Source organism: Streptomyces sp. NPDC052225 (assembly GCF_040679615.1).
Taxonomy (GTDB): Bacteria; Actinomycetota; Actinomycetes; order Streptomycetales; family Streptomycetaceae; genus Streptomyces.
The window spans coordinates 550,736-607,034 of sequence record NZ_JBFAVD010000001.1; the positions used below are offsets into that span (position 1 = coordinate 550,736).

Below are 56,299 nucleotides of genomic sequence, written 5' to 3' on the forward strand. Positions count from 1 at the left end.
GACGAACGCGCCACGTAAGAGGCGACCGGTCCCCGTCAGGGGCGCGGGCAACGGCGCGCCCAGCCACGACGGCGCGGCACGTTCGAGACGACCGGTCCCCGTCAGGGGCGCGGGGAACGGCGCGCCCAGCCACGACGAACGCGGCACGTTCGAGGCGACCGGTCCCCGTCAGGGGCGCGGGGAACTGCGCGAGCAACCACGACGAACGCGGCACGTACGAGACGACCGAACCCCCGCCCAGCCACAACCACCCCGCCCCACCCAACACCCCCCACCCTGGAGAAACCCACAAACCCCGCCCAGCCCCCCATTGGGAAGCCCGTACAAGAGCACCCCACCCCGCCGGATAGGCTGACCGCGTGAAGGTCCTCGTCATCGGCAGCGGCGCCCGCGAACACGCCCTGTGCCGCTCAATGTCCCTCGACCCCGACGTCACCGCCCTGCACTGCGCCCCAGGCAACGCAGGCATCGCCGAGGTCGCCGAGCTGCACCAGGTCGACGCCCTCGACGGCGCTGCGGTCACCGCACTCGCCCAGGAGCTGGCCGCCGACCTCGTCGTGGTCGGCCCCGAGGCGCCCCTGGTCGCCGGCGTCGCCGACGCGGTCCGCGCCGCGGGCATCCCCGTCTTCGGCCCGTCCGGCGAGGCCGCGCAGCTGGAGGGCTCCAAGGCGTTCGCCAAGGACGTCATGGCCGGCGCCGGCGTCCCCACCGCCCGGTCCTACGTGTGCACGACGCCCGCGGAGGTCGACGAGGCGCTGGACGCGTTCGGAGCCCCGTACGTCGTGAAGGACGACGGTCTCGCCGCCGGCAAGGGCGTCGTCGTGACCGACGACCTCGATGCGGCCCGCGCCCACGCCAACGCCTGCGACCGCGTCGTCATCGAGGAGTTCCTCGACGGCCCGGAGGTCTCGCTCTTCGCGATCACCGACGGCGAGACGGTCGTCCCGCTCCAGCCCGCCCAGGACTTCAAGCGCGCGCTCGACAACGACGAGGGCCCCAACACCGGCGGCATGGGCGCCTATTCGCCCCTTCCGTGGGCGGACCCGAAGCTGGTCCAGGAGGTCCTCGACACCGTCCTGCAGCCGACGGTCGACGAGATGCGCAAGCGCGGCACGACGTTCTCCGGGCTGCTGTACGCCGGTCTGGCCATCACCGGCCGCGGCGTACGCGTCATCGAGTTCAACGCCCGCTTCGGCGACCCCGAGACCCAGGTCGTCCTCGCCCGCCTGCGGACCCCGCTCGCCGGGATCCTGCTCGCGGCGGCGAACGGCACGCTCGCCGACCTCGAACCCCTGCGCTGGAGCGACGACGCGGCCGTCACCGTCGTCATCGCCTCGCACAACTACCCGGACACCCCGCGCACCGGCGACCCGATCACCGGGCTCGACGAGGTGGCCGCGCAGGATGCCCCGCACGCGTACGTCCTGCACGCGGGGACGAAGCGGGACGGCGCGGACGGCCCGGTGCTCAGCGCGGGCGGCCGCGTCCTGTCGGTCACGGCGACCGGCACCGATCTCACGCAGGCCCGCGAGCGCGCGTACACGGCGGTCGCCCGCATCGGTCTCGACGGCTCGCAGCACCGCACGGACATCGCCGCGAAGGCGGCCTCCGGCCGGTAACCCCGAGTAACCGTGATCAAGTGCCGGGCGGAAGTCACCCTCTCCCGCCCGGCACCGTCATGTCAGCCACCTTTGCCCAAAGCCATTCCATCGAGTGACCGCTGACCCATCCGGCTGACGACGCCCCGGAGCCCAACTATGGTGCGGCGCACGGGGTTAGGCACCGGACGGACCACCGGCATTGCGATGTCAGTGGCGGGTGCCACAGTGGGGGAGTGAGCAACGCCACCAGTGCCCCGCCGTGGACCCCGGTCCCCGGCCGGGCAGCAGGCACAGGCAGCAGGGGGTGACATCGGTCGTGTCCGGTATGGGTGCGGAGGTGGGTGCGCAGGCAGCGCGCTCCCGAGCCCTCGCCGTGCTGCGGATCCGCGGCAGGGCGACGGCTCTCGCTCTGCTGCCCGCGGCCGCGTCCGTGATCCTGCTGGCGGGCGGAGCCACCGGGCATCTGACGGGCGGCGGCTGGGACGTCGCGCGCGGTGTCGTGACCGTGCTCGCGGTGCTCGTGCTGCTCGCCGGGGCGGCCGTCGCCCTGGTCGTGGCGCGGGCCAGGCCCGCCGTCAGCCCCACCGTCCCGATCGCCGAGAGCACGGCACCGGACCTGTACCGCCTGGTCCGCGACCTGGCCGACCGGCTCGACGTGCCGGCGCCCTCGGCGATAGCGCTCACCCCGGACTGCGACAGCTGGCTGGAGGACCGGACCCACCCGGCCCACGGCCCGCCGCGCGAGACGAAGGGCTCCGGGGACCCCGCGGCTCCTGTCGCGCCGGTCCTGGTCATCGGCTCCCCGTTCCTGTGGTGGATGCGCGTGGGCGAGCTGCGCGCCGTCCTCGCCCCGGTCGTCGCCGGTACGGGACCGTCGGCGCACCCCGACATAGCCGCGGCCCGCCGCTTCGTGCGCGGGCTCGACGCCGCGGTGGCGGTCGCCGCCGCACCCGGCCGCGGGCCCCTGACCCGCACGGTGCTCGGTGGCATCGGCTGGGTCGCCCGACTGATGCTGAGCGGCTGCCGGGTGCACGCCGCCGAGATGGAGCGCGGGGTCGCCGCTGCCGCCGCGGAGCGCGCACAGGCTGTGGACTACGGCCTGAGGATCGTCGCGCAGGAGCAGGTCGGGCTCGCGTACGCGGGCTGGGACCGGCTGCTCACCCGGGTCGCGCTGCCGGCCTGGCGGATGGGCCGCTGGCCGTCCCGCCTGGACGCGGGCGTGGTCGCGGCGCTGACCGAGCTGTCCCGCCGCGACCGGCTCGCCGCGCAGAACGACGTGTTCGCGTCCCGCCTCGGTGAGCGCCCCGCCTGCGATCTCCTCGAGGAGCCCGGCACCATCGACGAGGCGACCTCCCTGCTCGCCGCCCGCCTGTTCCACGGCGGCCCCGCCGAGACCGGCCCCGACTGGGCGCCCGTCGACTGGCAGGAGTACCCGGACGAGGTCGTGGACCGCACCTGGCGCGCGGACGCGGCGCGGCTGCACCGGGTCCTGGACACCCTGGGCGTCCACAGCTCCCGCAAGACGGCAGCGGCCCCCGAGGGCCCGACCCTGGCCCGCGTCCTCGACCACCTCACGACGTCCTGGCCGGAAGAGCCCACCGCCGGGTCCACCCCCGCCCCCGCCGCCGTCCGCCCGGCGCCGGAAGCCGCAGCCGCCCCCGACGCCTCAGTCGACGACAACACCGACCTCGGCAGCGGTGACCTCGACAGCGACGACCTCGACAACAGCGACCTCGACAGCGACGACCTCGGCAGCGACGACGAGAGCGCCCTCGACCTGGACCTGGAAGCCCCCGCCCCCCGCCCCGAGGTCGACACCCTCTCCGCCGGGCTCAGCGCCGAGCTGGCCCGCGAGGAGAGCGCACGGCCCGCCCCGGCCCCGGTGGCGGTCGGCCAGGGCCCGGACGGCGCACTGTGGGACGAGGGCGCCCTGCCGCTGTTCCCGCTGCAACCGCCGCGCAGCGGGCGGGAGTTGCTGGCCGACCACGTCACGGCGATGGTGTGCTGCGCCGCGGTGGACACGGCAGGCGCCGCCCCGGGCCTCGACTGGCTGGACGGGCCCGCGCTGCTCATCGGCGGCGAGCGCGCCGCCGACCTGGGCCCGCGGGTGCTGAGCCTCGTCGAGGACGGCGACCCCGAGCCCCTCAAGGGCTGGCTCGCCCGCCTCGGCATCCGGCCCGAGAAGCCCGTACGGCTGGTGTGATCCGGGGACCCGGCAGCGCGCCGAAGATCCCCAACACCCGGAGGGCCGCGTTCCGTTCACGTCAATTCGCGACGAACGGTGACGGAGTGCGTGCGTAATGTGATGTGCTGGGACCGGTCGCGGACACATCATCCGTGAGCGAGGGCTCGGGGGAGCGAGGGAGGGGAGCAGTCATGGGGCCGGACAGGGCGGGGCACCCGGAGGACGCGGCACGGCGGGACGCCGGACCGCCCCGTGCCCGCACCCGCCGCTGGGAGTCCGGAGCGATGGCGCACGCGGTCGACGACCCGTTCGGACAGGGCCCGCTGCCCTGGCTGCGCGGCAGCGAGCACTATTTCGACGACACGGGCCAGGTCGTCCCCTGGTACGTGGACCACGTTGCGCAGCCCGGCGCCACCGGATCGATCCCGGCGCCCCGCACCAGCGGCCCGCGCACCGCGGACGACGTGCACCGCCAGATCAAGGGCTTCACGTCCACCGGCGCGGCCGCGCCCGGCGAGTCCATCGACTTCCACATCACGGTCGACCCGCCCCAGCAGTTCACCGTGGACGTCTACCGCATCGGTCACTACGGGGGCGACGGCGCCAGCAAGATCACGACGAGCCCGCGCCTGTCCGGCATCGTGCAGCCGCCCCCGCTCACCGCCGACCGCACGGTCTCCTGCCACCACTGGTGGCTGTCCTGGCGGCTCCAGATCCCGTCGTTCTGGAGCGTGGGGGCGTATGTCGCGGTTCTCACCACGGTCGACGGCTACCGCTCGCACGTCCCCTTCACGGTCCGCGACTCCCAGCCCGCCGACCTGCTCCTGCTGCTCCCGGACATCACCTGGCAGGCGTACAACCTCTACCCGGAGGACGGCCGCACCGGCGCCAGCCTCTACCACGCGTGGGACGAGGAGGGCCGCCTCCTGGGCGAGAGCGAGGCCGCGACGACGGTCTCCTTCGACCGCCCGTACGCGGGCGCGGGCCTGCCCCTGCACGTCGGCCACGCCTACGACTTCATCCGCTGGGCGGAGCGCTACGGCTACGACCTGGCGTACGCCGACACCCGCGATCTGCACGCGGGCCGCGTCGACCCGACCCGTTATCGCGGCCTGGTCTTCCCCGGCCACGACGAGTACTGGTCGGCGAACATGCGCCGGACGACGGAGCTGGCCCGCGAGTCCGGCACCTCGCTCGTCTTCCTCTCCGCCAACACCATGTACTGGCAGGTGGAGTTGGGCCCGTCCCCGTCCGGCGTCCCGGACCGCCTGCTGACCTGCCGCAAGCGCAGAGGCCCCGGGAAGCCGGCCCTGTGGCGGGAGATCGACAAGCCGGAGCAGCAGCTCCTGGGCATCCAGTACGCGGGCCGCGTCCCCGAGCCCCACCCCCTCATCGTGCGCAACGCGGACCACTGGCTGTGGGAGGCGACCGGCGCGCACGACGGGGACGAGATCGACGGACTGGTCGCCGGCGAGGCCGACCGCTACTTCCCGCGCACGGCCCTGCCCGACCACCGGGACCGCATCCTGCTCGCCCACTCCCCGTACCGGGACGGCGATCAGGCCCGCCGCCACCAGGAGACATCGTTGTACCGGGCGCCGTCCGGCGCGCTGGTCTTCGCGTCCGGGACGTTCGCGTGGTCCCCGGCCCTCGATCGCCCCGGGCACGTGGACCCCCGTATCCAGCGGGCGACGGCCAATCTCCTCGACCGCATCTGCAAACGAGACTGACCCCACAGCGGCCGAGCGGACCCCTGGCCAAAACCCGTCCCTCCGTACGGGAGAATCAGAGGTACTCGTACAGAACCACGGGGAGGCACCGTGTCCGGATTTGTCGAAAAGCCCGAGCCAGTTCAGGTTCCGGGCCTGGTCCATCTCCACACCGGCAAGGTGCGGGACCTGTACCAGAACGAGGCGGGCGACCTGATCATGGTCGCCAGTGACCGCATGTCGGCGTACGACTGGGTGCTGCCCACGCCCATCCCCGACAAGGGCAGGGTCCTCACCCAGCTCTCCCTGTGGTGGTTCGACCAGCTCCAGGACCTGATCCCGAACCATGTGATCTCCACGGACCTGCCGGCCGGCGCCCCCGCCGACTGGGCGGGCCGCACCACGGTCTGCAAGTCGCTCGACATGGTCCCGGTCGAGGCGGTGGCCCGCGGCTACCTGACCGGCTCGGGCCTCGTCGAGTACAACGCGTCGCGCACGGTCTGCGGCCTCGCCCTCCCCGAGGGCCTGGAGGACGGCTCCGAGCTGCCCGCCCCGATCTTCACGCCCGCGACGAAGGCGGAGGTCGGCGAGCACGACGAGAACGTGAGCTACGAGGAGGTGGCCCGCCAGGTCGGCGCGGACACCGCCGCCCAGCTGCGCCAGTCGACGCTCGCCGTCTACAGCCGCGCCCGGGACATCGCGCGCGAGCGCGGCATCATCCTGGCGGACACCAAGTTCGAGTTCGGTTTCGACAAGTCCGCGGAGGGCGAGCCCGTCCTGGTCCTCGCCGACGAGGTGCTCACCCCGGACTCCTCCCGCTTCTGGCCGGCCGACCAGTGGCAGCCGGGCCGCGCCCAGCCCAGCTACGACAAGCAGTTCGTCCGGGACTGGCTGACGGGTTCCTCCGGCTGGGACCGCACGAGCGAGCAGCCGCCGCCGGCCCTGCCGGACGACGTGGTCGAGGCGACGCGCGGCAAGTACATCGAGGCGTACGAGCTCCTGACCGGCCAGAGCTGGGAATGAGAGAAGGCCCCCGGTCCGTGGACCGGGGGCCTTCTTCGTGGAGCGAACGACGAGGTTCGAACTCGCGACCTCAACCTTGGCAAGGTTGCGCTCTACCAACTGAGCTACGTTCGCAGGCTTGCTCTCCCGGCCTTTCGGCCCGAAGCGCGACGCCAACTATACCCAACCTCGCTCCCGCGCGAGACGCACCGCCGTGTGCCGGTTCTCGGCCCCGAGCTTCGAGACGGCCGACGAGAGATAGTTCCGTACGGTCCCCTGCGACAGCGCCGCACGCTCGGCGATCTCGGCGACGGGCGCCCCGTCGGCGGCGAACTCCAGGACCTCGGCCTCGCGCGCGGTCAGCGGCGAGTCCCCGGCGGAGATCGCGTCGGCCGCCAACTCCGGGTCCACATAACGGTTTCCGGCGTGCACGGTCCGGATGATCTCGGCGAGCCGCTGCGCGCTCACCGTCTTCGGCACGAAGCCGCGCACCCCGGCGGCGAGCGCCCGCTTCAGATGGCCGGGACGCCCGTGGCTGGTCACGATCATGGTCCGGCAGCCGGGGAGCTCGTCGCGCAGTGCTGTGGCCACACTCACACCGTCGGCGCCCGGCATCTGCAGATCGAGCACGGCGACGTCCGGCCGGTGCGCCCGCGCCATGGCCAGCGCCTCGGGCCCGCTCGCGGCCTCGGCGACCACGACCAGGTCGTCCTCCAGGCCGAGCAGCGCGGCCAGCGCGCCCCGGATCAGATGCTCGTCGTCGGCGAGCAGAATCCGCAGCCCCATCAGTCGCTCCCCTGTCCCGCGCCCGCCAAGGGCGCCATGCCCGTCGCGGCCGTCATGGCCGTCACCGGCACGGCGGCCGCCACCCGGAACACGTCCTCACCCGTCACTCCCGCCTCCAAGGTCCCGCCCACCGCGGTCAGTCGTTCCCGCAGCCCCGCGAGCCCTGTGCCCTGGGCGCCGCTCCCGGCCGCCGCCCCGGCGCCGTCGTTCTCCACGGTCAGGGTGACGCCGTCCGCGCCGCAGGCCAGCTCCACCCGGCAGGACGTGGCGTCCCCGTGCCGCAGCACGTTCGTCGTGGCCTCGCGCACCACCCAGCCGAGCGCCGACTGCACCTCGCCCGGCAGCCCGGCCGCCGAACCCGTCACCGCGCACTCGATCCCGGCCGCGCTCAACACGCCCTGCGCACCGGCGAGTTCGGCCCCGAGATCGGCCTCGCGGTAGCCCCGTACGACGGCACGCACCTCCTTCTGCGACTCCTGCGCGATGCGCTGCACCTCGACCATCTGCGCCACGGCGTCCTCGGTCCGCCCGCGCCGCGCGAGCTGCACGGCCAACTCGCTCTTGAGGGCGACGACGGCCAGGTTGCGGCCCATCACGTCGTGCAGGTCGCGGCCGAACCGCAGCCGCTCCTCGGCGACGGCGAGCCGGGCCTCGACCTCGCGGGCGCGCTCGGACTCCCACATGACGGAGAGGTTCCAGGCGCTGCACCGCGCGGTCAGCAGCTCCAGCGGGACCGTGAGCGCCAACACCACGGCGGTGGCCACGAGTTGGCCCGATTCCGCGCCGACGGCGGCGAACAGGGCGAGCGCCGCCGCCACGGCCGCGGCGCTGCGCTTGAGGAAGGCGCGGGTCGGCACGGTCAGGACGTAGGCGCAGCCGAACGGCATCGGCGCGAACAGCAGCGGCAGCACGATCAGGCCGTCCTCGACGCTGTCGGTCGCCATGAGCGCGGCGATCAGGCCGATGGCCACGGCGGTGAGCCCGGCCGCCGTGCGGGTCAGGGCGCGCGGCACCGTGCCGCGTCCCAGGTACTGGTCGAGCGCATCCGAGGTGTGGACGTGCGCGACGGCGCACTGCACCACGTTCACCACCGCGAGGGCGATACCGAGCCCCAGCGAGGCCCCGTCGTGGCGCAGCGTCCCGGCGAGCGTCGGACCCGACCAGGCCGCGAAGTACAGCCAGGTGACCGACCGCAGCATGAACCGGCTCTGCCACTCGACCCGCTCGACCTTGCTCCGGTCGCGCCAGCGAATCCGCACGTCAGCCCCTTCCGAGACAGGCTCTCAACGCCGCGGCTCCCAGCGGAACCACCGACGTACAGCAAACACCGCCACGACGAGCCAGGCCACCGCCGTGACCACGGCGCCGAGCGCCTCACCGCCGCTCATCTCCCCGCTCCAGCCGCCCCGGATCAGCGTGAGCGCCGCCGTCAGCGGCAGCAGCTCGCACACCGACGCGAGCCTGTCGGGCATGACCTCCAGCGGCACGAAGGCCCCGGAGCCGAACATCGTGACGAGCAGCATCGGCATCGACGCGACCTGCGCGCTCTCCACACTGCGACTGAACACGGTCGTCAGCGCCGCGAGCGCCACACACAGCGGCACACCCAGCACCAGCCCCAGCACGGCGAGGTGAGGGGCCTCGGGCGCCCCGGCGTCGAGCACCGCCGCGCACGCCGCCGCCAGCGCGACGCACTGCAACAGCCCGATGGCGACGGACGGCAGCGCCGCCCCCGCGAGGATCTCCGCGTCCCGCAGCTCCCCGGTCCGCAGCCGCTTCAGTACGAGCTCCTCGCGCCGCGCCGCGTACACGCTGACCAGCGCCCCGTACACGGCGAAGAGCAGCGAGAACCCCATCGCCGAGGAGAGCACGACGGTGCCCACGTCGAGCCCGGTCCCCTTCAGCCGCTCCTCGTCGAGCGACGCGCTCAGGCTGAACGGCATCACCAGCGGCACGAACAGGGCGCTGAACAGCACGCCCTTGCTCCGCCCGAGCAGCGTCAACTCGGCCCGCGCGAGCGCCCGCAGCCGCCCGGAGGGCCGGGTGACGGTCACCGTCGCCGCACTTGCGCTCATGCCGCCATCTCCTTCGTCCCCGTACGTGCGCCGGGCTCGGCGCCCGTCCCCTTCGCGTCCTGCGCGATCCGCAGGAACGCCTCCTCCAGCGACGCGCCCCGCACGTCGAGCCGCCGCAGTTCGACGCCCGTGTCCCGCGCCCAGACGAGCACCCCGGTCGCGGCCCGCTGGAGCGCGTCGGTCCGCAGCCGCACCAGGCGCCCCTCGACCTCGTGCGCGGTGACGCCGAGCGCGTCGAGCGGCGGCAGATCGCCGACGAAGTACCCCTCGGGCAGTTCGAAGGAGATGTGCGAGGGCTGGGCGGCGACGACCTCGTCGACGCGTCCCTCGGCGGCGATGCGCCCCTCGTGCAGGATCGCGAGCCGGTCGGCGAGCTCCTCGGCCTCTTCGAGGTAGTGCGTGGTCAGCAGCACGGTGGTGCCCTCGGCGCGCAGCCGGCGCACCAACTCCCAGGTGTCGCGCCGCCCTTCGGCGTCGAGCCCGGTGGTCGGCTCGTCGAGGAAGAGCACCTCGGGCCGCCCGAGCAGCGCGAGCGCGAGATCGAGCCGCCGCTTCTCGCCGCCGGACAGCTGCTTGACCCGCACCTTCCCGCGCCGGCTGAGCCCCACGGCCTCCAACGCCTCACCGACAGGCCGCGCACCGCTGGTGCACCCGGCCCACATCCGTACGGTCTCGGCGACGGTCAGTTCGCCGGGGAATCCGCCGTCCTGGAGCATCACGCCGATCCGCGGCCGCACCTGGTCCCGTTCGGTGAGCGGGTCGTGCCCGAGCACCCGCACCTGTCCGCCGGCCGGTGCCGCGAGCCCTTCGATGAGTTCGACGGTGGAGGTCTTTCCCGCGCCGTTCGTGCCGAGGAGGGCGAAGAGTTCGCCGCGGCCCACGGAGAAGGTCACTCCGCGCACCGCATCGAACGATCCCCGTGTGCCGTCCCCGTACACCCGGCGCAGATCGGTGACATCGATCACGCGCTCGTTGCTGGTCATGTCTTCAGCGTTCCGTGCGCCGGGGAGGCCCGGCAGTGCGCGCTGTCACCGGCCCGCATGACAAATGTCAGAAGCCCGCCGTACGCGTCGAGGCATGCGAAAAGCCCCGGATCCTGGTGGATCCGGGGCTTCCCGAACTGGAGCGAACGACGAGGTTCGAACTCGCGACCTCAACCTTGGCAAGGTTGCGCTCTACCAACTGAGCTACGTTCGCACTGCCTCCGGCCAGCTCTCACTGGACGGCGCGAGCACCAGCCTACCGCACCCATCAGGGTGACCGGTACGCGATGCAGAGCGGGTGACAGGAATTGCACACTGCGCCTTCCCCCTGGAAGGGGGATGTTCTGCTACTGAACTACACCCGCATGTACTCCGTGAGGTCCGGCCCTGCGGCCTTGCCCCTCGGCGTGCTCCAGACTTTAGCCGACCGGCGGGGGTGCAACGCAAGTCGGTTGTGCCGAGGGGCTCCTGACGGCCGGCGCCGTCGGGCGGCCGGCGGTCAGTTGGCCTCGGCGAACGCCTCGTAGACCCGCTTCGGGATCCGGCCGCGCGGCGGTACGTCGAAGTGGTGCGAGCGGGCCCAGGCGCGCACGGCGGCCGGGTCGGGGCTCACGTCCGTGTGCTTGAAGACCTTGCCGGTCCTGCTGGACCGCTTCCGTCCTGCCTCCAGGTACGGGGCCAGGGTCTTGCGGAGCTTTTTGGCATTGGCTTGATTGAGGTCGATCTCGTACGACCTGCCGTCGAGACCGAAGACGACCGTTTCCGCCGCTTCTCCGCCGTCGATGTCGTCAAAGAGAGTGACCACGACACGCTGCGCCACGAATATCGGTCCCTTCGTCCGGCATCCCCGCTTTGACGTGCGGAGATGTCGACAGTCCAGCAGTTGTCCTGCGGTTGGTAATTCCTTTTTACCCTGTCCGGCATTGCGCTGGGAAGACCAGTTAAAAACCTCCGCGTGTCTGCCGTCCTGGTTATCCCGGGTCTTTCCCTTAATTTTCCGTGCGGATCCGATGTCGTTGCCGTAACGTGATCCGGCTCTCGTAGCTTCCTACTGTCTACGCGAGTAGAAGATTTGGGCAGGTACGCTGAACGGACCTGCTCAGCACCACACACCGGGAGTGCCAGTGGCACGCGTCGTAGTCGACGTCATGCTCAAGCCGGAGATCCTCGACCCCCAGGGCCAGGCGGTGCAGCGTGCGCTGCCGCGCCTCGGTTTCGACGGCATCTCCGACGTACGTCAGGGAAAGCGTTTCGAGCTCGAAGTGGACGGCCCCGTGGATGACGCCGCCCTCGCGCGTATCCACGAGCTCGCGGAAAGCTTCCTCGCCAACACCGTGATCGAGAACTTCACCGTGAAGATCGAAGAAGCCGCGGAGTCCGCGGTCGGAGCCGAAAAGTGACCGCTCGTATTGGCGTCGTCACCTTTCCCGGTTCCCTCGACGACCGTGACACCCAGCGCGCGATCCGCCTCGCCGGTGCGGAGCCCGTCGCTCTCTGGCACAAGGACAAGGATCTGAAGCAGGTCGACGCGGTCGTCCTGCCGGGCGGTTTCTCCTACGGCGATTACCTTCGCGCGGGCGCCATTTCGCGCTTCTCGCCGGTCATGGAGACGCTCATCGACCAGGCGAGGGCGGGCCTGCCCGTCCTCGGCATCTGCAACGGGTTCCAGGTCCTCACCGAGGCCCATCTGCTCCCCGGCGGCATGCTCGGCAACGACCACCTGCACTTCATCTGCCGCGACCAGAAGCTGCGGGTGGAGAACGCGGACACCGCCTGGACGTCCGACTACGAGGCGGGCCAGGAGATCCACATCCCGCTGAAGAACATGGACGGGCGCTACGTCGCCGACTCGTACACGCTCGACAAGCTGGAGGCCGAGGGCCGGGTCGCGTTCCGCTACGTCGACTTCAACCCGAACGGCTCGCTCCGTGACATCGCCGGCATCACGAACGAGGCGGGCAACGTCGTCGGTCTGATGCCGCACCCGGAGCACGCCGTCGAGCCCCTCATCGGGACGGGCCGCACCGACGGCCTCCCCTTCTTCACCTCGATCCTCAAGAAGCTGGTCGCCGCCTCATGAGCCTCGACACCGTAGAGAACGCGAGCAAGACCCCCGACGTCGAGCTCCCCTGGGCCGAACTCGGCCTGAAGAAGGACGAGTACGAGAGGGTCGTCGAGATCCTCGGGCGCCGGCCCACCGGCGCCGAGCTCGCCATGTACTCGGTCATGTGGTCCGAGCACTGCTCGTACAAGTCGTCCAAGGTGCACCTGCGCCAGTTCGGCGAGAAGGCCCCTCAGTCCGACGCCATGCTCGTCGGCATCGGCGAGAACGCGGGCGTCGTGGACGTCGGCCAGGGCTACGCCGTCACCTTCAAGGTGGAGTCGCACAACCACCCCTCCTACGTGGAGCCCTACCAGGGCGCTGCCACGGGCGTGGGCGGCATCGTGCGCGACATCATCGCGATGGGCGCGCGCCCGGTCGCCGTCGTGGACCCGCTGCGCTTCGGCGCCGCCGACCACCCCGACACCAAGCGCGTGCTGCCCGGCGTCGTCGCCGGCATCGGCGGCTACGGCAACTGCCTGGGCCTGCCGAACATCGGCGGCGAGGTCGTCTTCGACGCCTGCTACCAGGGCAACCCGCTGGTCAACGCCGGTGCCATCGGCGTCATGCGGCACGAGGACATCCACCTCGCGAAGGCGTCGGGCGCGGGCAACAAGGTCATCATGTACGGCGCCCGCACGGGCGGCGACGGCATCGGTGGCGCCTCGATCCTGGCCTCGGAGACCTTCGACGACGCGAAGCCGTCGAAGCGTCCCGCCGTCCAGGTCGGCGACCCGTTCCAGGAGAAGCTCCTCATCGAGTGCACCCTGGAGGCGTTCGCCGAGAAGCTCGTCGTCGGCATCCAGGACCTGGGCGCCGCCGGCATCTCCTGCGCCACCTCCGAGCTGGCGTCCAACGGCTCGGGCGGTATGCGCGTCGAGCTGGACGACGTACCGCTGCGCGACTCCACGCTCTCGCCCGAGGAGATCCTCATGAGCGAGTCGCAGGAGCGCATGTGCGCCGTCGTCGAGCCCTCGAAGGTCGACCGTTTCCTGGAGATCTGCGAGAAGTGGGACGTCATCGCCACCGTCATCGGTGAGGTGACCGACGGCGACCGCCTGGAGATCTTCTGGCACGGCGAGAAGATCGTCGACGTCGACCCGCGCACGGTCGCGCACGACGGTCCGGTCTACGAGCGTCCGCTGGCCCGCCCCGAGTGGCAGGACGCGCTCCAGGCCGACGACGCGGGCAAGCTGCCGCGGCCCTCGTCGGGCGACGAGCTGAAGCAGCAGGTCCTCGCCCTCGTCTCGTCGCCGAACCAGGCGTCGAAGAAGTGGATCACCTCGCAGTACGACCACTTCGTGCAGGGCAACACGGTCCTCGCGCAGCCCGAGGACTCGGGCATGATCCGCATCGACGAGGAGTCCGGTCTCGGCGTCGCCATCGCGACGGACGGCAACGGCCGCTTCGCGAAGCTCGACCCGTACACGGGCGCGCAGCTCGCGCTCGCGGAGGCGTACCGCAATGTCGCCACGACGGGTGCCAAGCCCCTCGCGGTCTCCGACTGCCTGAACTTCGGTTCGCCCGAGGACCCGGCCGTCATGTGGCAGTTCTCGGAGGCCGTGCGCGGTCTCGCCGACGGCTGCCTCCAGCTCGGCACCCCGGTCACCGGCGGCAACGTCTCGCTGTACAACCAGACCGGCGAGGCGGCGATCCACCCGACGCCCGTCGTCGCGGTCCTCGGCGTCATCGACGACGTGGCCCGGCGCACCCCGGCAGCCTTCAAGGAAGAGGGCCAGCTCCTCTACCTGCTCGGTGACACCCGCGAGGAGTTCGGCGGTTCGGCCTGGTCGCAGGTGATCCACGACCACCTCGGCGGGCTGCCCCCGAAGGTCGACCTGGAGCGCGAGCGCCTGCTCGGCGAGATCCTCATCGCGGCCTCCCGCGACGGCATGATCGACGCCGCGCACGACCTGTCCGACGGCGGTCTGATCCAGGCCGTGGTCGAGTCCTCGCTGCTCGGCGGCAAGGGCGCCCGCCTGGTCGTCCCGGACGGCCTGGACGCGTTCACGTTCCTCTTCTCCGAGTCGGCGGGCCGCGCGGTCGTCGCCGTCCCCCGCAGCGAGGAACTCCGCTTCACCGACATGTGCGGCGCCCGGGGCCTCCCGGTCACCCGCATCGGTGTCGTGGACGGCGACGCCGTGGACGTCCAGGGCGAGTTCGCCCTCTCCCTGGACGAGCTGCGCGAGGCGCACGAGAACACGATCCCGGCGCTGCTGGCCTGACCCGCGCTCAGGCCCGTACGGGCTGCGCATACGAAGCCTCCGTCCGCTCCACCGCGGACGGGGGCTTCGGCAGTCGTGTGGCCAGCGCGGCGCCGACCAGCATCAGCGCGGCCCCGCACCAGAACACGATGTCCGTGGCGTGCACGAAGTCCCTTACGGCGAGGGCGTGTCGGGCGCCGTGGAGGGCCGGGATCGCACTGACGTCGCCGTCGATGAGGCGGAAGAGGACGGTGCCGAACAGGGCCGCGCCCAGGGCGTTGCCGAGGGTCTGGAAGAAGCGGATGCTCGTCGTGGCGACGCCGAGGAGCGGGCGCGGGGCCGCGTTCTGCACCAACTGGATGAGCTGGCCGATGAGCTGGCCGAAGCCGACGCCGGCGAGCAGGAGTTCCGCGCGGATCAGCCAGAGGTTCGTGTCCGGGGTGATCGTCGTCGCGAAGAGGACGAACGTGGCCGTCATCGTGAGCGTGCCGCTGATCGTGAAGGTGCGGGCCGAGGCGCGCAGCCGGCCCACGACGATCCCGACGGCCGTCATGCCGACCGCCATGGGGATCAGGTACAGGCCCGCCGCCGAGCTCGACAGGCCACGGGCGACCTGGAGATAGACCAGCACGTAGTAGATCGCGCACATCATCGCGGCGCCCGTGATGCCCTGCACCACGAAGCCCCAGCGCAGTTCGGGGACGCGGAAGAGGGAGAGCGGCAGGACCGGTTCGGCGGCGCGCTTCTGGCGCCACAGGAACAGGGCGACGCCGAGCGCCGCCGCGCACAGCAGGCCGATGATCTGCGGTGACGACCAGGCGTACTTCTTGCCGCCCCAGTCCGTCGCAAGGAGCAGCGCGGTGGAGAAGGCGGCGGCCAGGCCCGCGCCCGCCCAGTCCAGGGGGCGGCGCACCGGGTGGTCGGGGAGCTTGAGGACCAGCGCGCCGGCGACGAGGACCGCGAGGCCGAGCGGCAGGTTCACGTAGAAGATCCAGCGCCAGCTCGCGTGGTCCGTGAGGAAGCCGCCGAGCCAGGGGCCGAGCGCCATGCCGCCGCCGGCGACGATGCCGCCGATCCCGCCCGAGCCGCCGCCCTTCTCCTCGTCCGGGTCCTTGAGGTGGGCCATCACCACCATCGTGATGCTCATCAGTCCGCCGCCGCCCAGGCCCTGCACGGCGCGGGCCGCGATCAGCTGGCCCATCGACTGGGCGAGGCCGCACAGCGCCGAGCCCAGCAGGAACGTGGCGACCGCGCCGAGGAAGACGCGCTTCGCGCCGAGGGTGTCGCACAGCTTGCCGTACAGCGGCAGCATCGCGGCCGAGGCGAGCGCGAACGCGCTGATCAGCCACGGGAACTGGTCGATGCCGTGCACCGGGTCGAGGTCGCTGACGATCGGCACGGTCGCCGCCGAGACGATCTGCAGGTCGAGGACGGCCAGGACGATCGTGAAGAGGCAGACGAACATGCCGATCTTGCGTTGCGTCGGAGTCATCATGCGCAGCACTGTGCCCGAGAAAATGTACCGGGTCAATCTTTCGGTCTGGATTAAAGTTTTTCCGAGCCGAAAAATCGTCCGGACCTAAACTTCGCCTTGGTACGGTGACGTCATGGCTGGAGAAGGGGCCGCCCCCGGGCTGCGCGAGCGCAAGAAGAAGCAGACGGCGATCAAGGTCTGGCGCACGGCCGTCGACCTGTTCCTCGAGCACGGCTACGACGAGGTCTCCGTCGCGCAGATCGCGGAGGCCGCCGAGGTCTCGAAGATGACCGTCTTCAACTACTTCAAGACCAAGGAAGACCTCCTCATGGGCCCCATGGAGGAGCACGTCGAGGACCTCGCCCGGGCCATCGAGCAGCGCGCGCCCGGCGCCTCCGCTCTCGACGCGACCCGCGCGATGTTCCTGCGCAAGGTCGCCGAGCGGGACCCGTCGGTCGGCCTGAGCGTCGACGGCAACGAACTGGCGCTGATCCAGCTCATCAACCGCACACCGGCGTTGGCCCGCCGCGCCCTGCTCTGGTCGGTGCGCAGTGAGCGGCTCGCCGCCGAGGTGCTCGCCGCCGAGACCGGCGACCCGCTGCTCGCGGCCGTCGCCGCGGCCCAGCTGACCGGCGTGGTCAGCGCCCTGATGAACGAGCACCACCGGCGGATCCTCGCCGGTGAGACCCCCGACGCCGTCGCCGCGGACGCCGAGGAGCGCGTCGAGCGGGCGTTCGCCCTGGTGGAAAAGGGTCTGAACGACTTCGCGGTACGGGCGTAGGGTCGCGGCCATGGCCCCGTCCACGTCACCCACGTCACCGTCGTCCAGAGCGTCCAGGAAGCGCCCGCGTTCCTACGACGCGGAGCAGCTGCGGACCGCAGTCCTGGCCCAGTTCGCCGCCGTCCGCGAGGCCGTCGAGGGCCTCACGGACGGGCAGCTCGCCGCCCCGACCCGGCTCGGCGACTGGACCGTACGCGACCTCGCCGCGCACTTCACCATGGCCGTCGGCATGCTGCCCCGCGGCCTCGCCCAGCCGGCCCCGCCCAAGACCGACCTGGCGCTCCTCGACTATCCGGCCCTGGTCGCGCCCGCCGCCCCGGCGGTCGCCGTCGCCGTACAGGAGCTGTCGGACAGCGCACCGCTGAGCGAGCTGTACGCGAACGTCCAGGCGGGACTCGACAGATATCTGACCGCCGGAATCGACGGCGAGCGGCCCGTCGCGCACCGGGTCGGGACGATGAGCCTCACCCACGTCCTGGTCACCCGGGCCGTCGAACTCGCGGTCCACACCGACGACTTGAACGACGCGGTGCCCGGCCTCGACCTGCCCGTCGAGCGCCGGCTGCTCGCCGCGGCGACCCGCTTCCTCGCCGACGCCCTCGCCGCGAAGGCGCCCGGCGCGTCCACCGAGGTCCGCATCCCGCCCTTCGCCGTCGTCCAGTGCATCGAAGGCCCCCGGCACACCCGCGGCACCCCGCCGAGCGTGGTGGAGACGGACCCGCTGACCTGGGTCCGTCTCGCGACAGGGCGTACGGGATGGAAGGCGGCGCTCGACGACGCGCTCGTCAGCGCCAGCGGTGAACGGGCCGACCTGGAAGGCCTGTTGCCGATCATGGCGTGAAGCGGGCGGCGGGGCGCGGCCCGCAGGGAACCGATCGTGGGGGGCGCCCCGTCCCATCGGCATGTTCACGCAACGCAGCACCCGCGCCCTGTTCGCCGCCGCCCTGCCCCTGGCCGCCCTCGTCACCGTCACGGCCTGCGGGAACGAGAAGGCCCCGGGCTCGGTGAAGGTCGGGGGAGCGCCGGTCACCGGGGTCCACTGGACGGTGGAGAGCGTGACGGTGAACGGGACGACGACGAAGGCGCCGGGCGGCGCGTACCTGGAGTTCGTCTCGGACGAGCGCGTGCGCGGCAACTACGGCTGCAACCACTTCGACGCCGAGGCCCAGGTCACCGCCGACACCGTCGACCTGGGCAAGTCCGACACCACGCTGATGCTCTGCGAGGACAAGGACCAGCGCGCCTTCGAGAAGACCCTCGCCCGCGCCCTCGCCGACAAGAACACCATCAAGGCCGAGGGAGCCAAGCACGACCGCCTCCTGCTCACCCGCCCGAACGGCGACACCGTCACCCTCGCCGAGCGGCGCGACGCCGAGCTCGTCGGCACGACCTGGACCGTCACCGGCCTCACCTCCGACGGCGTCGCCCAGTCCCTGCCGAAGGCCGCCCAGGACAGGGCCCGGCTCGTCTTCGGCAAGGACGGCCGGGTCAGCGCCCGCCTCGGCTGCAACAGCGGCGGCGCCAAGGCCACCGTCAAGGACGGCCACATCACCTTCGGCCGGCTCGTCACCACCAAGATGGGCTGCTTCGGAGCGGCCGCCGACATCGAGAGGACGATGCGCAACGTCCTCGACGGCAAGGCGAGTTACGCCATCCAGGGCGACTCCCTCACCCTGAAGACGCCGGACGGCACGGGCATCGGCCTCACCGCCCGGAAGTGACGCCGCGTCAGGACCCGTACGGGAGCAGCGTCTTGTCGATCGCCTCCCACGCGGCCTTCAGCTCGGCCACCAACTCCGGTCTGTCGGCGGCCCGGTCGGCCTGCTCCCGCCGGTCCGCCGCGAGGTCGAACAGCTGGTCGGCACCGCCCTTGCCCCGGTAGTACTTCCAGTCGCCGCGCCGCACGGCCCGCTCCCCGCGCACCCGCCAGAACAGGTCCCGCTCGGCGAGACGTTCGCCGCGCAGCAGGTACCCGGCGAGGCTCGTGCCGTCGAGCGGATACGCGGCGGCGGGCCTGGCCCCGCCGATCTCCAGCAGTGTCGCCGTCCAGTCCGGAGTGAACACCGGCTCCTCGCTGACCTGCCCGCCGTCGATCCGGGCCGGCCAGCGCACGATGGTGGGGACCCGTATGCCGCCCTCCTGCAACGACGACTTGTTGCCGGACAGCGGCCAGTTGTACGAGAACCGCTCACCGCCGTTGTCCGAGGCGAAGAAGACGAGCGTGTCCCTCTCCTGCCCCGACTCCTTCAGCGCGGCGAGCACCTGCCCGACCGACCGGTCCAGGTCCTCGACCATCTCCGCGTACTTCTCCACGGACCCGCCGTCGGTGTGGAAGAGCGCCCGCTGGTCCCCGGCCTTGATCCGCTGCACGACCTCGGCGCTCGCCTCCTCGTCGCCGTCGGCGATCCACGGCCAGTGCGGGGTCGTGAAGTTGAGATTGAGCAGCCAGGGAGTGTCCCCGTGGTCCCGCCGCACGTACTCGCTCGCCCGCTCGGTGAGGATCCGCGTGTAGTACCGCAGGTCCTTGTACGTGGCGTCGCCCTCCTTCACGTCGCCCTCGTACAGGTCGTACTCGCCGCCGAGCCCCAGCTTCGAGTAGTACTCCAGGGCCCCGCCGAAGTTCCCGAAGAACTCGTCCCAGCCGGATCTGGTCGGCGAGTAGTCCGGCAGGTAGCCGCAGTGCCACTTGCCGATCAGCGCGGTCGAGTAGCCCGCCCCGCGCAGCAGCGAGGCGAGTGTGGGGTGGTTCGGGTCGAGCCCGGCCGACCGGTCGGCGATCGGCTCCGCGAGCCCGCCCTTCGTGCGGCCCGGGTAGCGGCCCGTGTAGAGGCTGAAGCGGGTCGGCGAGCAGGTCGCGGACCCGCTGTACGCGTCGGTGAACCGCACCCCCTGCCGGGCGAGCCGGTCGAGGTTCGGGGTCCTGATGTGCGGCGCCCCGTACGAGGACAGGTCGGCCCAGCCCAGGTCGTCACCGAGGATGAACAGGATGTTGGGGCGCCGGGACCGCCGGCCGGCGGCGGCACGGAACGGCGTCTCGCGGGGCGCGGCCTGAGCGGCGACGGCGGGCGTCGCCACGGCGGCTCCGGCGGCGACAGCAGCCGTACCGAAGGCACGACGGGACAGCTTCGAGGCATGCGGGGGCATGAGAACTCCGAGGCAGGAGAAGAAGCGCCCCGTCAGGGGCGCGGGGAACGGCGTGAGCGACCAGGGACGGCCCGCGGCCCGCGAAGAGACGGAACCGGCCGGGCGGGAATCGGCCCGCGAGCACCCTCGGCCGGGCAGTGCGGCGAGGGCGACTTCAACGGGCGAGCGGACAGCTCAGGCGCAGCGACAGATCGCGCTCGCGACACGGACCAGGTCGACGTGGCGGCGCTCCACAAGAGTGACCGTCCGGTCACGGCGGGGCTGCATGACCCAGGACCCTGCCGACGCAGGCACCCCGTTGTCAACGCCCGTCCCGCACTCCGGACGCACCGGGGCGAGCGGGCCCGGCACCTTCGAACGGTCCGCGCTCGGCAGGCGGACCGTCGGCGCGGCAGCGAGTTCGGTCACACTCGCCGCGGCCGTCGCTCAAGGTGCCGCGTTCGCCGCGAAACCCCACACGGACCTCGATGCCGGGCAGCCCGTCGCCGACCCTCCGCGGCGCGCCGCCGACAGCACGTTGCCCCAGGTCAGCGAGGGTGAAGCCGGGGCCTTGCACGCGTCGTGAGCGCCACCCCGGACGCCGGCGCGGGCCTCGACCGCGCCATCGCCACGGGCGGCCCGCCCTGCCCGAAATCACCCAGCACGCTACGCGCGTCCGGGTCGTGTCAACGTACGAAGCCGGCATCCCCAATTCGGACCAGTGGTCGATCACGTCTACACTCGGAGCCGTGCCACGTGGTGACGGTCGACTCAATCACGATCTGCTCCCCGGCGAGAAAGGCCCCCAGGACGCTTGTGGCGTCTTCGGTGTCTGGGCTCCGGGCGAAGAGGTCGCAAAGCTCACGTACTTCGGGCTCTACGCCCTCCAGCATCGGGGTCAGGAATCCGCGGGAATCGCGGTAAGCAATGGCTCCCAGATCCTCGTCTTCAAGGACATGGGCCTCGTGTCCCAGGTCTTCGACGAGACTTCCCTAGGTTCGCTCCAAGGTCATATCGCGGTCGGTCACGCCCGCTACTCGACCACCGGGGCCTCCGTGTGGGAGAACGCCCAGCCGACGTTCCGTGCCACCGCGCACGGCTCGATCGCGCTCGGCCACAACGGCAACCTGGTCAACACGGCGCAGCTCGCCGAGCTGGTCGCCGAACTCCCCAAGGAGAACGGCCGCGCCACACAGGTGGCGGCCACCAACGACACCGACCTCGTCACGGCGCTCCTCGCCGGCCAGGTCGACGACGACGGCAAGCCCCTGACCATCGAAGAGGCGGCCGCCAAGGTGCTGCCTCAGGTCCAGGGCGCCTTCTCCCTCGTCTTCATGGACGAGGGCACGCTGTACGCCGCCCGCGACCCGCAGGGCATCCGCCCGCTGGTCCTCGGCCGCCTGGAGCGCGGCTGGGTCGTCGCCTCGGAGTCCGCCGCCCTCGACATCTGCGGCGCCTCCTACGTCCGCGAGATCGAGCCGGGCGAGTTCGTCGCCATCGACGAGAACGGCCTGCGAACGTCCCGATTCGCCGAAGCAAAGCCCAAGGGCTGCGTCTTCGAGTACGTCTATCTGGCCCGCCCGGACACCGACATCGCCGGCCGGAACGTGTACCTCTCCCGTGTGGAGATGGGCCGCCGCCTCGCGAAGGAAGCGCCCGCGGACGCCGATCTCGTCATAGCGACGCCGGAATCCGGTACTCCGGCCGCGATCGGCTACGCGGAGGCCTCCGGCATCCCGTTCGGCGCCGGCCTGGTGAAGAACGCGTACGTGGGTCGTACGTTCATCCAGCCTTCCCAGACGATCCGCCAGCTCGGCATCCGTCTGAAGCTGAACCCGCTCAAGGAAGTCATCAAGGGCAAGAAGCTCGTGGTCGTCGACGACTCGATCGTCCGCGGCAACACGCAGCGCGCCCTGGTCCGCATGCTCCGCGAGGCCGGCGCCGCCGAGGTCCACATCCGGATCTCGTCGCCGCCCGTGAAGTGGCCCTGCTTCTTCGGCATCGACTTCGCGACCCGCGCCGAGCTCATCGCCAACGGCATGACGGTCGAGGAGATCGGCACCTCGCTCGGCGCCGACTCCCTCTCGTACATCTCCATCGACGGCATGATCGAGGCGACCACCATCGCCAAGCCGAACCTCTGCCGCGCCTGCTTCGACGGCGAGTACCCGATGGACCTCCCCGACCCGGAGCTCCTCGGCAAGCAGCTCCTGGAGACGGAACTGGCCGCAGGCCCTGCCTCCACGGCTGCGTCCGACGCGATCCGTCGCCCGTAGAGCCAGGGGGTCTGGGGGTGTCCCCCAGACAATTCAGCCACCAACCCGAAAGATCCCAGGCAATGTCTGAGACCACAGGTGCCAGCTACGCATCCGCAGGCGTCGACATCGAAGCCGGCGACCGCGCCGTAGAGCTGATGAAGGAGTGGGTGAAGAAGACGCAGCGCCCCGAGGTCCTCGGCGGCCTCGGCGGTTTCGCCGGCCTCTTCGACGCCTCCGCCCTCAAGAAGTACGAGCGTCCGCTCCTGGCCTCCGCCACCGACGGCGTCGGCACGAAGGTCGACATCGCCCGCCAGATGGGCGTCTACGACACGATCGGCCACGACCTGGTCGCGATGGTCATGGACGACATCGTGGTGTGCGGCGCCGAGCCGCTCTTCATGACCGACTACATCTGCGTGGGCAAGGTCCACCCGGAGCGCGTCGCCGCCATCGTGAAGGGCATCGCCGAGGGCTGTGTCCTCGCGGGCTGCGCCCTCGTCGGCGGCGAGACAGCCGAGCACCCGGGCCTCCTCGGCCCGGACGACTTCGACGTCGCGGGCGCCGGTACGGGCGTCGTGGAGTACGAGAACCTGCTCGGCCCGGACCGTATCCGTACGGGTGACGCGGTCATCGCCATGGCGTCCTCGGGTCTTCACTCGAACGGGTACTCGCTGGTCCGCCACGTCCTCTTCGACCGCGCGGGCATGGCCCTCGACCAGCAGGTCGACGAGCTGGGCCGCACCCTCGGCGAGGAGCTGCTGGAGCCGACGAAGATCTACTCGCTCGACTGCCTGTCGCTCACCAGCACCACCCGCGTCCACGCCTACAGCCACATCACCGGCGGCGGCCTCGCGGCGAACCTGGCCCGCGTCATCCCGGACGGCCTGCACGCGACCGTGGACCGCTCCACCTGGGCCCCCGGCGCGATCTTCGACCTGGTCGGCAAGGCCGGTCAGGTGGAGCGCCTGGAGCTGGAGAAGACGCTGAACATGGGCGTCGGCATGATGGCGATCGTCCCGCAGGAATCCGTGGACGTCGCCCTCGCGACCCTCGCCGACCGCGGCGTGGAGTCCTGGGTGGCCGGCGAGATCACCGACCGCGGCGACCGTACGACGGGCGCCGAGCTCACCGGGGACTACGCCAAGTAGTCCCGTAAGGGCAGCACAAAACCCGGTCCGGCGTGGTGACCACCCCGGACCGGGTGAAGTGTTCAGCAGTTATGCACTGCCGCAACAGATGCAGTGCTGAAGGAAGCAGTACGAAGTCAAGCGCCGCGGCGCTGGGACGACGGACCGGACTCGTCGGAGTCCTCGTCTCCCTCGTCGTCGTACAGATCCGCATAGCGGGCGTACGGGTCGTCTTCCTCGTCGTCGTCCTCGAAAGGCTCGCCGTTCGGCGGCTGATTCGAGAGAGGACTTGGAGTAGATGCGCCCAGCTCGTTGGCCAGACGCGACAGGTCAGTCCCGCCGCTGCTGTACTTCAGCTGGCGGGCGACCTTCGTCTGCTTGGCCTTTGCCCGGCCGCGCCCCATGGCTCGACCCCCTCGGTGATGGGGCTTCACGGCCCCAGAGTCTTGACACGCGTTCATGATCTGGAACGGGCTCCCCGCAAGGAGACCGGTCCGTAGGGCTTCCACGGTACCTGAGCCCACGCCCATACGGTACGTCGCCCGCAGCACGCGCCTGGACGCAGGACCAGCCAGGAGCCCTGTCCTCGCTGGTCAGCTGCGATTTTAACCTCTTCTTGGAGGGCGACCCGCCGGGAGGGGTGACTCTCGTTACGTCGCCCGGCCCCTCAGGCCCTTCCGCGCGCCTCCGCCATCCGCTGCTCGGCGATCCTGTCGGCCGCGGCGGCCGGCGGAATGCCATCCGACTTTGCGCGAGCGAAGATCGAAAGAGTGGTGTCGAAGATCTTCGCGGCCTTCGCCTTGCACCGGTCGAAGTCGAAGCCGTGCAGCTCGTCGGCGACCTGGATGACGCCGCCCGCGTTGACCACGTAGTCGGGGGCGTAGAGGATCCCGCGGTCCGCGAGGTCCTTCTCGACGCCCGGGTGAGCGAGCTGGTTGTTGGCCGCGCCGCACACCACCTTCGCGGTCAGGACGGGTACGGACTCGTCGTTCAGGGCGCCGCCCAGGGCACAGGGCGCGTAGATGTCCAGGCCCTCGACCCGGATCAGCGCCTCGGTGTCGGGCACGACGGCGACCTCGGGGTGCCGGTCGGTGATCCGTCGTACGGACTCGTCGCGGACGTCCGTCACCACGACCTCGGCGCCGTCCTCCAGGAGATGCTCCACGAGGTGGTGGCCGACCTTGCCGACGCCCGCGATGCCCACCTTGCGGCCGCGCAGCGTCGGGTCGCCCCACAGGTGCTGGGCCGAGGCGCGCATGCCCTGGAAGACGCCGTAGGCGGTGAGCACGGAGGAGTCGCCCGCGCCGCCGTTCTCCGGCGAGCGCCCGGTCGTCCAGCGGCACTCCCGCGCCACCACGTCCATGTCGGCGACGTACGTGCCGACGTCGCACGCGGTCACGTAGCGCCCGCCGAGCGAGGCCACGAACCGGCCGTACGCGAGCAGCAGTTGCTCGCTCTTGATCGTGTCCGGGTCGCCGATGATCACGGCCTTGCCGCCGCCGTGGTCGAGCCCGGCCATGGCGTTCTTGTACGACATGCCGCGCGCGAGGTTCAGTGCGTCGGCGACGGCCTCCTCCTCGGAGGCGTACGGGTAGAAGCGCGTGCCGCCGAGGGCCGGGCCCAGGGCGGTGCTGTGGAGGGCGATGACGGCCTTGAGGCCGCTCGCGCGGTCCTGGCAGAGCACGACCTGCTCGTGGCCGCCCTGATCCGAGTGGAAGAGGGTGTGCAACACGTCGGTGGTGCGGACAGAATCGCCGGTCACATCGGTCACTGTGGTGACTCCCAAGTACATAGCGGCGGTGGGGCGGTTCCCGTGCGGGTGGCGGGTCGCCGTGGTGTTCGTGGGCAAGAGATTAGAGCGTGCGCGTGCCCGCCACGGCCGCAGTGCCGAGGATCACTCTCTCGCGTCGCGGGCCGCCGGACGTACGGTGGGTTTTCCAGTCGCCGGGCGGGGGAGGGAGCACCAGTGCCCAAGGTGTCGTCGGTGACCGTCCCGTACGCGGCGTATCTGCGCGTGTACGAGCCCCTCGCGGCTTTTCCGCAGCCCGAGCGCGGCCATTGGGAGCGCTACGCGAAGCGTGAGCACCACCCCTCCTACCAGGACGAACTGCGCCGCTCGCTGGCCGATCTGCTGCCCACGCCGCCGATCCCGGTGCCGGTGCACGAGAGCGACGACGCGTTCGTCCTTGAGGCGGACGGGGTGCTGTGCGTCTGCCCGTGGCGCACCCGGCTGCGCGGCTGGCAGGCCCTGGACGAGCTGGTGGGGCAGCTGCCGGCCCCGGTCCTCGACGCGGTGCTGCCCCCGGTGGTGCGCCGGCAGGCGTCCGACGACTACGAGCGCTGGCTGGAGCGGAACCCGGACGCGCGCCCCTGGATCCGTACGTCGATCTGGCAGGTGCCGCTGAACTGGTTCGTGCTCGTCTCCGACGAGGAGCGCGTGTACGAGAAGAAAGGGGAGGGCGGCGTTCCGCTCTTCCGCTACCGGACGCCGATGGTGCAGGCCCGGCGCCGGGTCGCGCGCGGGCTGCGCGCGCTGAGGGAAGCGATGGACGAGGGGCCGCTGATCGACGGCCTGGTAGATGTGGGGCGCTGGCTCGAGGAGTTCCACCCCCGCTCGCACGTCGAACTCGACTACGGCGGCCTCGTGCACACCCTGCCGCCGGACTTCCTCGACGAGGACCACTCGGCGGCGGATGTGGCCGAGGGCATCGAGGCGCTTCGCTCCGGCGACGGGGACGTCGCCGGCGAGGCGTACGCGCGGCTCGTGGAGCGCTGGCGGACGGCGCGGGACCGGCAGTTCGCCAACTGACCTGCCCTGTCCGGCTCTTAGGACCTACGTCCTGATCCGGGCTTTTGCCTCAAGCGTGACGGACCGCACTAACTGCGCCCTTGCGCCCAAGGCCCCTCCTCATGCCAAAATAGGACAAGGAGTCCGGGGAGGGCTCCATCCGTCCAACTGAGTCCAACCATGGACGGATAACTCAGCATTGCACTGTCTGTGGGGGGTCTGATGACTCCTGATCGCTCTGTGACTGATCGTCACGGTGGCGTGACTGTCCGCTATGGCATGGTCCATCGGCTTCCGTCGCTGATGAACACCTGGGAGGGCAATTCCATCGGTTTGGCCGACGCGGCTGGACGGATGGTGTAGTTGTAGTGCCGAGGACAAGCCGTTCGTCCTATAACCGACTCGACCCGTGTCCGCCATATCGGGCAACGCGGGTCAAGGTGCAGAATTTAAAGGAAAGAACCGAGAAGGTTCGGTTCTCCCGAGGAGGCCGCTCATGACCGCTCGCACCCCTGATGCCGAGCCGCTGCTGACCCCGGCTGAGGTCGCCACGATGTTCCGCGTCGACCCCAAGACGGTCACGCGCTGGGCGAAGGCTGGCAAGCTCACGTCGATTCGCACGCTCGGCGGACACCGCCGTTACCGCGAGGCTGAGGTCCGCGCACTGCTCGCGGGTATTCCGCAGCAGCGCAGCGAGGCCTGAGGCTTCGTAAAACACCGCAAGACCGGGTGTTCCGGGTCCCCCAACCCGTACCGCACCCACCCCTAGCTCCACCTGACGCCGTCCTGCCCCAACAGGGCCGCTGTGTCATCCCGAGATCGCGCTGGACTCCGCCGGGTCCAGCGCGATCTTTTTTGTGCGCGCGGGACCGCGTCCGCCGGGGTTCCGTGGGTGCCCTTGTTGGACCTTGATCGGTCTCTGGCGGAGGGCTGTAGGGGGAGTGCAATTGCACATATTAAATTGAGGAGTTGTAGGAGGGGTGTAAGAAACGGTGTTTCCAAAACTCGTTCGGTGACACCCGTCACACGCACCGGAGCTTGTTGCAGGTGACGCCCGTGCGCTAGAGGGGGCCGGCGCGGTCGGGCGTCGTGCGAGAGAGCTCCGACTCTCCCCAGGCTGCCATCAGTTGGGGGCCGCGTGGGTCGGCTTTGGTCATGCCTGTGGGGGACTTTCGTCCCCGTCGCACCCCCAGGCGCCCTCAGGGCCCTCCAGGGGCTCCGTGGCGGGCTCGGAGGCCGGATCCATGGCGAGCCGCAGCAGGCGGTGGCAGATCGGGCAGTGCCGGGTGAGATGGCGGTAGCCGGAGGCGGCGGCGAGGTGGGCGCGCAGCAGGGCCCGCGTCTCATGTCGTGCCGTTGCCGCCATGGGCTCCGCCTCTCGGCCGGGGTCGTGGTTCAGGCGTACCGAGAGGGTGGGGTGGAGTCAAGGGCGGCCGCCCGGGTGCCGCTCGGGGCCCTTGCCGACCGCGGCTTCGGTGGGGGCTGGTCGCGCCCCGCGGCGGAGCCGCTGATCGACCCGGCCCCGCGCCCCTGGGGCATGACAAAGAGGGCCCGCACCGAATGGTGCGGGCCCTCTTCAACTGCGGTCCTGACGGGATGTGCTGTGCCGATGGCGGCTCCGCCGCGGGCGCGGCCTCCGGGCAACGCGAGAGGCCCGCACCATTCGGTGCGGGCCTCTCGTTCACTGCGGTCCTGACGGGATTTGAACCCGCGGCCTCCACCTTGACAGGGTGGCGAGCACTCCAAACTGCTCCACAGGACCTTGTTCTCGCTGCGCTGTTACCGCGTTGCGCTGCGAGCAGGACTCTACAGCAGTGCAGGCCCGACGGTCGAACTCACCCTGGGTGGCCGGACGATCACGGCGCGGCCGCGTCGATCGCCTTCACGATCCGCTTGTCCGAGACGGGGTACGCCGTGCCCAACGCGTGCGCGAAATAGCTGACGCGCAGCTCCTCGATCATCCAGCGGATGTCCAGGACCTCCTGCGGCACGGGACGCCCCTGCGGCAGCTGTTCGAGCAGCCACGCGTACTCGTCCTGCATCTCGTGGACCTTCTCCATGCGGCTGACGTCGCGCTGGACGCTCGTCGGCATCTGCTGGAGGCGCCGGTCCGCGGCGACCAGGTAGCGCATGAGGTCGCCGAGCCGGCGCAGGCCCGTGTCCGTGACGAAGCCCGGGTGCACCAGGGCGTTCAACTGGGCGCGGACGTCCTGGAGGTTGGGCAGCAGCGTCGGGCTCTTCGTGGACTTCAGGCGGCGTTCACAGGCCTGCCACGCCGCGAGCACCTGCTGCACCTGGCCGACCGTGCGCACCGTCGTGTCGACGATCTCGGCGCGCACCTTGTCGTAGAGCTTCCGGTACGACTCCTCGTCCCACGCCGGGCCGCCGAAGTCCGCGATGAGCTTGTCCGCGGCGGCCATCGCACAGTCGTCGAAGAGCGCCTGGACGGAGCCGTGCGGGTTGGCGGACAGGGCCAGCTTCTGGGCGTTGGTGAGCTTGTCGGAGGCGAACTTGCCCGGGTTGACCGGGATGTTGCGCAGGATCAGCCGACGCGTGCCCTTCCACATGGCCTGGGCCTGCTCGGCCTCGGTGTCGAAGAGGCGTACGGAGACGGTGCCTGCCGTCGGTCCGTCGTCGACGAGCGCCGGGTACGCCTTCACCGGCTGGCCCGCGCGCCGCGTCTCGAAGACCCGGGAGAGCGTGCCGATCGTCCAGTCCGTGAGGCCCGAGCGCTCGACCGAGGGGCCGCCCGCGCGCTCGGCGGTCGCCGCGGCCGCCTTGGAGATGGCCTGGCGGGCCTTCGGCTTCAGCCGGAGCTTCAGCGCCTCCAGGTCCTTGTCCTCGGCGATCTTGCGCCGCCGCTCGTCGACGATCCGGAACGTGATCTTCAGGTGTTCCGGTACGCGGCTCAGGTCGAAGTCGTCGGGCGTGACGGGCACGCCGACCATCCGCTGGAGCTCCCGCGCGAGCGTCGTCGGCAGCGGCTCCTGGAGGGGCACGGCCCGGTCCAGGAACGCCTTCGCGAAGTTCGGCGCCGGCACGTAGTTGCGGCGGATGGGCTTGGGCAGCGAGCGGATCAGCTCGACGACCACGTCCTCGCGCAGGCCCGGGATCTGCCAGTCGAAGCCCTCGTCGGTGACCTGGTTGAGCACCTGGAGCGGGATGTGGACGGTCACGCCGTCCGCGTCCGCGCCGGGCTCGAACTGGTACGTCACCCGGAACTTCAGGTTCCGCTGGTGCCAGGCGTCCGGGTAGTCGTCCTTGGTGACGGCCTCCGCGGACTCCCGGATGAGCATGGAGCGCTCGAAGTCGAGCAGCTCCGGCTCCTCCTTCTGCCTGCGCTTCCACCAGGAGTCGAAGTGCGCGCCCGAGACGACGTGCTCCGGCACCCGCTGGTCGTAGAAGTCGAAGAGGGTGTCGTCGTCCACCACGATGTCGCGCCGGCGCGCCCGGTGCTCCAACTCCTCGACCTCGGTGAGGAGTTTGCGGTTGTCGGCGAAGAACTTGTGGTGCGTACGCCAGTCGCCCTCGACCAGCGCGTTGCGGATGAACAGCTCGCGCGAGACCTCGGGGTCGATCCGGCCGTAGTTGATCTTCCGCTGGGCGACGAGCGGAACGCCGTACAGCGTCACCTTCTCGTACGCCATCACGGCCGCCTGGTCCTTCTCCCAGTGCGGCTCGCTGTACGTGCGCTTGAGCAGGTGCTCGGCGAGCGGCTCGACCCACTCGGGCTCGATCTTCGCGTTGACCCGCGCCCACAGGCGGCTGGTCTCCACGAGCTCGGCCGACATCACGAAGCGCGGGGGCTTCTTGAAGAGGGCAGAGCCGGGGAAGATCGCGAACTTGGCGTTGCGGGCGCCGATGTACTCGTTGCGACCGCGATCACGACCGGCCTGCTTCGGGTCCTTCTGCGCCGACTCCTTGGACTCCTTCACGTCCTTCATCCCGATGTGGGAGAGGAGGCCTGACAGGAGCGAGACGTGGATGGAGTCGCCGGGGGCGTCCTCGTCGTTGAGGTGGATGCCCATCTGCTTCGCGACCGTGCGCAGCTGCGTGTAGATGTCCTGCCATTCGCGAATGCGCAGGAAGTTCAGGAACTCGCGCTTGCACATCCGGCGGAAGGCGGAGGAGCCCAGCTCCTTCTGCTGCTCGCGGACGTACCGCCACAGGTTCAGGAACGCCAGGAAGTCGCTGGTCTCGTCCTTGAAGCGGGCGTGCTGCTGATCGGCCTGCTGCTGCTTGTCGGACGGGCGCTCGCGCGGGTCCTGGATGGAGAGCGCGGCCGCGATGACCATGACCTCGCGCACGCAGCCGTTCTTGTCGGCCTCCAGGACCATGCGGGCCAGACGCGGGTCGACCGGCAGCTGGGCGAGCTTGCGGCCCTGCTGCGTGAGCCGCTTGCGTACGTCCTTCTCGCTCGGGTCCAACGCGCCCAGTTCCTGGAGGAGTTGGACGCCGTCGCGGATGTTGCGGTGGTCCGGCGGGTCGATGAACGGGAACTTCTCGATGTCACCGAGGCCTGCCGCGGTCATCTGGAGGATGACACTCGCCAGGTTGGTACGGAGGATCTCCGCGTCCGTGAACTCGGGGCGGGCGAGGAAGTCGTCCTCCGAGTACAGGCGGATGCAGATGCCGTCGGACGTACGGCCGCAGCGGCCCTTGCGCTGGTTGGCGCTGGCCTGGCTGATCGCCTCGATGGGCAGCCGCTGCACCTTCGTACGGTGGCTGTAGCGGGAGATACGGGCGGTGCCCGGGTCGATCACGTACTTGATGCCCGGGACGGTCAGCGACGTCTCGGCGACGTTCGTCGCGAGAACGATCCTGCGCCCGGTGTGCTGCTGGAAGACGCGGTGCTGCTCGGCGTGCGAGAGCCGCGCGTACAGCGGCAGCACCTCGGTGAATCTGTACTTCTTCTTCTCCAGCGCGTCCGCCGTGTCACGGATCTCGCGCTCACCCGAGAGGAAGACGAGGATGTCGCCGTCGCCCTCGCGCATCAGCTCCTCGCACGCGTCCGTGATCGCGGTGATCTGGTCGCGGTCGGAGTCGTCGCTCTCCTCTTCGAGGAGCGGCCGGTAGCGCACCTCCACGGGGTACGTACGGCCGCTGACCTCGACGATCGGGGCGTCGCCGAAGTGCCGCGAGAAGCGCTCGGGGTCGATGGTCGCCGAGGTGATGACGACCTTCAGGTCGGGGCGCTTCGGCAGCAGCTGGGCCAGGTAGCCCAGCAGGAAGTCGATGTTGAGGGACCGCTCGTGGGCCTCGTCGATGATGATCGTGTCGTACGCGCGCAGCTCGCGGTCCGTCTGGATCTCGGCCAGCAGGATGCCGTCCGTCATCAGCTTGACGAAGGTGCCGTCCTGGTCGACCTGGTCGGTGAACCGGACCTTCCAGCCGACCGCCTCGCCCAGCGGCGTGTGCAGCTCGTCGGCGACGCGCTCGGCGACCGTGCGGGCCGCGATCCGGCGGGGCTGCGTGTGCCCGATCATGCCGCGCACGCCGCGGCCGAGGTCGAGACAGATCTTGGGGATCTGGGTGGTCTTTCCCGATCCGGTCTCACCGGCCACGATCACGACCTGGTGGTCGCGGATCGCGTCGGCGATCTCGTCCTTCTTCTGGCTGACCGGGAGCTGCTCGGGATACGTGACGTCGAGCGCCTCGCGGCGGGAGCGGCGGGTGTCCGTGCGCACGGCGGCCTTCTCGGCCTCCGCGTCGATCTCGGCGAGCACGGCGGCGCGGGCCTCCGGCTTGCGGATCTTGCGGGCACCTTCGAGCCTGCGACCAAGGCGGTGCTCGTCGCGCAGGGACAGTTCGGCCAGGCGCCGCGCTACGGCGGCGAACTGATCGGCGGCGGGGGCAGGCTGCGTAGACATACGTCCTCCAGGATCTCACCTCGGGGAAATGCGTGGCGAACGGTTTTGCCCCGGCGCCCCCGGTACCCCGGCCGCGACGGCTCACCCGGGCCGCCCGCCGGGGTGTATGTGGCTTATGCGTGATTTAACGTGCAGGTATGTCGCCTTTGCCCGACGAGGAAGAGCCGCGTCCGCACCCGCCGCACGGAGACCACGGGCGGCCACCGACCCGGGCCGACCACTGGTCGAACTTCAAGAAGTCGCCGTTTCTTCCGGCATCCGTGCTCGTCCTCATCCTGGCCGCGGCGGCCGCGCTGTTCGCGGCCTCGTACACGTACTCCATGGCGAACCCGACCCCGCACCACATCCCGACCGGCGTCACCGGCCAGTACGAGCAGGCGCGCGGCAAGCAGTTCCTCGGCGCCATGGAGAAGGCGCTCGACGCGCAGCTCGACCTGAAGCCGTACGACTCGCGGGAGGCGGCCCGCACCGCCATCGACGAGCAGCGGATCTACGCGGTCCTCGACGTGCGCGACGGCGGGGCCCGGGTCGACCTGGACGTCTCCGGGGCGTCCGGCTACTCCGTGGCGCAGGTGTTCACGGAGGCCGGCCCCGCGGTGAGCGAGGCGACCGGGATCCCGGTGAAGGTCAAGGACGTACGGCCGCTCCAGAGCGGGGACCCGCGCGGCCTGACGATCTTCTACATCTCGCTCGCGGCCGTGATCATCGGCTTCGTCGGCGCGATCCAGCTCAGCGTGCACGCGCGCGGTCTGAACCCGGCCGAGCGGATCGCCTTCACCGTCGCGTACGCGCTGCTCGGCGGGTTCGCGGTGGCGGCGGTCGCGGACTGGCTGCTCGGCGCGGTCGACCTGCCGTTCGTGGAGTCGTGGCTGATCCTCGCGCTGACGATGTTCACGTGCGGGATGGTCTTCACGATGTTCAACACGTTCTTCCACCGCTGGGCGATGATCCCGACGTGGGGCCTGCTCGTACTGCTCGGCAACCCGGCCTCCGGCGGCGCGGTGGCGCCCCCGCTCCTCCCGACCGTCATCGGCCGCGTCGGCCAGTGGCTCCCGCCGGGCGCCTCGGTCAACGCGCAGCACACGGCGGTGTACTTCCAGGGCGACCAGCACGCGTTCCCGTTCCTGGTCCTCGCCGGCTGGTCCCTCGTCTCGTGCGGTCTGTTCTGGTTCTGGCGGCACAGGCACCCGGGCGGCCGGGGGACGCGACCGCTGCACGCGGCCGTATAACGCCGAAGGCCCCGTCCGGAGACGGGGCCTTCGATCTGGTGGCTGGGGCCGGGGTCGAACCGGCGACCTATCGCTTTTCAGGCGATCGCTCGTACCAACTGAGCTACCCAGCCACGAAGTTCCGAAGAACTTCAGCGGTCCTGACGGGATTTGAACCCGCGGCCTCCACCTTGACAGGGTGGCGAGCACTCCAAACTGCTCCACAGGACCAAGCTGTTGCGTGCAACAGTGTCGCACACGGACTTGCGTGCCCCCAACGGGATTCGAACCCGTGCTACCGCCTTGAAAGGGCGGCGTCCTAGGCCGCTAGACGATGAGGGCTATCGGCCCGCCTGCGCGCTTTGCAGCGCGTCGGGGACGTGAGAAGCATATGGGATGCGGGGAGCTATCGCCAAAACGGTTTACGGGGACCCCTGCGGAGCGCTCGGGGACGGGGTCGCTCCGGGCTGGTTCTCCTTCGGGAGATGGCGGCTGACCTCGGCCTTCGTCAGGCCCAGGCCGCCGAGGCGGATCTCGTCCCAGGCCTGGAGGCGCTTGGTGGTGCGGTCCACGTAGAGGACGGACGCCTCGACCGGGTCGGGGTGGCTGTCGGTGTTGTCGACCGCGCGCAGCCCGCTCCCGCCCGTGGAGCCCTCGATACGGAGCCGGGTGCCGAGGGGGAGGACCTGCATCTCCTGGTGGTGGACGTGCCCGGCCAGGACGAGCGGGACCGTGCCGTCCACCTCCTTGGCCGCGACCGGCTCGTGCGCGAGGGCGATGTCGACGGGGGTGCCCGCCACCCGCTGGTCGCGGATGGCGGAGGCGAGGCGCAGGCCCGCCATGCGTTCGGCCGGGTCGCCCTGGGCCCTGGTCGAGCGGTCCGGGGTGTACTGCGGGTCGCCGGTGCCGGCGAAGCGCAGGCCCGCGACCGTGACGGCCCTGCCGTCGTCGAGGACGCGCACGTTCTTGAAGCGCTTGCGGTCGGCGAGGTACTTCTGCGTCTCGGTCTTCGAGTCGTGGTTGCCGCGGATCCACACGTAGGGCGCGCCCAGGTCCTTGATCGGGTCGAGGAAGCCGTTCTCGGCGGCCGAGCCGTGATCCATCGTGTCGCCGGTGTCGACGATCACGGAGATCTTGTACTGGTCCACGAGCGACGCGATGATCTTCCAGGACGCCGGGTTGAGGTGGATGTCCGAGACGTGCAGGACGCGGATCGTGGACGGGTCCGGCTGGTACGTGGGCAGCGTCGACGTCACGTCGTAGAGCTTCGTGACGTTCGTGACCAGGCGGGCCAACTCCTTTTGGTAGACGTCGAATTCGGTGACGATCGAGCGCGCGTTGCCGACCACCGACGGGGCGGAGGACAGGAGCCCGGAGAACTTCGGCTCCAGGACCGAGTTGGGGTTCCAGGTCGCGTACGCCGTCCCTCCGGACGCCGCGAGGAGCGCGAGCGCGAGGCCGCCGGCGGCGAGGGCGCGGCGCGGGCGGCGGTAGACGACGAGGCCCAGCGTCGTCGCGCCCGCCACCACCGCCACGCACGAGCGCACCGCCAGGTCGAGGGTGCCGTGCTCCACGTCGCGGGCGACCTCGTCCTGGAGTCCGGACAGCCGCTCGGGGTGGTCGACGAGGGCCTGGGCGCGGACCGGGTCGAGCTGGTCGACGTCGACGTCGAGGCGGATGGGGGCGGTGTGGGAGTGCAGTTCCAGGGCGCCCAGCGGGGACACGTTGATCTTCGTGCCGCCGGAGAGCGAGGGGCGCAGCGTCATCCGGGTGTCCATCGGGCCCACCGGGGCGCGGACGCTGCCGACGATCAGCAGGCCCAGCCAGGCGCCGAGCAGCACGACGGCGACGAGGCCGAGGGCGCGTACGTACGGATGGGGCGGGTGGACGAGCTCCACGACGGGGTGCGAGCGTCGGGCGCGGTAGTGCCGCGCGAGGGCCGACGGGGCGGTGCGTACGCCCCGTATGCGGTGGAGGGCTCGGCGTATGGCGACAGCGGGTGGGCGGGCCATTGCTCCCGTATGCCCAAGTGGGCGGGTGGATATGCGGGTTGTGCCGGACAATGGCCGTGTGCTGGAGATGACGCGTGAGGAGTTCGAGGAACTGGTCGCCGAGGCGCTCGACCGGATTCCGCCCGAGTTGACGCGACTGATGGACAACGTCGCGGTGTTCGTGGAGGACGAGCCGCCTGCCGAGGACCCCGAGCTGCTCGGGCTCTACGAGGGGACGCCCCTTACCGATCGCGGCGAGTGGTACGCCGGGGTGCTGCCGGACCGGATCACCATCTACCGGGGGCCGACGCTGCGGATGTGCGCGACGCGCGAGGACGTGGTGGCCGAGACCGAGATCACCGTGGTGCACGAGATCGCGCATCACTTCGGGATCGACGACGCGCGGCTGCACGCGCTCGGCTACGGGTGACCGATACGCGCGGCTGCACGCGCTCGGCTACGGGTGACCGATACGCGCGGCCGGCGAGGTTTGTGCGGTCTTTGGTTGGCGCGTGTCCTCTTGTGGCGCACGGGAGTTGGGAACGATGACCCTGTCACGTGCCCGGAGGTGCTCGCCCGTGCGCCAGCTGTCCGTTTCACCCCCGTCGTCGCCCCCCTCGCCACCCCGGTCCCGCGTGCTGCGGCTCGGCCGCATCGCGGTGACCACCGTGGCGGTCGCCGCGGCCGCCGGGTGCATGAGCGTGGCCGACGACGGGCACTCCGCCGCGCCGTCGCACTCCGCGTCGGAGCGGGGCGGGGGCGCCGCGCCCGACGGCGGTGCGGTGGTGCGCGGCGGTGCGGGCGGGTCAGGGGCGCGGGCCGCGGACGCGTCGGCCGGTCCGGGCGGGTCCGCGGCCGCCTCGGCCCCGTCGTCCGCGTCGGCGTCCGCCTCGCGCAGCGCCGCCCCCTCGAAGCCGGTGTCGGCCGCGCCGGGCACCCCGTCGGCGCGGCCGAGCACGCCGCGCGGCACGCCCTCGTCGCCGCCGCCTCCGAAGGAGACCCCGACGCCGACGCCGCCCCCGCCGTCGCCGACCACGGCCGAGCCCTCGTCCTCCGCGCACGAGCAGCAGACGGCTCCGCAGCTGGCCTCCGAGCCGGAGCCGCGGGCCGGGCAGCCGGCCTGAAGCACCCCCTTCGTGGGGCCGATGCGGGGCCGTGTGAGGCGGGTCTCAGGGGAACGGTTTGCCACGGGGGGTATCGGGTGCGTATGGTGGTAGATCGTTTGATCCCATTTGCCCGGCGCCGTTAAGAGAGCGCCGTGTGGCGCGTACTCTCCCTTGCCGTGGCTGGACCGCATTGAGGCGGTCGATTTGCTGAATTGCGAATACACGGAGTTGCGGGCGCGTGCCGAAACTCCGGAAGGTTTCGCATTTCGCATGTCTGTTTCCAGCTCTGACCAGGCCGTCATGTCCGAGAACGACCAGAACGCTCAGGACGCCGTCGACGCCGTACAGGCCGTCGCCGTGGACGAGACGACCGACACCGTGGCCGTCGGCGAGGCCGCCGAGCCCGCCGAGCCCACCCTCACCTTCGAGGACCTCGGCCTGCCCGAGGCCGTCGTCCGCAAGCTCGCGCAGAACGGCGTGACGACCCCCTTCCCGATCCAGGCCGCGACCATCCCGGACGCCCTGGCCGGCAAGGACATCCTCGGCCGTGGCCGCACCGGCTCCGGCAAGACCCTCTCCTTCGGCCTGCCGACGCTCGCGCGTCTGGCCGGTGGACGCAGCGAGAAGCACAAGCCGCGCGCCGTCATCCTCACCCCGACCCGTGAGCTCGCGATGCAGGTCGCGGACGCGCTCCAGCCGTACGGCGACCAGGTCGGCCTGAAGATGAAGGTCGTCTGCGGCGGTACGTCGATGGGCAACCAGATCTACGCGCTCGAGCGCGGCGTCGACATCCTCGTCGCCACCCCGGGCCGCCTGCGCGACCTCATCAACCGCGGCGCCTGCGACCTGAGCAACATCGAGGTCGCCGTCCTCGACGAGGCCGACCAGATGTCCGACCTGGGCTTCCTGCCCGAGGTCACCGAGCTGCTCGACCAGGTGCCGGCCGGCGGCCAGCGCATGCTCTTCTCCGCCACCATGGAGAACGAGATCAAGACCCTGGTCACGCGCTACCTGAACAACCCGGTCAGCCACGAGGTCGACAGCGCCCAGGGCAACGTCACGACGATGTCGCACCACATCCTCATCGTGAAGCCCAAGGACAAGGCGCCGGTCACGGCCGCCATCGCCTCCCGCAAGGGCCGCACGATCATCTTCGTCCGCACCCAGCTGGGCGCCGACCGCATCGCCGAGCAGCTCTGCGACGCCGGTGTGAAGGCCGACGCGCTGCACGGCGGCATGACGCAGGGCGCCCGTACCCGCGTCCTCGAGGACTTCAAGAAGGGCTACGTCAACGCCCTGGTCGCCACCGACGTCGCCGCCCGCGGCATCCACGTCGACGGCATCGACCTGGTCCTGAACGTGGACCCGGCCGGCGACCACAAGGACTACCTGCACCGCGCGGGCCGCACGGCGCGTGCCGGCCGCACCGGTACGGTCGTCTCGCTCTCGCTGCCGCACCAGCGCCGCCAGATCTTCCGCCTCATGGAGGACGCGGGCGTCGACGCCGGGCGTCACATCATCCAGGGCGGCGCCGCGTTCGACCCCGAGGTCGCGGAGATCACCGGTGCCCGGTCGATGACCGAGGTCGAGGCCGAGTCCGCGGGCAACGCCGCGCAGCAGGCCGAGCGCGAAGTCTCCAGCCTGACCAAGCAGTTGGAGCGCGCGACCCGTCGCGCCGCCGAGCTGCGCGAGCAGGCCGACCGCCTGACCGCCCGCGCCGCCCGTGACCGCGGCGAGGACGAGGAGGGCGTGGCCGCGGCCGTCGCCGCCGCGCAGGAGGCCGCCGCCGAGCAGGTCGCCGAGGCCGTCGCGGCGCAGGAGCCGCAGCGTTCCGAGCAGACCGAGCGTTCGTCCTCGTACGAGCAGCCGCGTCAGCGTCGTGACGACCGGGGCAACTACGAGCGTCGTGACAACCGCGGTGACCGCGGTGACCGTGGTGGCTTCCGTCGTGACGACCGTCCGTCCGGTGACCGTGGTGGCTTCCGTCGCGACGACCGTCGTGACAACGACCGTGGCGGTTTCCGTCGCGACGACCGTCCCTCGGGTGACCGCGGTGGCTTCCGCCGGGACAACGACCGCGGTGGCCGTTCTTTCGAGCGTCGTGACAACGACCGTGGCGGTTTCCGTCGTGACGACCGTCCGTCGGGTGACCGTGGCGGTTTCCGCCGTGACGACCGCCCGTCGGGTGACCGTGGTGGCTTCCGTCGTGACGACCGTCCCTCGGGTGACCGTGGCGGTTTCCGTCGCGACGACCGCCCGTCCGGTGACCGTGGTGGCTTCCGTCGTGACGACCGTCCCTCGGGTGACCGTGGTGGCTTCCGCCGCGACGACCGCCCCTCCGGCGGTCACCGGGGCAGCGACCGTCCGTTCAACCGCGACCGTCGTGACGACCGTCCGGCCACCGGCGGCCACCGTCCCTACGGCCGCCGTGACGACCACCGTGGCGCCGGTTCGGGCTCCGGCTCGTCCTTCGGCCGCCGTGACGACAAGCCGCGCTGGAAGCGCAACGGCTGACATCGATCGCTGACCGGCCGGTCAGCTGATCACTGAAGCGGGTCCGTCCCTTCCGGGGACGGGCCCGCTTTCTGCTTGATCAGGAGCTTGCCGCGCTCCCGGCGCGGGAATCGCTGGGGGCATGACAAGTGATGCCAGTAAGGCCACTGACCGGAATCCGCCCCCCGCGCCCGCCGCGGCCGGATCCGACGAGGAGCGGCTCGCGCAGCTCGGCTACACGCAGGTGCTGGCGCGCCGGATGTCGGCGTTCTCCAACTACGCCGTCTCGTTCACGATCATCTCGGTCCTCTCCGGATGTCTGACGCTGTACTTGTTCGGCATGAACACCGGCGGGCCCGCCGTCATCACCTGGGGCTGGGTGGCGGTCGGCCTGATGACGCTGTTCGTCGGTCTGTCGATGGCCGAGATCTGCTCGGCGTACCCGACGTCCGCGGGCCTCTACTTCTGGGCCCACCGGCTCGCCCCGCCGCGCTCGGCGGCCGCGTGGGCGTGGTTCACCGGCTGGTTCAACGTCCTCGGGCAGGTCGCGGTGACCGCCGGCATCGACTTCGGCGCGGCGTCCTTCCTCGGCGCGTACCTGAACCTCCAGTTCGACTTCGAGGTGACGCCCGGCCGCACGATCCTGCTCTTCGCCGGGATCCTCGTCCTGCACGGCCTGCTCAACACCTTCGGCGTCCGCATCGTCGCCTTCCTCAACTCCGTCAGCGTGTGGTGGCACGTGCTCGGCGTCGCCGTGATCGTCGGCGCGCTCGCCTTCGTCCCCGACCACCACCAGTCGGCGTCGTTCGTCTTCGGTGAGTTCGTGAACAACACGGGCTGGGGCAGCGGCCCGTACGTCGTCCTCATCGGCCTGCTCATGGCCCAGTACACCTTCACCGGCTACGACGCCTCCGCCCACATGACGGAAGAGACGCACGACGCGTCGACGGCCGGGCCCAAGGGCATCGTCCGCTCCATCTGGACGTCGTGGATCGCGGGCTTCGTCCTGCTCCTCGGCTTCACGTTCGCGATCCAGTCGTACGACGGTGCGCTCGGCTCGGCGACGGGGGCGCCGCCGGCGCAGATCCTCCTCGACGCGCTCGGCGCGACGGCCGGCAAGCTGCTGCTCCTCGTCGTCATCGGCGCCCAGCTCTTCTGCGGCATGGCCTCCGTGACCGCCAACTCCCGCATGATCTACGCCTTCTCGCGCGACGGGGCGCTCCCCCTCTCCGGCGTCTGGCGCTCGGTCAGCCCGCGCACCCGCACCCCCGTCGCGGCGGTCTGGCTCGCGGCGGCGGGCGCGCTGGTCCTCGGCCTGCCGTACCTCATCAACGTCACGGCGTACGCGGCCGTCACCTCGATCGCGGTCATCGGCCTCTACATCGCGTACGTCATCCCGACCCTGCTGCGGCTGCGCAAGGGGGACTCCTTCGAGCGCGGGCCGTGGCACCTGGGCCGCTGGTCGACGGTGATCGGCGTGGTGTCGGTGACCTGGGTGGCCGTCATCACCGTCCTCTTCATGCTGCCGCAGGTCTCCCCGGTCACCTGGGAGACCTTCAACTACGCCCCGGTCGCGGTCCTCGTCGTCCTGGGCTTCGCGGGAGCCTGGTGGGGCATCTCGGCCCGCCACTGGTTCCTGCGCTGATGCTCCGCACCCCCGGGATCCCGATACCCGATCGGAGTCCCGGGCCCGGCGGGCTATGCTCGGGGGTGCGTCGGCTCCGGCCGGCGTGTGGACCCTTAGCTCAATTGGCAGAGCAGTGGACTTTTAATCCATTGGTTGTGGGTTCGAGTCCCACAGGGTCTACCGACTCGGAAGCGCTCTCACCTGCGGCGAAAGCTGTGGGGCGGGGGCGCTTTCGTGTGTGCGGGGCGTGGGTGACCGGTTGCCCGCCCGCTGCTCGCCCGAGGGGCGGACGATCAGGCTCGGCTGGGTCTGGTGGCGGGGCGGCGCGTGTCTGCCGTCGGTGCGCGGGGTTCTGCGTGGGCATGCGTCGAAGGCGGCGGCGCTTTCCGGCCGACTACATGGCCTTCACGGAGACCTATGACGCAGGTGACATCAACCTACGGACAGCGATCCGGACCGCTGGCCGGAGTTCGTCTGCGGGCGCCATACGAACCCCGCCTTCCAGGTGCTGGGCGCGCATTCCGCATCCTCGAACGCGCGTACCGGGATCGAGTGCGCTCCGGCCGCACCATCGGGTGAACATCCCTTATCTGCAAGCGAGTTGAATATCCCGCGGTCATAGGTTCCGGCTCGGAGGTGATGCTCGATGGACGAGCACGAGAACCAGCAGGGACAGAGCACGCGGCGGGACGCGATCGAGATCGGGGACTTCGTCTACGCGGCCACGGGCGCGCGGGTGAGGCGGCTGACGATGCCGGACGGGACGCACTGGTTTCCGGCGGTCGACGTGTGCAAGCACCTGGGGTACGCCCACGTGGGATCCGCTCTGCGCCGCATTGCGGACGCGCAGAATTTCGGAAGCGTCGAGAGTGTGCTTCTGAGGCACAGTCTCAGCGTTCCCGCAGGTCGGGACTGGCGACGAGACATGAACCTCGTCAATCTCAGTGGCCTGATCCGTTTGATCAACGGCTGTACGAAGCCAGAGTGTGCGCCCTTCAAACTCTGGGTCGCCGAGGTCATCGAGACGATCCAGCGCACCGGTTCCTACGAGCTCGAACCGGCTCCGGCGCCCGTCGCGGCGACAGGGACGGCGACCGCCTACGTCATGCCGCAACAAGTCATCGACGCGATCGTGCGGCTGGAGGAGAGGAACATCCGCCTGGACGAGGAGGCGGCGGTACGGGAGGCGGAGCGGAATCGGCTGCTGGCCGAGCATGCCGGGCTGCTGCACCGGATCGCGGACACCGTGGACCATCTCGCCGAACGGCTGGCCGGCCCCGGGGAGGAGAGGGGCGCGCCGCGTATGTCGGCGCGGGAACTTCTTGCCCGCTGGCAGGCGAAGAATCTCGTCGTCACCGCCGACGTGCACGCCGTGGCGGCCTACCTCGCCCCGGCTCTCCTGCGGGGCGGCGCCGCGTACCGGTTCGAGGAGATCGCGGAACGGACCGGGCTGACTGTCTCCCGGGTCCACGACAGCGTGCGCATGCTGTTGAAGCGGGGCTGTATGCGCCAGGTCGAGTGCGGTACGGGTGAGGTGCCGAGGTACGAGTTGTCGTAGCGCCGTCCGTACGACGCAAAGGGCCCGAAGTCGCAAGCAGAAGTTGCGGCTTCGGGCCCGTCGTACGTTAGCGGGTCAGGCGCCCTGGATGCGGCCCAATCCCCGGATGAAGGACCCGAACGTGTCCGGGGTGACGGTGAAGGCGCCGCCGGCGGGGTTCTTCGAGTCGCGGACGGCCACGCGGGCGGTGAGGGCGGCCACCTCTACGCACTGGCCGCCGGTGTCGCCGCTGTAGCTCGACTTACGCCACGTCACGCTCGTCAGGCTCTGGTCGGTCTCCATACTGCTCCTCCATCACGCGCGTGATCAGTGCGGCCGAATCCTCCAGGGAGTGGGCGGCTGCCTGCAAGTGAGCGTAACGAAGCAGGCTCTCCTTGACCTTCTCGGGGTGCGCGGTCATGTGTCCCTGGACGAAGTCCTCGGTGTAGATGAGGTCGGGGTCGGCGTCGAAGCGCAGGCTGGTGAACGAGCCCATGAGGCCCGGGTGTTGGCCCGCCGTGTACGGCAGGATCTGGAGGTTCACCCACCGGCTCTCCCGGAAGCTCAGCAGGTGCGCGAGCTGGTCCCGCATCACCTTTCGGCCGCCGATCTCCTGGTGCAGCACCGCCTCGCTGAGCACGATCCACATCAGCGGCGGGTCCTCGCGCAGCAGGATGCGCTGGCGTTCCATGCGGGCCTCCACCCGCGCGTCGAGGTTCTCCTCGGTGAGCACTCCGAGCACCGCCCGCGCATACGCGTCGGTCTGGAGCAGCCCGTCCACCAACTGCGCCTGGAACGTGGAGATGTACGCGGCCTTCGCCTCCATCTCCGCGTACTGCTGGAACCAGGAGGGGAGTTGGGAGCGCAGGACGAGTCCCATGAGCCGGGACAGCTGGCCGTCCGAGCCCAGCGCCGCGTCGGCCCGCTCAGCGAACTCCCGCGTCGGGACCTTTCGGGCCGTCTCGATCTGGCCCACCAGGGAGCCGGTGCAGAAGATGCAGGAGCCGAGCTGCCCCTGGTTCATGCCCGCGGCCTCGCGCAGTCGGCGCAGTTCGGCGCCGAAGTAGTCGAGAGGGGAAGCGGTCGGGTCGAGGTCACGGATGTTCGGCATGGCGTTGGTGCCTCCAACTCCCCGCAGAGTCAGTCTCGTTCAGTAACTGAGAGTAGAGGGCGCGTTGCGCTCCGGTGAGGTCAATTGCGGAAAGTCCGCTGCGCCCTTGCGGGTGCGCGCTAGCTTGGAAGTGCGGACGCCCCAGCCCCGGCCCTCTCCGTGGAGACCCGTTTCGCGCAACAGAGGCCCTGCGCACGTCGAGTACGACCGATGCCGGAGGAGATGGGGCCCGTGCGCCCGCATCCCGAGTTCCCGGGGCGCCCCGCACTGTTCAGGATCATCGACATGAGCGGCGTCACGTTCATGGACTGCCGCGGCCGGCACGGACGGGTGCGGCTCGTGCGCGGGCCGGTCAGCACGGACCTGGTGCTGCGGGCGAGCGGGCTCGCGCCCCGTTTCCCCTGGTACGCCTCCGCGCAGGACGCCTGGCGGAACATCCCGTCGTGCGCAAGCCGCCCGGAGCGCGCCGGACCGTACGGTTCGGCATAGCCTTCGTCCTGTGTGCCCTGGGCACCACGCCCCTGACGGAACGAGGACAGGTGATCAGCGACGGCATGGCGGAGGTCCTGCGTTCGCTGCGTCATCCGCAGGACGGCAACGTGCTGGCACGGGCGTGCGTACGGGCTCTCGACGTCACCGGGGTCTCGATGTCCCTGCTGGTCGGTGAGACCCCGCAGCTGGAGCTGCTGTGGTTCCACCCCGTGCTGAGCCGGCGCTTCGAGGACCTTCAGCTCACGCTCGGCGAAGGGCCGGGGCCGGACGCCGTGCGCACGGGTCTGGCCGTGCACGCGCCGGATCTGCGCCGCGTGCGGCCGGACCGGTGGCCGCTGCTCGTGCCCTCCGCCGAGGAGCTGGGGGTCGGCGGGGTGAGCTGTTTCCCGCTGGGCGTCGGTGCCGTACGCCTCGGGGTGCTGACCGTGCTGTGCGACGGGCGCGGTCTGTCGGAGCAGCAGCAGGTCGACGCCACCGTCCTGGCCGCGGCTCTGACCAGCGGGGCGCTCAACAGCGCCGACGGCAGCGGCGCCGTCGACGGCTACGGGGTGCACGAGGAGCGGGGCGGTCTGCACCGGGCCGCCGTGCACCAGGCGACGGGAATGATCAGCGTGCAACTGAACGTGCCGATGGCGCAGGCGATGCTGCGGCTGCGCGCCCATTCCTACGCAAGCGGCCGCCCGCTGGGCGAGGTGGCAGCCGATGTGGTCGCCCGCAGGCTGCGTTTCAGCAACGATGGAGACGACATGACCGGGCCGTACTCGCCCGACGGTGGAAAGGGATGATCGGCATGGCCCGCGAACGACGTCTCGCTGAAGTGTTCGTCGAGGTGGCTGACTCCCTCATCGACGACTTCGACGTCATCGACCTGTTGCAGCGCCTGACGACCCGCTGCGTGGAACTGCTCGACGTCTCGGCCGCGGGCATCATGCTCGCCGACGTGCGCGGCGAGCTCCAGATCGTGGCCGCCTCCGACGAGGAGTCCCGGCTCCTCGAACTCTTCGCGCTCCAGCACCATCAGGGGCCGTGCGTGGAGTGCTACCGCTCGGCACGCGCCCGTACGAACATCGACCTCACAGGCCCGGAGGCGACAGCGGCCTGGCCCCACTTCGCACCGCGGGCCCGTGCCGCCGGCTATGTCGTCTCCCACGCCCTGCCGCTGCGGCTGCGGCAGCGGGTCATCGGGGCGCTGAACCTCTTCCAGACCACGCCGCAGCCGCTCGGCGAGAACGACATCGCGCTCGCGCAGGCCCTCGCCGACGTCTCCACCATCGCCATCCTCCAGCAGCGCACGCTGGAGCAGGCGTACGTGGAGAAGAGCCAGGTGGAGGGCGCCCTGACCAGCAGGGTGCTGATCGAGCAGGTGAAGGGGGTGCTGGCCGAGCGGTGGAACGTCTCGGTGGACGAGGCCTTCGCCGCCTTCCGCCGGTACGCGCGCACCCATCATCTGCGCCTCGCCCAGTTCGCGTCCCAGATCATCGACGGCTCCTTCGACACCGCGGACCTGCCTGCGCCCGTGGTGCCCGCCGACGGCGGGGAGCCGGGCCCGCTTCACGACTGACGCGGGGGCCGGGCGGACGGCAGGGCGTGGCGAAGCACCCGGCCCCACGAGGTTGCCGGGGAGGAGGTGGAGCACCGGGCCGCCCTCGATGTTCGCCGATCCCTGGATCTGGCGCAGGTACCACTCGCCCCGGCTCTCCCCCTCGACGCGCTCCTCGGTGAAGGTCTGCACGGGCCCGCGAGCAGCGGGAACAGGACGTAGTCCTTGGCTGCCTGCCGAACGGCCTTGGCCGCCATGGCCGTGGTGTCCCCGACCAGGTCCCGTACGCCCTTGCGGCCCGCCCGCACCGCGTCCGCCTCCAGGTCGTACCGGGCGATGCCCCACTCGAAGACGGGCGCGAGCAGGGCCGCGTAGAGGGGCTGGAGGAGGTGGACCGGTCGCCGAGCGCGGCGAACCGGGTGCGCGCGTCGTCGGACATGCCCAGCGCCACCTCGGGCTGCCCCGTGAACGTATGGAGCAGGCCGCGGTTCATCGTGAGGTACGCCTGCGCCGACGCGTCGTCGAACCGCTCCGCCAACTCCCGGGAGGGGCGCGCGAGTTCGAGATGTGGCACCGGCGGCTGTTCGCCGGCGCCATGACCGACGTACGCTCCGCCGGGCGGTGATCGACGGCGGGGGGTGCGGGCCGATGGGCGGGGCGGGCGAGGTGGCACTGGCCGTCCTGGTGGCGGTCGCCGGGTGCGCGCAGTGGCTGACCGGCATGGGCTTCGCGCTGATCGCCGCGCCCGCCCTGGTGCTGCTCCTCGGTCCGGCCGACGGGGTCCTGCTCGCCAACTGCGGCGCGGGCCTGGTCAGTTGTGCGGGCCTCGCGGGCGGCCGGCAGCGGGTGCGGCTGCGGGCGATGCTGCCGTTCGTCGGGGCATCCGTGTGCACGGTGCCCGTCGGGACGTGGGCGGCGGCCCGGCTCCCCGAACCCGTCCTGATGATCGTCCTCGGCGCGATCGTGTGCCTCGCCGTCGCCCTGGTCGCCCGCGGCCTGCGGCTGCCCGCGCTCGGCGGCACCGGGGGAGCGGTCGCCGCCGGGGGTGCGGGCGGCTTCATGAACGCGGCCGCCGGGGTCGGCGGCCCGCCGATGTCGCTGTACGGCGTCAACGCGGGCTGGACCATGCGGGAGTTCGTGCCGAACGCGCAGTTCTACGGGGTCGTCGTCAACGCCGTCTCGGTCGCATCGGGCGGCCTGCCCGCCCTCGACCGCACCACATGGTGGACGGCGGCCGGCGCCCTGACCGCCGGTGCCCTCGTCGGCCGCGCCCTCGCGGGCCGCGTCCCCGACCGCGGCCTGCGCGGCCTGATCCTCGGCCTCGCCCTGGTCGGCGGCTGCGTGGCGGTGGCCAAGGGGCTGTGGGGCCTGTGAGGGCCTGTGCCCGAGCCCCGGCCCCCGGCCGCTTTAAGCAATCTTGACGCGCCCTCCGCTCCCGACCGGCGCAACAGATCCTGCGGTGACGCTCCGTACAGGTCAGGCTCTAAGCGACCGAACCGGAGGTGTTGCATGGCAGCGGGCCCGCGGACGCGACGCGTTCTTCTGGGGATGCTCGTCCCCGTCCTGGCGTTGGTGGCGACGGCCTGCGGCACGTCCGGCGGGTCCACCGCCGCCGATGTCGCCGCGCACCCCGACCCCCGCCCCTCCGGCGGCCCCTTCACGCACCCCGGTGTCCTCGTCGACAAGGCGCAGCTGACCGCGGCCCGCGACCACGTCGCCCGCAAGGAAGAGCCGTGGCTGTCGGCGTACAAGGAGATGAGCACCAGCAAGTACGCCGACCTCGACTACAAGGCGAAGCCGTACGACGTGGTGGAGTGCCCGTTCGACACCCGGCCCGGGCAGGGCTGCGTCGAGGAGCGCGAGGACGCCATCGCCGCCTACACGCAGGCCCTCCTGTGGAACGTCACCGGCAAGAAGGCCCACGCCGACAAGGCCGTGCAGATCATGGACGCCTGGTCGGACACCGTGAAGGACCACACCGAGGGCAACGCCGGACTCCAGGCCGCCTGGGCCGCCACCTCCTGGGCGAAGGCCGCCGAGCTGATGCAGTACACGTACGACGGCTGGCCGGACGGCGAGGAGCTCAAGTTCCAGCGGATGCTGCGGGAGACCTACCTGCCGGTGGTCGAGGCGGGCTCCGCCGACTTCAACGGCAACTGGGACCTGCTCATGGCCGACGCGACCATGAGCATGGCCGTCTACCTCAACGACCAGGCCGCCTTCGACAAGGCCGTCGGTCACTTCCGTACGCGCGTGCCCGCCTACTTCTACCTGGAGTCGGACGGCCCGCTGCCCGTGAAACCGGCAGGCAGCGACATCGACACCCCGGCCGAGCTGCGCACGTACTGGTTCGGGCAGTCGACGTTCAAGGACGGCCTCGCCCAGGAGACCTGCCGCAACTTCAAGCACGCCAGCTACTCCCTGGCCGCCACCTCGCACATGGCCGAGACCGCCTGGCACCAGGGCGTCGACCTGTACGGCGAGGTGCGCGACCGGCTCGCCGCCGCCCTCGAATTCCACTCGAAGTACCAGCTGGGCGCCGCCGCCCCCGCGTGGCTGTGCGGCGGGAAGGTGCAGCGCGACATGGGACCCGACACGGAGGTGGGGCTCAGCCACCTCCAGGGACGGCTGAAGATGGATCTCCCGGAGACGTCGAAACTGACACGCGAGCGGCGGCCCGAGGGCACCGACGACCTGTTCGTGGCGTGGGAGACCCTCACCCATGCGCAGTCCGCGTGAGCCCACCGATACGGATTCGCCTCGCTGCTCCTGATGGCGTACTGTTGCATTCAACGGCGCGGGGTGGAGCAGCTCGGTAGCTCGCTGGGCTCATAACCCAGAGGTCGCAGGTTCAAATCCTGTCCCCGCTACTGAAGAACCGGGCCCGGAATCTTTCGAGATTCCGGGCCCGGTTTGTTTTTGCCCCTCGCTCATCACGCGTCGTAGTGTCGTGCGCACCATGAGTGACGTGCGGCGAGGGCGGGTGCGGGCGGCGGCGCTGGCCGTGCTGCTCGCCCTGTGCGCACTGTTCCTCTCCGGCTCCTGTCACGAGGGGTTCGACACCGGCGCCGTCGCCCACCACGACCACCATCAGTGCGCCCCCGCGGAGCAGCACGTCGCCGCGGCGCAGCCGTCCGGCGACAGGGAGCGCGGCGGCGGGCCCTGTGTCGAGGAGCGCGGTGACGCTCCCCGGCCTTTGGTGGCGTACGGCACCGCTCCCCGGCCGCGCGGCGCCCCGCCGCCCATCGCGGCGGGCCACCGTCTTCTCATCGCCCTGGGTGTCGACCGGAACTGAGGCGCGCCCGCCTCAGCACCTCCGAACGACGGATCACCCGATGGGAAGGGCCACCACCCATGCTCGGAAAGCTTCAGCCCACGGCCGCACCGGCCGCCGTGGGGAACACGCCCGTGCTCGCGATCGACGGCTACTGGGCCAAACTCGAAGGCTTCAACTTCGGCGGCATCAAGGACCGTGCCGCCCTCCACATGGTCGAAAGGGCGCGGGAACGGGGGGAGTTGAGGCCCGGCGGCGCCGTCGTCGAGTCGACCTCCGGCACTCTCGGGCTCGGGCTCGCGCTCGCCGGCGTGCACTACGGGCACCCCGTGCACGTGGTCACCGACCCCGGACTCGAACCCCTCGTGGAGCGCATGCTGACCGCGCACGGCGCCCGCGTCCACGTCGTCGACGCCCCGCATCCGGTCGGCGGCTGGCAGCAGGCGCGGGTCGAGCGGGTCGCCGAACTGATGGAGCGGATGCCCGGATCGTGGTGCCCGAACCAGTACCACAACCCCGACAACCCGGGCGCGTACACCGGTCTCGCAGCCGAACTCGCCGAGCAGCTCGGGCAGTTCGACGTCCTGGTGTGCGCGGTGGGGACCGGCGGGCACTCGGCGGGGCTCGCGCGGGCGCTGCGCGGGCGGCACCGGATGCCCGGCCTTGAGCTGGTCGGCGTCGACTCCGTCGCCTCGACCATCTTCGGGCTGCCCGCGGGCCCCCGCCTGATGCGCGGGCTCGGCTCGTCCATCCACCCCGCGAACGTCGACCACGCCGCCTTCGACGAGGTGCACTGGGTCGGCCCGGCCGAAGCGGTGCGCAGCGCACGGGAGCTGGCGGGGCGGCAGTTCGCGACCGGCGGCTGGAGCGTGGGCGCGGTGGCGCTCGTCGCCGGGTGGCTGGCGCGGACCCGGCCGGCCGGGACACGGATCGTGGCCGTCTTCCCCGACGGGCCGCAGCGCTACTTCGACACCGTCTTCAACGACGAGTACTGCGCGCGACACGGGCTCCTGGACGCGCCGGTGCCGGACGCGCCGCGGGAGGTCGCGGGCCCTGAGCCGGGGATCACCGCGTGGTCGTACGCGGTGCGCTGCCGCACGGCGGGGGTGCGCTGATGGCCGCCGCGGGTACGCACGTCCTCGTCCGCACACGGAAGTTCGACCCGGCCGTACGGCTGCTCTTCGTCAACCAGTTCTCCATCAACCTCGGCTTCTACATGCTGATGCCGTACCTCGCGGCACACCTGTCGGGCCGGCTCTCCCTCGCGGCCTGGGCCGTCGGGCTCGTGCTCGGCGTACGGAACCTGTCGCAGCAGGGGATGTTCCTGGTCGGCGGTGCGCTCGCGGACCGGCTCGGGTTCAAGCCGATGATCGTCGCCGGGTGCGCGCTGCGGACGCTCGGCTTCGGCGCGCTCGCCTTCGCGGACACGCTGCCGGTCCTCATCGGGGCGTCCGTCGCGACCGGGCTCGCGGGCGCGCTGTTCAATCCGGCGGTACGGGCGTACGTCGCCGGGGAGGCCGGAGAGGAACGCCGCGTGGAGGCGTTCGCCCTGTTCAACGTCTACTACCAGGCGGGGATCCTGCTCGGGCCGCTCGTCGGGCTCGCCCTGACCGGCGTCGACTTCCGGCTGACGTGCGCGGTGTCGGCCGCCCTGTTCGCGGTGCTGTCCGTGGTGCAGACGGTGCGGCTGCCCGCGCGCCACCGCACGGCGGTGCCCGAGGCGGACGGCGACGGCAAGGGGCAGTGGGCGACCGTCCTCGGCAACCGCGCCTTCTGGCTGTTCTCACTGGCGATGACATCCTCGTACGTCCTGTCCTTCCAGATCTATCTCGCGCTGCCGCTCACCGTGGAACGCCTGGTCGGCGGCGGTACGGCCGGGCAGGTCGCGACCAGCGCGCTGTTCGTGGCGTCGGGGCTCGTGGCGCTCGCCGGGCAGTTGCGGATCACCGACTGGTGCCGGCGGACCTGGAGCCGCGAACAGTGCCTGGTCGCCGGGCTCGGGCTGATGGGCGCGGCGTTCCTGGTGCCGGCGGCGGGCGGCACCGGGTGGGTCGGCGTGGCCGGGCTCCTGCTCTGCGCGGCGGGCCTCGCCGCGGCGACGGCGGTGCTCTACCCGTTCGAGATGGACACGGTCGTCTCCCTGGCCCGGGGCCGCTGGGTCGCCACGCATTACGGGCTCTACAACACGGTGTGCGGGGTGGGGATCACGGTGGGGAATCTGGGGGTGGGGGCGCTGATGGGGTCGGGGGCGGTGTGGTGGGTGCTTGCGGGGGTGGGCGGCCTGGGGGCCGTGACCCTGCGCCGTCTCGCCCGGGTCACGGGGCTCCGCCCCGGGCCCCGCTCCTCAATCGCCGGAGGGGCTTGAAGAGAAAGGGGGGTAACCCATACGGCCCACCCTGCTAGCCCCCGCCCCGCACCCCGGGAAACCTTGGTGAGACGCCCGGAGAGCGGGCGCGGAGCCGGTAGGAGACGTGGTGGGGCAGCGCGGAGGAGGCAGGCACAGATACGCGTCGGACACCGGCGCCACCCGTGCCTTCCTGCGACTGCTCCCCGTCCTGCTCATCGTCTGCGGCGCGGCCTACGAGTACTTCACCCCGTCGGGGTTCTCCGGCGCGCCCCTGTTCAGCGCGGCGCCCCTGGTCGCCGCCCCGTTCTTCTCGCTGCGCGGCACACTCGTGGCCGGACTCGTCTCGATCGCCGCGATCGTCGCCGTCCACCTCAGATACACGGGCGAGTTCGGCTCCGACGTCATCACGGAGATCGCCACCGTGGCCACCGTGTGCGCCCTCGCCTGCTTCATCAACCGGATCGTGCGGCGCAGCGACGAACAGCTGGCGTCCGCGCGGCAGATCGCCGAGGCCGCGCAGCTCGCCGTGCTGCCCGTGCCCGCGGGCCGGATCGGCGGGCTCGCCATCGCCGCGCGGTACGAGGCCGCGCAGGCCGGGGCGTTCATCGGCGGGGACCTGTACGCCGTGCAGGACACCCCGCACGGTGTCCGGATCGTCGTCGGTGACGTACGCGGCAAGGGGATGGGTGCGGTCGCCGCCGTCGCCGTGGTGATCGGCGCGTTCCGGGAGGCCGCCGAGCAGGAGGGCAGCCTGGAGGCGGTCGCCCAGCGCCTGGAGCGGGCGCTCGCGCGCGAGGGCACCCGGCGCAGCGGCATCGACGACTTCGAGGGATTCACCACGGCCGTGCTCGCCGAGATCCCGCACGGCGGCGGCTTCGACAGGGTCGTCCGCATCCTCAACCGCGGCCACCCCGAACCCATCGTGCTGCTCGGCGACGGCACCGTACGCGTCATCGGACCCGACGAGGCGGCGCTCCCGCTCGGCATGAGCGAACTCGGCAGCTGGCCCGACCGGGCCACCGAGGCGGGCTTCCCGGCGGGCGCCACTCTGCTGCTCTACACCGACGGGCTCTCCGAGGCGCGCGACGCGGACGGCGTCTTCTACGATCCGGCGGCCCGCCTCGCCGGGCGCATCTTCCCCGGACCCGAGGAACTCCTCGCGGCGCTCTCGGAGGAGGTGCGCGCGCACACCGGGGGCGGCGCGACCGACGACATGGCACTGCTCGCCGTACGACGGCCGTGACTCTCCGCGCTCTCCGCATAACAATTGACACACCGTCAGCTGAAGGGCGTGTTCGCGCGGTCGGCCAAGTCGACCCGTTCCGCCCGGTCTTCGGCCGTTAAGTCCAGGCCAAAGAAGTGAACGATCAGTGGGAACGGCTTGGAATTAGTGTCGGCTGTCTATTAACGTTCGATAACGCAGCGCGGTCGTCCCAGCCGTCACAAGAGATGGCTCCGTGCGCACACGCCTAATCCCGAAAGGGAGCCGGGGAACCACCAACTTGGGGTGAATCGGACGTACTTCACGTCCGTAGGAGACCTTCCTGCTCCGAACCCGTCAGCTAACCCGGTAGGCGAGAAGGAAGGAAAGGAGAGCGCCTTCGTGGCGTCGAACCGTCCTGCCCCCGAGTTCTTGCATGCCTCCACCGACGGTGACTTCGGTGCCGAGAGTGTCGCGCAGGAGAACTGGGAGGAGTGGAACCCCACCGAGGAGTCCGTCCGCCCCGTCCGCGGCAAGCACCGCGTCGCCCGGCAGCGCGGAGGCCTCGCGCGCAGCTCCACGGTCCTCGGCGTCGGCGTGATCGCCGCCGTCGGCGCGGGCGGCATCGCCACCGCGCAGGGCGGCAAGCCCGCGGTCCAGATCTCCATGCCCGACCTGTCGGCCGTCAAGGACTCCCTGCCGGAGGCCAAGTCGCTGCCCGGCGTGGGCGCGCTGATATCCGACGACTCGGACGGAGCCCCCGCCGCCGCGGCCGCCCCGCTCACCACCATGGGCACCGGCAGCGGCCAGACCGACGCAGGCGAGACGCTGCGCGCCCGCATCATGCAGCAGGCCGAGACGCAGCAGGACGCCGCCGACGCCGCCGAGAAGCAGGCCGCCGAAGAGGCAGCCGCGCAGAAGGCCGCCGAGGAAGCCGCCGCGAAGCAGAAGGCCGCCGAGACCAAGGCCGCCGCCGAGAAGAAGGCGGCCGAGGAGGAGGCGCGCAAGAAGGCCGAGGCCGAGCGCCTCGCCAAGCTCGCCAAGAGCTACAAGATCCCGGTCGCCTCGTACACGATCACCGGCACGTTCGGGCAGCCCGGCGCCATGTGGTCGTCCGGCTACCACACGGGCCTGGACTTCGCCGCTCCCACGGGTACCCCGATCTACGCCATCCACTCCGGCACCGTCACCGAGGCCGGCTGGAACACCGCGTACGGCTACCGCACGGTCATCACCCTCGACGACGGCACCGAGCTGTGGTTCTGCCACCAGTCGTCGATGAACGTCACGGTGGGCCAGAAGGTCTCCACCGGCGACGTCATCGGCCGCGTGGGCGCCACCGGCAACGTCACGGGACCGCACCTCCACCTGGAGGTCCACCCCGGCGGGCAGGCCACCGGCATCGACCCGGCCGCCTGGCTGCGCGACAAGGGCCTCACTCCCTGAGAGCCCGCCTTGTGACCCCGGCGGTCCTGGCGGCAACCCCCCGACGTCAGGGCTGCCGGTTTTACCCACCTTTGGCGGGCTGACCTCGCTGTCTACGGAATACCGCATTCTGTACGTCTGTTGAGCCGACACATGACTTCTCTTCGCAAGCTCGGCTCCTCGGACCTCGAGGTCTTCCCGCTCTCCCTCGGCGGCAACGTCTTCGGCTGGACCGCCGACGAGGCCACCTCGTTCGCGGTGCTCGACGCGTACGTCGCCGGGGGCGGCAACTTCATCGACACCGCGGACTCGTACTCGGCCTGGGTCGAGGGCAACGAGGGCGGCGAGTCGGAGACCATCATCGGCAAGTGGCTGGCGTCCCGCGGCAACCGCGACGACGTCGTCGTGGCCACCAAGGTCGCCCGCCACCCCGACTTCCAGGGCCTGCGCGGCGCGAACATCAAGGCCGCCGCCGACGCCTCCCTCAAGCGCCTGGGCACCGACCACATCGACCTGTACTACACGCACTTCGACGACGACGAGACGATCCCGGTCGAGGAGATCATCGGCGCGCTCGACGAGCTGGTGAAGGCCGGCAAGGTGCGCAACATCGCCGCCTCGAACATCTCGCCCGCGCGCCTCCAGGAGTCCCTCGACTTCTCCGACCGCGAGGGCGTGGCCCGCTACGTCGCCATCCAGCCGCACTACAACCTCGTCTCGCGCGACACGTACGAGGGCGAGCGCCAGGACATCGCCTCGCGCGCCGGCCTCGGCGCCGTCCCCTACTACGCGCTCGCCTCCGGCTTCCTGACCGGCAAGTACCGTCCGGGCGCCACCGTCGACAGCGCGCGGGCCGCCGGCGCCGGCCGGCACCTGGAGACCGAGCGCGGCCGCAAGGTGCTCGCCGCCCTCGACGAGGTCGCGCAGGCCCACGACGCCGAGATCGCCACGGTCGCCCTCGCCTGGCTCGCCGCCCAGCCCACCGTGGCCGCGCCGATCGCCTCGGCCCGCGTCGTGGAGCAGCTCCCGGCGCTGCTCGCGGTGGCGGACCTGGAGCTGACGGAGGCCGAGATCCGGAAGCTGACGGCCGCGTCCGCCTGATTCAGTACCGGTAGGGGTTGTACGCGGGTCCCTGCGCGAACGGCGGGCCCGCGTACACCGGCGGCAGCCACATCGGGGCCGCCGCCCGCGACCCGTACGCGAGCGCGGCCCGCGCATAGCCGCGCCGCTCCCACAGCGCGTCCAGCAACTCCCGCTCCCGTACGACGAAATCGGCGCCGGCCCGGCCCTTGCGGCCGCGGTGCCGGAGCAGCGCGAGCGAGGTCGCGTACGACTCGTACTCGGCGACCGCCGTGGCCGCCGGCTTGCCGCCGTAGTGCGCCGCGTACTCCCGCGCCAGGCGCCGCGCCTTGAGCGAGCCGAGCGCGAACGGCTCGGGCGGCGCCAGCCAGCCCGCCGCCACGTACGCGGGCAGCTCCTGCCGCACGGTGCGCAGCTCGCGCTGCCGTACGAAGACCGCGAGCCAGGTCAGCAGGCCGAACACCGGCACCATGAACGCCGCGTACACCGCGAAGAACCCGTACTCGCCGAGCGACGACGAGCCGTTCCAGAAGGCGTGCATGCCCATCGCGGCGAGCAGCCCGCCGAGCGGGAGCAGCAGGCGGCGGGCGCGGCCGCGGTCGGGCGCCGTGACGGCGGCGATCCCGAAGCCGATGCCGGTGAGCACCGTGAACAGCGGGTGCGCGAACGGCGACATGACGATGCGGACGAAGAACGTGGCGGCGGTGACCGAGCTGAGGCCGGGTCCTGTGCCCGTGAGCTGGTCGGTGCCGAAGGCGTTGCCGAGATAGAGGATGTTCTCGGTGAACGCGAAGCCGGTCGCGGTGACGCCGGCGATGACGACCCCGTCGACGATCCCGTGGAAGTCCCGTCTGCGGAAGAGGAAGACGAGCAGCACCGCCGCCGCCTTCGCGGACTCCTCGACGATCGGGGCGATCACCGTCGCGCCGAGGGTGTCGGCGCGGGACGGGTCGGCGGTGGCGGTCTCGATCCACCGGGTCGCGAAACTGTTCGCGACGATCGCTATCAGGGCCGCCGCGCAGGCGCCCCAGGCGAAGGAGAAGATCACGTTCCGCCAGGGCCCGGGCCGCACCCGGTCCAGCCAGCGGAACGCGGCTATGAGCAGCGGGACGGGCAGCACGGCCAGCCCGAGCCCCACCAGGAACCCTTCGGTGCCGGTCTGTTCGCGGACCAGCGCCAGGATCACGACCCCGGAGAGCGCCAGCAGCGTCGCGAGCGCCGTGACCCGTACGCCCTTCCGCTCCCACCACCGCGGATGCGGGACCGCGCCGACGGGGACCGCGCCGGGGGCGGGGTCCTGGTGGTGCGGATAGGTGGGATACGGGTCCACGGATTGACCCTAACGAGGGATACGGGGCGCCGCGACGGGGCGTCCGGCCGCCCCGACCCCGCGGTGCCTCAGCGGCGCCGGAACAGCAGGTCGTGCACTACGTGCTGCTTGTCCAGACCCTTGCCCTCGAAACGGGTCAGCGGGCGGAAATCGGGGCGCGGCGCATATCCGCCGTCCTCGATGGTGTTCTCGTAGTCGGGGTGCGCGGTGAGGACCTCGAGCATCTGCTCGGCGTAGTCCTCCCAGTCCGTCGCGCAGTGCACCAGCGCGCCCGGCTTGAGCGGCCCGGCCACCAGCGAGAGGAACTCCGGCTGGATCAGGCGCCGCTTGACGTGACGCTTCTTGGGCCAGGGGTCGGGGAAGTAGACGCGCAGCCCGTCGAGGCAGTCGTCCGGGAGCATCGAGCGCAGCAGGATGATCGCGTCGCCGTTCGCCACCCGCACGTTGGTCAGGCCGTTCTGGTCCGCGAG

General features: G+C 71.1%; 49 protein-coding genes, 9 tRNA genes and 1 riboswitch (1 of these 59 only partly in view). Of the genes, 33 read left to right on the forward strand and 25 right to left on the reverse strand.

From position 1 onward, the window contains the following. The first annotated feature begins 359 nt into the window (after window positions 1-359). The 4 genes from purD (at window position 360) to AB0L37_RS02750 (ending at window position 6,518) form a co-directional block, all read left to right on the forward strand. A complete protein-coding gene (gene purD / locus AB0L37_RS02735) occupies window positions 360-1,619 on the forward strand; it encodes a phosphoribosylamine--glycine ligase (RefSeq protein WP_365498984.1) in 1,260 nt (419 codons plus the stop codon). A 307-nt stretch (window positions 1,620-1,926) separates the two neighbouring features. Continuing rightward, window positions 1,927-3,804: a hypothetical protein gene (locus AB0L37_RS02740; protein WP_365499189.1), complete on the forward strand. Its 1,878-nt coding sequence runs from the start codon at window positions 1,927-1,929 to the stop codon at window positions 3,802-3,804. A gap of 266 nt (window positions 3,805-4,070) precedes the next feature. Beyond that, a complete protein-coding gene (locus AB0L37_RS02745) occupies window positions 4,071-5,516 on the forward strand; it encodes a N,N-dimethylformamidase beta subunit family domain-containing protein (RefSeq protein WP_365499192.1) in 1,446 nt (481 codons plus the stop codon). A gap of 90 nt (window positions 5,517-5,606) precedes the next feature. Beyond that, entirely contained in the window at window positions 5,607-6,518 is a 912-nt protein-coding gene (locus AB0L37_RS02750; RefSeq protein ID WP_365498987.1) for a phosphoribosylaminoimidazolesuccinocarboxamide synthase, read from the forward strand. Window positions 6,519-6,556: 38 nt separating this feature from the next. Here the strand turns inward: AB0L37_RS02750 and AB0L37_RS02755 are convergent. The 8 genes from AB0L37_RS02755 to AB0L37_RS02790 all read right to left on the reverse strand — a co-directional run bounded on the left by AB0L37_RS02755 (window position 6,557) and on the right by AB0L37_RS02790 (window position 11,161). Next, window positions 6,557-6,632: transfer RNA gene (locus AB0L37_RS02755), tRNA-Gly, on the reverse strand. Between the two features lie 42 nt (window positions 6,633-6,674). Continuing rightward, window positions 6,675-7,283 carry a response regulator transcription factor gene (locus tag AB0L37_RS02760; RefSeq protein WP_365498989.1) on the reverse strand — a complete coding sequence of 203 codons (609 nt, stop codon included), beginning with the start codon at window positions 7,281-7,283 and terminating at the stop codon, window positions 6,675-6,677. Beyond that, window positions 7,283-8,542: a histidine kinase gene (locus tag AB0L37_RS02765; protein ID WP_365498992.1), complete on the reverse strand. Its 1,260-nt coding sequence runs from the start codon at window positions 8,540-8,542 to the stop codon at window positions 7,283-7,285. Before AB0L37_RS02765 ends, AB0L37_RS02760 begins: the two co-directional genes overlap by 1 nt. A 24-nt stretch (window positions 8,543-8,566) precedes the next feature. Then, window positions 8,567-9,358 carry an ABC transporter permease gene (locus tag AB0L37_RS02770; protein ID WP_365498995.1) on the reverse strand — a complete coding sequence of 264 codons (792 nt, stop codon included), beginning with the start codon at window positions 9,356-9,358 and terminating at the stop codon, window positions 8,567-8,569. Next, complete coding sequence (locus AB0L37_RS02775) at window positions 9,355-10,341, reverse strand: ABC transporter ATP-binding protein (protein ID WP_365498998.1); 987 nt, start codon at window positions 10,339-10,341, stop codon at window positions 9,355-9,357. The genes AB0L37_RS02770 and AB0L37_RS02775 overlap by 4 nt, the downstream gene beginning before the upstream one ends. A gap of 138 nt (window positions 10,342-10,479) precedes the next feature. Beyond that, window positions 10,480-10,555: transfer RNA gene (locus AB0L37_RS02780), tRNA-Gly, on the reverse strand. A gap of 79 nt (window positions 10,556-10,634) precedes the next feature. Next, a tRNA-Gly gene (locus tag AB0L37_RS02785) sits at window positions 10,635-10,706 on the reverse strand. Between the two features lie 134 nt (window positions 10,707-10,840). Beyond that, window positions 10,841-11,161: an Lsr2 family protein gene (locus AB0L37_RS02790; RefSeq protein ID WP_365499001.1), complete on the reverse strand. Its 321-nt coding sequence runs from the start codon at window positions 11,159-11,161 to the stop codon at window positions 10,841-10,843. Between the two features lie 304 nt (window positions 11,162-11,465). Here AB0L37_RS02790 and purS point away from each other — a divergent pair, with 304 nt between their 5' ends. From purS to purL, 3 genes are read left to right on the forward strand one after another with little or no spacing between them, the layout of a single operon-like run. After that, on the forward strand, window positions 11,466-11,741 hold the full coding sequence (gene purS, locus AB0L37_RS02795; RefSeq protein WP_365499004.1) for a phosphoribosylformylglycinamidine synthase subunit PurS: 276 nt from the start codon (window positions 11,466-11,468) through the stop codon (window positions 11,739-11,741). Continuing rightward, entirely contained in the window at window positions 11,738-12,421 is a 684-nt protein-coding gene (purQ, locus tag AB0L37_RS02800; RefSeq protein ID WP_365499007.1) for a phosphoribosylformylglycinamidine synthase subunit PurQ, read from the forward strand. The genes purS and purQ overlap by 4 nt, the downstream gene beginning before the upstream one ends. Then, a complete protein-coding gene (gene purL, locus AB0L37_RS02805) occupies window positions 12,418-14,667 on the forward strand; it encodes a phosphoribosylformylglycinamidine synthase subunit PurL (protein ID WP_365499010.1) in 2,250 nt (749 codons plus the stop codon). The genes purQ and purL overlap by 4 nt, the downstream gene beginning before the upstream one ends. A 7-nt stretch (window positions 14,668-14,674) precedes the next feature. On the opposite strand, the gene AB0L37_RS02810 is transcribed toward purL, so the two are convergent. Beyond that, window positions 14,675-16,138, reverse strand: a complete 1,464-nt coding sequence (locus AB0L37_RS02810) for an MFS transporter (RefSeq protein ID WP_365499194.1) — start codon at window positions 16,136-16,138, stop codon at window positions 14,675-14,677. A 115-nt stretch (window positions 16,139-16,253) separates the two neighbouring features. On the opposite strand from AB0L37_RS02810, the gene AB0L37_RS02815 reads away from it, so the two are divergent. From AB0L37_RS02815 to AB0L37_RS02825, 3 genes are all read left to right on the forward strand, one after another. Beyond that, window positions 16,254-16,901 carry a TetR/AcrR family transcriptional regulator gene (locus AB0L37_RS02815; RefSeq protein WP_365499013.1) on the forward strand — a complete coding sequence of 216 codons (648 nt, stop codon included), beginning with the start codon at window positions 16,254-16,256 and terminating at the stop codon, window positions 16,899-16,901. A gap of 10 nt (window positions 16,902-16,911) precedes the next feature. Continuing rightward, entirely contained in the window at window positions 16,912-17,742 is an 831-nt protein-coding gene (locus AB0L37_RS02820) for a sterol carrier family protein (RefSeq protein WP_365499016.1), read from the forward strand. A 61-nt stretch (window positions 17,743-17,803) separates the two neighbouring features. Further along, window positions 17,804-18,622, forward strand: a complete 819-nt coding sequence (locus tag AB0L37_RS02825; protein ID WP_365499019.1) for an META domain-containing protein — start codon at window positions 17,804-17,806, stop codon at window positions 18,620-18,622. 7 nt (window positions 18,623-18,629) lie between these two features. On the opposite strand, the gene AB0L37_RS02830 is transcribed toward AB0L37_RS02825, so the two are convergent. Beyond that, window positions 18,630-20,045, reverse strand: coding sequence for a sulfatase-like hydrolase/transferase (locus tag AB0L37_RS02830; RefSeq protein WP_365499022.1), 1,416 nt, complete (start codon window positions 20,043-20,045; stop codon window positions 18,630-18,632). 174 nt (window positions 20,046-20,219) lie between these two features. Continuing rightward, a complete protein-coding gene (locus AB0L37_RS02835) occupies window positions 20,220-20,312 on the reverse strand; it encodes a putative leader peptide (protein ID WP_365499025.1) in 93 nt (30 codons plus the stop codon). Here AB0L37_RS02835 and AB0L37_RS02840 point away from each other — a divergent pair. The 3 genes from AB0L37_RS02840 to purM all read left to right on the forward strand — a co-directional run bounded on the left by AB0L37_RS02840 (window position 20,311) and on the right by purM (window position 23,430). Then, window positions 20,311-20,610, forward strand: coding sequence for a hypothetical protein (locus AB0L37_RS02840; protein ID WP_365499028.1), 300 nt, complete (start codon window positions 20,311-20,313; stop codon window positions 20,608-20,610). The genes AB0L37_RS02835 and AB0L37_RS02840 overlap by 2 nt on opposite strands. A 163-nt stretch (window positions 20,611-20,773) precedes the next feature. Beyond that, complete coding sequence (gene purF / locus AB0L37_RS02845) at window positions 20,774-22,300, forward strand: amidophosphoribosyltransferase (RefSeq protein ID WP_365499031.1); 1,527 nt, start codon at window positions 20,774-20,776, stop codon at window positions 22,298-22,300. 62 nt (window positions 22,301-22,362) lie between these two features. Next, window positions 22,363-23,430, forward strand: coding sequence for a phosphoribosylformylglycinamidine cyclo-ligase (purM, locus tag AB0L37_RS02850; RefSeq protein ID WP_365499034.1), 1,068 nt, complete (start codon window positions 22,363-22,365; stop codon window positions 23,428-23,430). 116 nt (window positions 23,431-23,546) lie between these two features. Here purM and AB0L37_RS02855 read toward each other — a convergent pair whose 3' ends face one another. Then, complete coding sequence (locus AB0L37_RS02855; protein ID WP_365499036.1) at window positions 23,547-23,813, reverse strand: DUF3073 domain-containing protein; 267 nt, start codon at window positions 23,811-23,813, stop codon at window positions 23,547-23,549. Between the two features lie 263 nt (window positions 23,814-24,076). Beyond that, entirely contained in the window at window positions 24,077-25,180 is a 1,104-nt protein-coding gene (locus AB0L37_RS02860) for a Glu/Leu/Phe/Val dehydrogenase dimerization domain-containing protein (RefSeq protein ID WP_365499039.1), read from the reverse strand. A gap of 195 nt (window positions 25,181-25,375) precedes the next feature. On the opposite strand from AB0L37_RS02860, the gene AB0L37_RS02865 reads away from it, so the two are divergent. Next, window positions 25,376-26,218, forward strand: a complete 843-nt coding sequence (locus AB0L37_RS02865; protein ID WP_365499042.1) for a hypothetical protein — start codon at window positions 25,376-25,378, stop codon at window positions 26,216-26,218. A 475-nt stretch (window positions 26,219-26,693) separates the two neighbouring features. Beyond that, window positions 26,694-26,900 carry a developmental transcriptional regulator BldC gene (bldC, locus tag AB0L37_RS02870; protein ID WP_003949541.1) on the forward strand — a complete coding sequence of 69 codons (207 nt, stop codon included), beginning with the start codon at window positions 26,694-26,696 and terminating at the stop codon, window positions 26,898-26,900. Window positions 26,901-27,350: 450 nt separating this feature from the next. Here the strand turns inward: bldC and AB0L37_RS02875 are convergent, their stop codons facing one another. The 3 genes from AB0L37_RS02875 to hrpA form a co-directional block, all read right to left on the reverse strand. After that, on the reverse strand, window positions 27,351-27,563 hold the full coding sequence (locus AB0L37_RS02875) for a DUF6274 family protein (RefSeq protein ID WP_365499044.1): 213 nt from the start codon (window positions 27,561-27,563) through the stop codon (window positions 27,351-27,353). Between the two features lie 321 nt (window positions 27,564-27,884). Further along, window positions 27,885-27,959, reverse strand: a tRNA-Asp gene (locus AB0L37_RS02880). A gap of 94 nt (window positions 27,960-28,053) precedes the next feature. Further along, a complete protein-coding gene (gene hrpA / locus AB0L37_RS02885; RefSeq protein WP_365499047.1) occupies window positions 28,054-32,067 on the reverse strand; it encodes an ATP-dependent RNA helicase HrpA in 4,014 nt (1,337 codons plus the stop codon). A 137-nt stretch (window positions 32,068-32,204) separates the two neighbouring features. On the opposite strand from hrpA, the gene AB0L37_RS02890 reads away from it, so the two are divergent. After that, window positions 32,205-33,296 (forward strand): ABC transporter permease, encoded by a 1,092-nt coding sequence (locus AB0L37_RS02890; RefSeq protein ID WP_365499050.1) that lies wholly within the window; start codon window positions 32,205-32,207, stop codon window positions 33,294-33,296. 36 nt (window positions 33,297-33,332) lie between these two features. Here AB0L37_RS02890 and AB0L37_RS02895 read toward each other — a convergent pair. The 4 genes from AB0L37_RS02895 to AB0L37_RS02910 all read right to left on the reverse strand — a co-directional run bounded on the left by AB0L37_RS02895 (window position 33,333) and on the right by AB0L37_RS02910 (window position 35,287). Then, window positions 33,333-33,409 (reverse strand) — tRNA-Phe (locus AB0L37_RS02895). Window positions 33,410-33,431: 22 nt separating this feature from the next. Further along, a tRNA-Asp gene (locus tag AB0L37_RS02900) sits at window positions 33,432-33,506 on the reverse strand. Between the two features lie 38 nt (window positions 33,507-33,544). Next, a tRNA-Glu gene (locus AB0L37_RS02905) sits at window positions 33,545-33,617 on the reverse strand. An 80-nt stretch (window positions 33,618-33,697) separates the two neighbouring features. Further along, the gene (locus AB0L37_RS02910) at window positions 33,698-35,287 is read right to left on the reverse strand and encodes a metallophosphoesterase (RefSeq protein WP_365499053.1); all 1,590 of its coding nucleotides are present in this window, start codon (window positions 35,285-35,287) and stop codon (window positions 33,698-33,700) included. Between the two features lie 58 nt (window positions 35,288-35,345). On the opposite strand from AB0L37_RS02910, the gene AB0L37_RS02915 reads away from it, so the two are divergent. Then, a complete protein-coding gene (locus tag AB0L37_RS02915) occupies window positions 35,346-35,696 on the forward strand; it encodes a metallopeptidase family protein (protein WP_365499056.1) in 351 nt (116 codons plus the stop codon). Between the two features lie 27 nt (window positions 35,697-35,723). On the opposite strand, the gene AB0L37_RS02920 is transcribed toward AB0L37_RS02915, so the two are convergent. Beyond that, window positions 35,724-36,455 (reverse strand): hypothetical protein, encoded by a 732-nt coding sequence (locus AB0L37_RS02920; RefSeq protein WP_365499059.1) that lies wholly within the window; start codon window positions 36,453-36,455, stop codon window positions 35,724-35,726. Between the two features lie 187 nt (window positions 36,456-36,642). Here AB0L37_RS02920 and AB0L37_RS02925 point away from each other — a divergent pair, with 187 nt between their 5' ends. The 4 genes from AB0L37_RS02925 (at window position 36,643) to AB0L37_RS02940 (ending at window position 42,050) form a co-directional block, all read left to right on the forward strand. Next, the gene (locus AB0L37_RS02925) at window positions 36,643-38,886 is read left to right on the forward strand and encodes a DEAD/DEAH box helicase (RefSeq protein WP_365499062.1); all 2,244 of its coding nucleotides are present in this window, start codon (window positions 36,643-36,645) and stop codon (window positions 38,884-38,886) included. A gap of 121 nt (window positions 38,887-39,007) precedes the next feature. Further along, window positions 39,008-40,510 carry an amino acid permease gene (locus AB0L37_RS02930; protein WP_365499065.1) on the forward strand — a complete coding sequence of 501 codons (1,503 nt, stop codon included), beginning with the start codon at window positions 39,008-39,010 and terminating at the stop codon, window positions 40,508-40,510. Between the two features lie 89 nt (window positions 40,511-40,599). Next, window positions 40,600-40,672 (forward strand) — tRNA-Lys (locus AB0L37_RS02935). A 466-nt stretch (window positions 40,673-41,138) separates the two neighbouring features. Then, a complete protein-coding gene (locus AB0L37_RS02940) occupies window positions 41,139-42,050 on the forward strand; it encodes a Bro-N domain-containing protein (RefSeq protein ID WP_365499068.1) in 912 nt (303 codons plus the stop codon). A 75-nt stretch (window positions 42,051-42,125) separates the two neighbouring features. Here AB0L37_RS02940 and AB0L37_RS02945 read toward each other — a convergent pair whose 3' ends face one another. Together AB0L37_RS02945 and AB0L37_RS02950 are read right to left on the reverse strand one after the other, a co-directional pair. Further along, window positions 42,126-42,332 (reverse strand): DUF397 domain-containing protein, encoded by a 207-nt coding sequence (locus tag AB0L37_RS02945; RefSeq protein WP_365499071.1) that lies wholly within the window; start codon window positions 42,330-42,332, stop codon window positions 42,126-42,128. Continuing rightward, window positions 42,292-43,140, reverse strand: coding sequence for a helix-turn-helix transcriptional regulator (locus AB0L37_RS02950; RefSeq protein ID WP_365499074.1), 849 nt, complete (start codon window positions 43,138-43,140; stop codon window positions 42,292-42,294). The genes AB0L37_RS02945 and AB0L37_RS02950 overlap by 41 nt, the downstream gene beginning before the upstream one ends. 231 nt (window positions 43,141-43,371) lie before the next feature. Between AB0L37_RS02950 and AB0L37_RS02955 the strand changes: the two genes are divergently transcribed. The 12 genes from AB0L37_RS02955 (at window position 43,372) to AB0L37_RS03010 (ending at window position 54,520) form a co-directional block, all read left to right on the forward strand. Continuing rightward, window positions 43,372-43,629, forward strand: a complete 258-nt coding sequence (locus tag AB0L37_RS02955; RefSeq protein WP_365499077.1) for a hypothetical protein — start codon at window positions 43,372-43,374, stop codon at window positions 43,627-43,629. Continuing rightward, window positions 43,584-44,417: an ANTAR domain-containing protein gene (locus AB0L37_RS02960; protein WP_365499080.1), complete on the forward strand. Its 834-nt coding sequence runs from the start codon at window positions 43,584-43,586 to the stop codon at window positions 44,415-44,417. The genes AB0L37_RS02955 and AB0L37_RS02960 overlap by 46 nt, the downstream gene beginning before the upstream one ends. A 5-nt stretch (window positions 44,418-44,422) precedes the next feature. Continuing rightward, on the forward strand, window positions 44,423-45,193 hold the full coding sequence (locus AB0L37_RS02965; RefSeq protein ID WP_365499083.1) for a GAF and ANTAR domain-containing protein: 771 nt from the start codon (window positions 44,423-44,425) through the stop codon (window positions 45,191-45,193). 627 nt (window positions 45,194-45,820) lie between these two features. Continuing rightward, window positions 45,821-46,546: a sulfite exporter TauE/SafE family protein gene (locus AB0L37_RS02970; RefSeq protein WP_365499197.1), complete on the forward strand. Its 726-nt coding sequence runs from the start codon at window positions 45,821-45,823 to the stop codon at window positions 46,544-46,546. Between the two features lie 135 nt (window positions 46,547-46,681). Next, window positions 46,682-47,911 carry an alginate lyase family protein gene (locus AB0L37_RS02975; RefSeq protein ID WP_365499086.1) on the forward strand — a complete coding sequence of 410 codons (1,230 nt, stop codon included), beginning with the start codon at window positions 46,682-46,684 and terminating at the stop codon, window positions 47,909-47,911. A 57-nt stretch (window positions 47,912-47,968) separates the two neighbouring features. Then, window positions 47,969-48,042 (forward strand) — tRNA-Met (locus AB0L37_RS02980). Window positions 48,043-48,131: 89 nt separating this feature from the next. Next, window positions 48,132-48,467 (forward strand): hypothetical protein, encoded by a 336-nt coding sequence (locus AB0L37_RS02985; protein ID WP_365499089.1) that lies wholly within the window; start codon window positions 48,132-48,134, stop codon window positions 48,465-48,467. A 59-nt stretch (window positions 48,468-48,526) separates the two neighbouring features. Further along, window positions 48,527-49,561 carry a PLP-dependent cysteine synthase family protein gene (locus AB0L37_RS02990; RefSeq protein WP_365499092.1) on the forward strand — a complete coding sequence of 345 codons (1,035 nt, stop codon included), beginning with the start codon at window positions 48,527-48,529 and terminating at the stop codon, window positions 49,559-49,561. Further along, window positions 49,561-50,811: an MFS transporter gene (locus AB0L37_RS02995; protein ID WP_365499200.1), complete on the forward strand. Its 1,251-nt coding sequence runs from the start codon at window positions 49,561-49,563 to the stop codon at window positions 50,809-50,811. The genes AB0L37_RS02990 and AB0L37_RS02995 overlap by 1 nt, the downstream gene beginning before the upstream one ends. Window positions 50,812-50,920: 109 nt before the next feature. Continuing rightward, entirely contained in the window at window positions 50,921-52,036 is a 1,116-nt protein-coding gene (locus AB0L37_RS03000; protein ID WP_365499095.1) for a PP2C family protein-serine/threonine phosphatase, read from the forward strand. A gap of 213 nt (window positions 52,037-52,249) precedes the next feature. Next, window positions 52,250-52,385, forward strand: a riboswitch (cyclic di-AMP (ydaO/yuaA leader). A 41-nt stretch (window positions 52,386-52,426) separates the two neighbouring features. Further along, on the forward strand, window positions 52,427-53,440 hold the full coding sequence (locus AB0L37_RS03005) for a M23 family metallopeptidase (RefSeq protein ID WP_365499202.1): 1,014 nt from the start codon (window positions 52,427-52,429) through the stop codon (window positions 53,438-53,440). A gap of 132 nt (window positions 53,441-53,572) precedes the next feature. Further along, window positions 53,573-54,520, forward strand: coding sequence for an aldo/keto reductase (locus tag AB0L37_RS03010; RefSeq protein ID WP_365499098.1), 948 nt, complete (start codon window positions 53,573-53,575; stop codon window positions 54,518-54,520). Window position 54,521: 1 nt separating this feature from the next. Here AB0L37_RS03010 and AB0L37_RS03015 read toward each other — a convergent pair whose 3' ends face one another. Both AB0L37_RS03015 and trmB read right to left on the reverse strand, forming a co-directional pair. After that, window positions 54,522-55,829, reverse strand: a complete 1,308-nt coding sequence (locus tag AB0L37_RS03015; RefSeq protein WP_365499101.1) for a PrsW family intramembrane metalloprotease — start codon at window positions 55,827-55,829, stop codon at window positions 54,522-54,524. A gap of 68 nt (window positions 55,830-55,897) precedes the next feature. After that, window positions 55,898-56,299, reverse strand: the 3' portion of a protein-coding gene (gene trmB, locus AB0L37_RS03020) for a tRNA (guanosine(46)-N7)-methyltransferase TrmB (RefSeq protein WP_365499104.1). It continues 381 nt past the right edge of the window; the window shows 402 of its 783 coding nt (coding positions 382-783); its start codon lies off the right edge, out of view — the gene reads right to left on this strand; its stop codon occupies window positions 55,898-55,900.

Bases quoted from the DNA above. Each gene is read 5' to 3' on its own strand.
- AB0L37_RS02740 (WP_365499189.1), top strand. From the start codon at position 1,927: ATGGGTGCGGAGGTGGGTGCGCAGGCAGCGCGCTCCCGAGCCCTCGCC.
- AB0L37_RS02745 (WP_365499192.1), top strand. From the start codon at position 4,071: ATGGCGCACGCGGTCGACGACCCGTTCGGACAGGGCCCGCTGCCCTGG.
- AB0L37_RS02760 (WP_365498989.1), bottom strand. From the start codon at position 7,283: ATGGGGCTGCGGATTCTGCTCGCCGACGACGAGCATCTGATCCGGGGC.
- AB0L37_RS02770 (WP_365498995.1), bottom strand. From the start codon at position 9,358: ATGAGCGCAAGTGCGGCGACGGTGACCGTCACCCGGCCCTCCGGGCGG.
- AB0L37_RS02775 (WP_365498998.1), bottom strand. From the start codon at position 10,341: ATGACCAGCAACGAGCGCGTGATCGATGTCACCGATCTGCGCCGGGTG.
- purL (WP_365499010.1), top strand. From the start codon at position 12,418: ATGAGCCTCGACACCGTAGAGAACGCGAGCAAGACCCCCGACGTCGAG.
- AB0L37_RS02810 (WP_365499194.1), bottom strand. From the start codon at position 16,138: ATGACTCCGACGCAACGCAAGATCGGCATGTTCGTCTGCCTCTTCACG.
- AB0L37_RS02815 (WP_365499013.1), top strand. From the start codon at position 16,254: ATGGCTGGAGAAGGGGCCGCCCCCGGGCTGCGCGAGCGCAAGAAGAAG.
- AB0L37_RS02820 (WP_365499016.1), top strand. From the start codon at position 16,912: ATGGCCCCGTCCACGTCACCCACGTCACCGTCGTCCAGAGCGTCCAGG.
- AB0L37_RS02825 (WP_365499019.1), top strand. From the start codon at position 17,804: ATGTTCACGCAACGCAGCACCCGCGCCCTGTTCGCCGCCGCCCTGCCC.
- AB0L37_RS02830 (WP_365499022.1), bottom strand. From the start codon at position 20,045: ATGCCCCCGCATGCCTCGAAGCTGTCCCGTCGTGCCTTCGGTACGGCT.
- AB0L37_RS02840 (WP_365499028.1), top strand. From the start codon at position 20,311: ATGACCCAGGACCCTGCCGACGCAGGCACCCCGTTGTCAACGCCCGTC.
- AB0L37_RS02835 (WP_365499025.1), bottom strand. From the start codon at position 20,312: ATGCAGCCCCGCCGTGACCGGACGGTCACTCTTGTGGAGCGCCGCCAC.
- purM (WP_365499034.1), top strand. From the start codon at position 22,363: ATGTCTGAGACCACAGGTGCCAGCTACGCATCCGCAGGCGTCGACATC.
- AB0L37_RS02855 (WP_365499036.1), bottom strand. From the start codon at position 23,813: ATGGGGCGCGGCCGGGCAAAGGCCAAGCAGACGAAGGTCGCCCGCCAG.
- bldC (WP_003949541.1), top strand. From the start codon at position 26,694: ATGACCGCTCGCACCCCTGATGCCGAGCCGCTGCTGACCCCGGCTGAG.
- AB0L37_RS02875 (WP_365499044.1), bottom strand. From the start codon at position 27,563: ATGGCGGCAACGGCACGACATGAGACGCGGGCCCTGCTGCGCGCCCAC.
- hrpA (WP_365499047.1), bottom strand. From the start codon at position 32,067: ATGTCTACGCAGCCTGCCCCCGCCGCCGATCAGTTCGCCGCCGTAGCG.
- AB0L37_RS02890 (WP_365499050.1), top strand. From the start codon at position 32,205: ATGTCGCCTTTGCCCGACGAGGAAGAGCCGCGTCCGCACCCGCCGCAC.
- AB0L37_RS02910 (WP_365499053.1), bottom strand. From the start codon at position 35,287: ATGGCCCGCCCACCCGCTGTCGCCATACGCCGAGCCCTCCACCGCATA.
- AB0L37_RS02925 (WP_365499062.1), top strand. From the start codon at position 36,643: ATGTCTGTTTCCAGCTCTGACCAGGCCGTCATGTCCGAGAACGACCAG.
- AB0L37_RS02930 (WP_365499065.1), top strand. From the start codon at position 39,008: ATGACAAGTGATGCCAGTAAGGCCACTGACCGGAATCCGCCCCCCGCG.
- AB0L37_RS02940 (WP_365499068.1), top strand. From the start codon at position 41,139: ATGGACGAGCACGAGAACCAGCAGGGACAGAGCACGCGGCGGGACGCG.
- AB0L37_RS02945 (WP_365499071.1), bottom strand. From the start codon at position 42,332: ATGGAGACCGACCAGAGCCTGACGAGCGTGACGTGGCGTAAGTCGAGC.
- AB0L37_RS02950 (WP_365499074.1), bottom strand. From the start codon at position 43,140: ATGCCGAACATCCGTGACCTCGACCCGACCGCTTCCCCTCTCGACTAC.
- AB0L37_RS02965 (WP_365499083.1), top strand. From the start codon at position 44,423: ATGGCCCGCGAACGACGTCTCGCTGAAGTGTTCGTCGAGGTGGCTGAC.
- AB0L37_RS02970 (WP_365499197.1), top strand. From the start codon at position 45,821: ATGGGCGGGGCGGGCGAGGTGGCACTGGCCGTCCTGGTGGCGGTCGCC.
- AB0L37_RS02975 (WP_365499086.1), top strand. From the start codon at position 46,682: ATGGCAGCGGGCCCGCGGACGCGACGCGTTCTTCTGGGGATGCTCGTC.
- AB0L37_RS02985 (WP_365499089.1), top strand. From the start codon at position 48,132: ATGAGTGACGTGCGGCGAGGGCGGGTGCGGGCGGCGGCGCTGGCCGTG.
- AB0L37_RS02990 (WP_365499092.1), top strand. From the start codon at position 48,527: ATGCTCGGAAAGCTTCAGCCCACGGCCGCACCGGCCGCCGTGGGGAAC.
- AB0L37_RS02995 (WP_365499200.1), top strand. From the start codon at position 49,561: ATGGCCGCCGCGGGTACGCACGTCCTCGTCCGCACACGGAAGTTCGAC.
- AB0L37_RS03010 (WP_365499098.1), top strand. From the start codon at position 53,573: ATGACTTCTCTTCGCAAGCTCGGCTCCTCGGACCTCGAGGTCTTCCCG.